This window comes from Pantoea sp. BL1 (assembly GCF_000963985.1).
Lineage (GTDB): Bacteria > Pseudomonadota > Gammaproteobacteria > Enterobacterales > Enterobacteriaceae > Pantoea > Pantoea rwandensis_B.
Map to the genome: position 1 here is coordinate 54792 of NZ_JZRH01000006.1, position 57671 is coordinate 112462.

Consider the following 57671-nt stretch of genomic DNA (forward strand, 5'->3'; position numbering starts at 1 on the left):
GGAGTTCTGGCTCGTCCATAAGAGCGGATCGTTGCTGAAGTTTCTGAACACCGGTGAGGTACTTCTGAGTGCCAAACTGAAGATGACTTACGACGCGCCAGCGCACCACTTTACAGGCGGTGATGTGACGATGGATAACAACCTCATTGTTGTGAAAGACATTAGCGATAACAACGGCGCTTACGGCACTGTGCAGAAGGTTCGCGTCACCTATAACGGCCACACTCATCCTGAAAATGGCGACGGCGGCGGTACTACCAGCAAGCCAAACCAACAACTCTCATAGCGGTGACTCATGTACGACATTTACCACTATACGGGCGGTGACCTAAGCACCTCGCCTGCGGGCGACCTGCGGCCTGTTACCGGCACGGAAAGAGGAAAGCAGCGAATACTGCGCCGCCTGATGACCAATCCCGGTGAATACGTTTTCCATCCGGATTACGGCGCGGGGCTGGGGCAGAAAGTCGGGCAAAACGTCAATCTCAACGAATGGAAGGCGCTTATCAGCGGCCAGATGCTGCTTGAGGAAGCGGTCGCATCAAGCCCTGCGCCATCTGTCAGACTGGCACTCATCGAGGGCGGGGTCAGCGTGTCGGTGAAATATACCGACGCCACCTCCGGCACACCGGAAACTCTCAGCTTTGACGTAACGAGGTAATAAGTGGCATCACTCAATACTAAAACTTTCGCCACACTGGTCAGCGATCAGGTCACTGCAATGCAGGCTAAAGCTGCAGGTCTCGTCGATCTGGCTATCGGCAGCATTCTGCTCGCGCTGTCTGAATCGAATGCTGGCGTCGCGATGTGGATTCAGCAGCTTATAGTGAATCTTCTGGTAGTGACCCGTGCGGCCACTTGCTCTGGCGACGATCTGGATTCGTGGATGGCTGATTTCAGCTTTACGCGCCTGTCAGCAGTGCAGGCGACGGGTCAGGCTACATTCAGCCGGTTTACGGCAACCAATCAGGCGCTGATTCCTGTCGGGTCGGGCGTGACCACTACAGACGGTAGCCAGGCTTATTCGGTCATTGCAGACACGACCAACACAGCTTACGACTCCACACAGTCCGGATACGTGATTGTCGCCGGGGTGAGTTCACTGTCAGTCCCTGTACAGGCAGATACCGCCGGTGCGGCGGGTAATGCACAGGCTGGCACCATCACGATTATCTCTGGCTCAATCCAGTATGTGGACACAGTGACGAACAGCACCACTTTCGTGAACGGAGAGGATGCCGAGTCAGATGATGATTTCCGGGCCCGTTTCGTACTCTGGATAGCCTCACTTTCAAAAGCAACTAAAGCCGCGATTGGTTACGCATTGAGCAGCATGCAAAGCGGCGTCACCTATACGCTGACCGAAAATTACGCATATAACGGTACCGCTCAACCGGGCTACTTTTATGCGGTAGTTGATGACGGAAGCGGCACACCTTCGAGCACGTTTATCAGCCAGGCGTATGCGGCCATTGACGCGGTGAGGGGCTTCACAATCACCTTCGGCGTCTTCCCGCCAACGGTTGTTACCGCGAACGTCGTTATGGTGATTACCACTGATTCATCCGGAAATCACGCAACGATTGTAGCAATGGTGCAGGCGGCGATTCAGGAATACATCGCCAGCCTTTCGCTCGGTCAGCTGTTGCCGTACTCGAAGTTATCCAACATTGCATATGGCGCCAGTTCTCTTGTGACTAACGTCTCTTCTGTAACCCTCAACGGCGCGACAGCGGATATTGCCGCTACTGGTAAGCAGGTGATACGCGCTGGCACAATTTCGGTGAGCTAAATGGCGACAGGCGATCAGAACGACATTTACACGCGCCTTAAAGGGCTTCTGCCACCCACCTGGTTTGGTGACAGCAATCCTGTCCTGACTGGCGCTCTCACTGCCTGCTCCAGCGCGCTGGCGTGGTGCTATTCACTGTATCTTTATGCGAAGCTCCAGGTGCGAATCAGCACCGCCACGGATTGCTGGCTGGATATTGCTGCGTATGACTTCTTCGGTAAAAACCTTCAGCGGTCGGCAGGACAATCGGATGAACTCTTCAGGAATCAGATGAAAATAAACCTGTTCAGGGAGCGCGGCACCCGGCAGGCAATCATAGATATTCTGGAGGATATGACCGGCAAGACGCCTTATATATTTGAGCCGCAGAGACCGCTGGATACCGGTTCATACGGCGGCCCCATGATTGGTTATGGCGTTGCGGGGGGCTATGGCTCGATGATGCTGCCCTATCAGGCATTCGTTACTGCCTATCGCCCGTCAGGCTCAGGTATTCCCTATATTGCAGGTTACTCATCCACACCATCTGGCTACAGCGTGGCCTCGCGTGGTGAGTACGCATCGCAAAGCATGATCACCGGAAGTGTTACTGATGCACAGGTCTACGAAGCCATAGCGGCAGTGAAAATGGAAGGCACTCTCGTCTGGGTTCGATTGCAGTAAACAAACCTCAATTCTCCATCCTCACTAGGGCCACCCATTGCGGTGGCCTTTTTATTGGGAACCATAAATGGATCGTCAAATCGTTTATCCGGGCGCTATTCCGCTCGAAACTGACCTGCTTAACACCAACAAGTACGCCATGATGGGGCTGGCAAAACTTGCCGCCGCCCTGATGGGCTCAAATACGTACCTGCATGGTCTTGCCTGTACGCCATCATCACCTGCCTCAATGGTGGTGAACGTGGCCAAAGGTCAGATTTACAGCCTGCAGAATGTTGACAGTACCGCCTATTCTTCACTGGCGGCTGATACAACTAACACTATCCTGAAGCAGGGCGTTATCCTTGGCTCCTCGGCCTTTACGCTGACAGCACCCACTACGGCTGGGCAGAGCATCAACTACCTGATCCAGATTACATACAGTGATACTGACTCCGGGGCAACCGTTCTTCCTTACTACAATGCCGCCAACCCATCCGTAGCATACAGTGGACCAAATAACGCCGGTACCGCGCAGAATACGGTTCGCTCAGGGGTATGTACGGTTGCATTGAAGGCAGGCGTTGCAGCAACCACCGGCACGCAGACCCCGCCAGCAGTTGATACAGGATACACAGCAGCATGGGTCATCACGGTCGCTCAGGGTGCAACAACCATCACCGCATCGAATATCTCGGTGGCTGCTAATGCGCCATTCCTGCCTGCGGCCGGTATTTTCTCAGCCGTTCAGCAGGGCACGATGACCTATGCCCCTGACACCGGTGCGGCCAACGCCTACGTGGCATCATTCGTTCCTGCGCTGCCAACGCTGGCGGACGGCATGCGCGTCACCTTCAAAGCAAAAACGGCTAACTCTGGCGCGTCTACACTCGCAGTAAATGGCGGCTCTGCATATCCACTTTATTCACATGCTAACCAAGCTCTACAGGGCGGAGAGATCGTTGCTAATGGCCTGATTGAGGTTGAGTGGAACAGCACGCTGACCGCGTGGGTGTTATGCGGAAATAGTGGTGGTGCTTTACCTGTGGCTGCTGCAAGTCAAGGCAATCACGCTGTGAACTTAGGCCAGATAGGAGCTGCTGCATTGCTTGGTGTGGCCACAAACGCACAAATGGCGACTGGCACTAGCACTTCGTTACTGCCATCAGTTGCGGCAGTAATGAGTTTGTTCAGTAAGCGGTCATTTGGGAGCAAAGATTATATCCGCATACCGGACGTAGCTGGAGGGTTGATAATCCAGTGGGGACAAATTGCGATTTCCTCTGGAAACAGCATTGCAGTGGGGTTCGCCACAAATTTCCCTACGGCCTGTGTGATGGCGATTGCCTGTAACTTAGGCAGTGCGGCACCAATAGCCTTCCCTGCTGTAGGTGCTATGAACACTGCTTACTTCAACCTTTATGCTGCTAAATCCACTGGCACAGCCGCTGACAGCGGCACATCCTGGAACTGGATCGCACTTGGCTACTAATCTGGAGAATAAAATGGAAGATGGCGTATATTTTTCAGCATCACTGGCGAGCTTCATTCCGCAGGCATGGAAGGATGATGGCACTTATGATGATGAAAACTGGCCCACTGATGCGGTTTTGCTTACAGACGAAGAGAAAAAAACCTTCTGGAAGCAAAATCCACCTGACGATAAACAACTCGGTGACAGTGCCGGTCGTCCGGTATGGGTAGACATTCCTGCACCCACCAAGGATGAATCAGTTGCTGCTGCTGTACAAACGCAAAAGAGCCTGCTGCAGGATATTAATGATGAGACCCAGATTTGGCAGACGCAGCTGACGCTGGGAATTATCACTGATGATGATAAGGCCACGCTTATCACATGGATGAAGTACGCGCAGGCGGTACAGGCCATTGATACATCAAAAGCGCCTGATATCACCTGGCCGACAAAGCCATCCTGATAAAGTTTTTTCGATGTTTGGTTAAAATCTTTATTAGGATAGACAGCTCCTGAATAGACCCTCCCGGAGGAGGGTCTATTTTAACGATCTTAATTGAGAAATGTTAGAGACTTCATCTTAATTGACAATTGTCTCGCGTCCCCGCTTACTCCATCCTCTTTAGGCGATATGGCATGTGGGGAGTGGATTTTTAATATCTCAAACCCTTTATTAGATACATTATCCCATTCTAGCTCCACACTGCCTTCACCAGAGGTTTTAATGCTTTTTAATACCTTGCCGTTAACTTCGAATGAAACTTCCTGTGTCGGGTGTTTTTTCGATGTGTAAGTAAAATAGCTTATTTTTATTTTGCTTTTTGCTCCATAGCTCTGGATGAGAATTGCGCTATCCTTCCCATAAGTCCAAACTCCATCGTTTTCAGGTTGCGCCCACCCGTCAATTAACAAATATTTTTTTTGTGAAAGTTTTGTAGAAACCTTGCTGCAATAATTGCAGTCAATCATTCCAGGAGACAGCAAATACATCCCGTCAACTTTATAGATCGCATCATTGCTTTTAAGTTTAATGTCATTGATGATTTCTTCATTTAAAATGTATAAGGTTGATTGGTTGTAATCTCCTGAGTATAAAGAACCAATATTCTTTATGTTCATTTCAAGTGATTCTTTGCTGCCAATTCTAGCAAGATATACTGCATTTGTTGGAGTTTTATATGTGTTAGCTATGGATGTTAACTTGGCCCACTCCTTCGACTGATTACTGAACGGAACCAACTCAATTGATTTATGGGTTTTCAGTTGAGTGCCCCAGAATTCATGATTAAAGCTCAATTCGGATTCATTGTGCTGGAAAAAATAAAATCTTCTTTTACTATATCCAATGCTAGTATCGAGGGCCTGCACAATAAGAACCAAACCTAAAATTAGAGCTGCCTTTCTTGTTTTGTTTTCCTTAATGGTTACGTGTATCAGGTAAATAAATATAATATAGGAAACGGGCCAGAAAAATCTAGCGGATGCACGAAAAACAGACAGAGACTCAATCAAAAAAATCGGAATCGGAATAAACGTGGTGTGTGACCCAATATGAATGCTATTGGTTGTTGAAATCAAAATTAATGCCGTCGCGGAACATGCTAATCCTATTTTTACAGGGCTACTTTTAATTTTAAAAATATATGAAGGAAGGCTCTTTAAGTGATAAGCGAAAAGTATAACAATACCTAGACCCCAATAGTTAAAGCCCTCAAATCCTAAATTAAGAGTAACTACGTCATTAAGGAGGCGTGACCATCCGTTAGGTATGAACGGGGAGAGAAGATTGTTAGCATATGAGCCGAACTCATTGGTTCCTGAAACGCCATGGACTGTAAAATAACCTAGTATATACATCCATAATAGGCTGACTGACAGAATTAAGAAAATCTCTGCTAACAAATTCTTAGGATTAGACTTAATAATGAGTCTGGTAATGATGTTACCAGCCCAAAGGACGTATGCCATCATTGCAATATAGAAATGAATTGAACAGGCAAGGAGTAATAACACACTCCATTTGAGCGGCTTTTTCTCGTTGTTTTTGTCTAAAGATAAGTCTATGGCCGCTAATATCAAAAAATGCGCCATAAGGTTCAAATGTCCAATTCGGTTTAACCATGTTGGATAAAGTAGTACTAAACAAACCGAAATTAGTATTATGACGTAGCTCTGAGTGAATCTTGAAATGATTCTCCAAAGGAAAACTGAATTAAGGATGCAGCAGGATAATATCCAAATTCCAAAATACTGAAATTTCTCAGGTAGTAATGAACTGAAGATTTTGAATGCTAATGCAAGAAGCGGGTTGGAATCTGTATAAACTATCGAGCTGCTCACCATGATTCCGTAGTTTGGAGATAGACCGATCACAGGGAAGGTCCATGGAGAGTTTCTAAAGAACTCCCATCCCATATAAGCCTGGTAAGTATCTGAGTTAGTTAGCCATGAAATATTTGATGGATCTACTATTTTAATCCCGTATACGACACAGAAAAGAATAATGCCAAGTAAGACACTGCTTGTCATTGCCATTCCAGAGTTATTTTTAAACATTACTTACCCTTTTTTATATATTTTGGGCGGCGCTTAGTTTCAATATAAATCCTGCCTATATACTCACCCAGCACGCCAATCCCAATCAGCTGTACCCCGCCAAGAAACAGAATTGATACCAGAATCGAAGGATAGCCTGCCACTGGATTACCCCAAAAAATCTTGTCGACAATCATCCAAATTCCATACAGGAATGATAATCCTGCGACAATGAATCCAATGTATGTCCACACGCGAAGTGGAAACGTAGAGAAAGACGTTATTCCCTCAAGAGCCAAATTCCACAACTTCCAGCCATTGAATTTAGAAATTCCTGCCACTCGTTCTGCCCGGGAGTACTCAACCACTTCAACCCGGCCACCAACCCATGACAGAATGCCTTTCATGAAAAGGTTGCGCTCAGGCATGAGCTTAATGTTTTCCACTGTCTCTCTGGACATCAGCCTGAAGTCACCAACATTCTCTTCAATATTTGGATAGCTTATTTTGTTATGAAGGCTATAAAACCACTCAGCTGTTTTTCTCTTCAGATGACCGTCTGTGCTGCGATCGGTGCGCTTTGCAAGCACCACGTCAGCGCCTTCCATCCATTTCTCAATGAGCCTGGGGATTACGCTGATGGGGTCCTGCAAATCAACGTCTATTGGAATGATTGCATCGCCGGTAGCATGCTCTAATCCGGCGAACAGGGCTGGCTCTTTGCCGAAATTCCTCGTAAATGAAAGAGACTTAACCAAGGGATCGGAGGCGGCCAGCGCATTGATAATGCTTTCCGTTCCGTCTTTGCTGCCGTCATTTATGAAAACCACTTCAACTTCAAAATCAGCCAGTTCGCGGCGTACTTCCTGATAGAAAATAGGCACCGCTTCCTCTTCATTGAAGACGGGAACAACCAGAGATATTTTCATTTATTTTTTCTTTCCCTGAAAACTACATATTTGGAATAAAGAAATCCACATATCAGGCTAATAGCCGAAAAAACAACGAGCGTCGCCACCGGCGATACCTTAAGCCGATCGGCATACGAACCAATCATGACGGCGACCATGCCCATAAAAAACACATACATCATGTAACGGAACGTCGTGGCTTCCGCGCTGAAAGTCCACCTTGCGTTGGCGAAGAAAGAAAATGTGACTGCAACGCAAAATGCGATGAAATTCGATAGCGACTGAGGCTGTCCATTCTCTACGCATATAGCAAAGGTAATCCAGTGAATAGCGGTATTGATCACGCCAATGGTGACGTATCGAGCAAAAATTTTAACCATGATTACATCCAGAGTGAAAGTGTCAGGATTCTGTCATCCGAAATGCTCATTATCAAGAATATGAAAAAAATTATTAGGATAAAGCTCATGGCAGGTGAGGTGGAATTGTCGAAAATATAATAAGCAAACTATGCATTCCCTTTAAATGCATCCTCAATTGCCCTGTCCACAGATAGCTTGATCTTGTCTTTAAGATCCTGCTCGGACAGGGTGTTACCCATAAGTACATCTCCCAAAATCCGTGCGGCCTCATCGTTCATAGACCTGCCGTTTACTCTTGAGCGCCTCTTTAGGGCGTCCTTCAACTCCCGCGTGACCTTAAGATAAAGCAAGTTGTTATCTTTGTTCATGAAGTCGTCCTGGATAGTCAGTCAAGAAAACACAGAGGTAATTTTTATTCTTTTTTAATCCATACAAAGGTTAGATGATCATGCTAGACAACACCTCAAGAAAGGCTTCTGGTAACGATATGGGGTGGTTTACCCCGTTCATTTTCCATCCATAAATACTCTATAGTAACAAAATTCCCATACCAGCCAACGACTTTACAAAAACCACACCCACAGCATCTTGATCGGCTTCTCCTGACAAATAATACTGTATGCATATACAGTAATTTTAAGGAGGAATGATTATGCCCCGCGACTACGAAATCATGATGGCCTTCAGGCAGGCGATAAAGCGTGATGCCGAAGGGCGATTCACTATCAGTACCATCGACTTTGTTACCGTGCTCAAACGCTACAAGTGGGAGTATTCCCTGCGTGATGCCAATAAGTGGATCGAGACGCACACAACCACGTTTCGAGACATATCACCTACAAATGGTGATGAGCGAGTGTTTCAGGTTTTCAACCCTAACGGCGGCATGTGATGTTTGCTCTGGTTGATGTGAACTCATTCTACGCTAGCTGTGAGACGGTATTTCGTCCTGACCTGCGGGGTAAGCCGGTGGTCGTTTTATCCAATAATGACGGTTGCGTCATCGCGCGTTCGGCAGAGGCCAAGAAGCTGCAGGTGCCTATGGGTGCGCCGTACTTCAAGCTTAAGGACGAATTCCGGCGGCATGGCGTGCAGATTTTTAGTTCAAACTATGCGTTGTACGCTGACATGTCGAACAGGGTAATGACTACGCTTGAAGAGATGGCACCAGCAGTCGAAATCTACTCGATAGATGAGGCCTTCATGCTGCTTGAGGGAATGAGCCGAATTGAGCCACTGGAAGAGTTTGGTCGCCGGGTAAGGGCGCGCATCAAGCAGGAAACGCATCTCACTGTAGGTGTTGGCATCGCGCCAACCAAGACACTGGCAAAGCTGGCTAACCATGCTGCAAAGAAGTGGTCAAAGACAGGCGGCGTGCTTGACCTGTCAAACATTGATCGACAAAAGAAACTCATGGCGCTGGTTCCAGTTGAGGATGTATGGGGCGTTGGCCGTCGAATCAGCAAGAAGTTAAACGCGATGGGCGTTATCACTGCTAAAGACCTTTCAGAGCAGAGCACATACATCATCCGAAAACACTTCAATGTGGTTTTGGAAAGAACGGTGCGGGAGCTGCGCGGGGAACAATGCCTTGAGATTGAAGAGTTCGCGCCGACAAAACAGCAAATCGTTTGCTCACGCTCTTTTGGATCACGCATTACCGATTACATGGAAATGCGTCAGGCCATTTGTGCTTATGCAGAGCGTGCCGCTGAGAAGTTACGCGCAGAACGTCAGTTCTGCCGACAGGTAGCGGTATTCGTACGGACCAGCCCGCATGCAGAAAACGAAATTTACTATGGTAATCAGGCAATGGGTAACCTGATGACACCATCAAACGATACCCGAGACATTATCCGGGTTGCTATGGAGATGCTAGATCGCATCTGGCTCGATAACCGCCGCTATATGAAAGCAGGCGTTATGCTGGGCGATTTCTTTAGCCAGGGCGTGTCGCAACTTAATCTCTTTGACGAACACAAACCACAGGCCAACAGCGAGGCGCTGATGCGCGTTGTAGACGGCCTCAACCAGAGCGGGAAGGGGAAACTATGGTTCGCAGGACAGGGCACTCAGAAAGCGTGGGCAATGAAGCGGGAAATGTTGTCTCCGGCATACACCACTCGATATTCGGACCTGCCAGTGGCGAGATGACGCTGCCGGTTCAAAAGGTCATGGCAACCAGCACCACATGTTACCTGGTAGAGTGGAAAGGGCGGAGTTGCATCGTTGATGAGAAGCGGCGGCCACAGAACGGCGATACTGTTCTGCTCGATATGTCAGGCCTCTATGAATGGGGGCATGCTTATCTGCACCCTAGCCGAATTATCACCGATGACGGTTTGACTCTGGAAGATGACCTGCTTGAGGATGTGGCCGTTGTGGGAGTGGTGACGCATGAAGTTACCGCAATACATGAACAGGATGGATCGCCAATTTAAAGTTTTCAAAAAAGCCCGGAGCAATGGGTTCCGGGCGGCAAAAGTTTTGCCTGTAATTGATGGCGTCCCATTGGGAAACGGGAACCGATTGAGAATAGTATTACCCTTAGAAATAGCCAGAGCACGCTTAAAAAAAGCACAGGATGCCCTTGAGTTCAGCCTGTGCGGAGAGTTCAGCGTAATCTTTTATAGTTTTTGTTGGCCTGCAATGATGCGTCGAGTCACCAAAGCATGGGAGTCCATTGTGCCTGCATTAGAAACACAATCATACTGATAAGTATAGTAGTCAAAGCCGGTATAAACAGGTATCTCACTCAGCCCTCTGCAAACACAGCCCTTCGCATTTAACGCCAGTAATTAATGTAGACCATAGCAACAAAAAAGCCCGCGCTGCGAGTGAGATGAAGCGCGGGCAATCTTTGGGGGAAACTATCGTACCTTCTGGTTTCATACATCATGCGCTTTGCCACAATTAAAGATGTGATCGTGACCGCTTATGCACAAAAAAACCCGCACAGAGGCGGGTAAAAATTCGTTCAATGGGAAATTCTCTTTCGTAAAACATCACGTTTGCTGTGTGTATCACGTCGCTATAATAGCAACAATTGTGTGGTTGATCATAAAATGATCGATGATAAGAATTTACGGAGGGGAGTAACGAATTTCGTTCCGTTTCGGAAGTGATAGTTCCAGGAATAAAAAAGCCCGTCACAGAAGGCGTCCGGGCTGCACAATGGGTGCGAATCATGATCAATCGGAGTTTGTCGATAGTACAGGGAAGTAGAAGCGACACTTTGATAATAGGATGGCATTAGTTAATAGCTAGCGAAGCGGCAGAGATTTGTTATGGCGCTGGATGTGAAGTGGCGGCCTAAGATTTGAGTGGGGCATGTATGGGGCAAAAAATTACCGCAAAACGATGTGACTACGTGCGAGGTAGTGAATCGTCTTGCGGTAAGGCTTTGACAAAAACCGTGATACGCAGCTACTTCATCCCAAATCCGTTTTTTAGTCATCTCTCTCCAGATAAACAGATATTGCAGGAAGGGCTGATCGAGCATCGGGATCAGCGTCAAGACATCATGACTGCTGAGCGAGCTGCCTATCCCAAGCAAAATGCCGCAAAAAGACAGCAGGGCGACGGGCAACATAAAGGTTTTACCCAGACTCTGGAAAAATTCCCAAAGTGACATTTTGGGTCGGCTGGCGGACATGGTCTCTCCTGGTTAAAAAGCGACAAGTTTTCATAAAGGTAAAGAATGATAAAACGTTTTACCAAGCAGTTTTGTGGCTATAGTCACAAAGCGTGACTAATCCCAGGCTTTATTTTTGCGTCAATCAGTGTAACGTTTTACCTCATTGTTTCTTCATCAGTTGTTGGAAACGCAACCGGATGTCTCAGCCTAAAACCACTATTCACGATGTCGCACAGGCGGCTGGCGTATCGGTATCGACAGTCTCTTTGGTGCTGTCCGGCAAAGGTCGTATCTCTTCCGCCACGGCCGAACGCGTTAATCAGGCGATTGAGCAGCTTGGATACGTGCGCAACCGTTCAGCCTCCATCCTGCGTGGTGGCGAGAGTGGTGTCATAGGTTTGATTGTGCGCGATCTCAGCCAGCCCTTTTACGCGGCGATGACCGCAGGCTTGAGCGAAGTGCTGGAACAGCAGGGCAAAGTCCTGGTGCTGACGCAAAGTGGTCAGCACGGGCAAAATCTGCAGCGCTGTTTCGATTCATTGGTGGCGCAAGGGGCCGATGGCATCGTGTTGGGCGGCGCCGTGGCGCAGGCGGAAATGCTGGTGGCGCAGGCACACGAACAGCAAATTGCCTTGATCTGCGCCGCGCGGGCCAGCAGCCTCGACAAAGTCGATTCCTTGCGTCCAGACAACAGCCAGGCCGCACGCATCGCGACGGGGTATCTGATCCGTCAGGGGCATCAGCGTATTGCGTGGGTAGGTGGATTGGGGTCTTCACTGACGCGTGCTGAAAGAATTGGCGGTTATTGCGCCACGTTGCTGCAATACGGTTTACCGTTCCGCCCGGACTGGATCATTGAGTGTGACGACCGGCAACAGAGCGTATCGTCATTGACGCAAGACTTACTGCATCATCACCCACGCATCACCGCTATCATTGCCCATAACGCCAGCACCACGCTCGGCTGCTATTTTGGTGCGATCCACAGCGGACGTTCGCTGGGCGAAGATGCGGTGGACAGCTACTTCACGCAAAAGCTGGCGCTGGTCGGCTTTAATGACGATCCGCAACGCGAATCGTATGACTCCTCGCTGACGTTTGTCAGTAGTGAAGCGCGTGATGTAGGAAGGCGAGCCGCAGAGCGTATTTTGCAGCGTCTGGCACAGCCGGAAGCTGAAGTACAAACCTTGATTGTGCCGCCACTGTTGGTGCGAGGGGGAGAGTAGAAGAAGCGTGATGGCAAAGGGCGCATTCAGGTGCAGCCAGAAAGCAGCGCCGGTTCGGCGCTGCATCCTCTGATTACTCAGGCATCCCTTCGCTGGTCTGCGCACCCAGCATATAGCGAGACAAGAACTGTTCCAGTGACATCTTGTCGCCATTCATCGTCACCTGGCCGTTGCCGTACTGCAGGCTGGTGGTGATGTTGTCATCCTGTTGTTGCGTCAGACGGAACATCTGGCCCATTGCCGCCAGACCTTTCACCTGCTGGTCCGCCATCTTCTGCGCATCGTCGCTCTGATAACCTTCGGCCAGGCCGACATGACGCATCGTTTCGGTGGCCATTGGCATATTGATGTTCAGTTTGCCATCCAGCGTTTTCAGTACGCGATCCACTGCCGCGCCCAACGTCTGCGCTTCACCGGTGACGGTGGCGGGATCGTTAAAACCGATGCTGAGGTTAAACGTGCTTTCCCCTTTATCGTTTTTCCAGCTCAGCGGCGCGATGCTGACGGTAGGTGAACCCTTCAGCAGCGTCGGCAGGTTATTCTTCAGGATGGTCTGCACGCTAGCCTGATAGCGGACGGGATCCTCGACTAAACCTGGCTGGTTCAGCAGTGCCTGCATCTGCGCGTTGTAGCTATCCGAGAAGGTTTTCACCGCTTGCGCATCAAACTGCGCAAACTTCATCGCCAGCTTAGCTTCGCCGAACGGCTGCTTCTGCAAGCTAATGTTGCCGACGTTCATATTCAGATCGCCGCCGATTTTGCCGTCTTTATTATCGAAGGAGGATTGGGTGTCCAGCTTCTGCAATGACAAACCTTCCTGACCGTTAATGCTGGCGTCGAGTTTATCCAGGCTGATGGACTGATCGCCCACGCGCACACCTTCCGGGCTGAGATGAGTATCACCCTTCAGCTTGAGGCCGTTAAGGGTAAACAGCACCGGCTGCTCAATCTGGTTTTTGCTGGTGACGGCAATGCTGGAAAAGTCACCGTTCAGGCTGACTTTATCGCCTTTACTGTCTGCGCTGATCTCCAGGGTTCCGCCGTTGGTGGCAAGACGGTCGCCAGTCTGCGCGTTGTTATAATCCACTGCCAGCAGATCCAGTGCGGTGTCGGTGGCACCGCTGTAGCCCACACGCGTATCAGCGGTCACCAGCGATTTGCCGTTGGTAAGCTCAAACAGTTTCTTCACCGCATCGGTGTTTTCGAGCTCGGTATGCACCGAAGCCATGCTCGGAATCAGGCTGCCGCGTTTCAGCTGCGCAAAGGGGAAGGGACCATGGTCGATGGTTTCGTTCAGCACGATGCTTTGACCCGGCTTCAGCAGCGGGTTGTCTTCGGTCTGTGAACTGGCCTGAATCACCAGCTTAGTTTTGCTGCTGAAGATACCGCGCTGGTAATCCTGATAGCTGAGCGTCAGGCGAGCGTTCGGTGCATAGGCATTAAGCTGCGTGTTGGCGTTCTGCAACATTTGATCCATATGGCTTTCCAGCTGCTTGCCGGTAAACCAGGCCGCACCTGTCCAGATCACGCCGAGCGCCACAATCACACCTACGGCAACCTTGGTCTTTTTCATCGCTGAGTCGTCCTTATCCTTGGGTCCGCACGCCGCTACATGGGGTGCGACGGTGAAGAAAAACGCCCGCAGGCGTTTTAAAGTAATAGTTTGAAAGAATAGCAGTTAATGCTGGTATCGTCAGCCGGATCAGCTGAGCGCGTTATAGACCCGCGCCAGGCGTCCTGTGCCTGCGGCATTAACCGGGGATTCATTGGCAGCAACGAAGCATGATTCACCGGGCTTCAACAGCAGTTGCTCACCTGACTTCTCAATCACCGCCTGGCCTTCGATACAAAACAGCAGCGCCGCACTCTGTTGTGCTAGCGGCTGTGGTGTGGCGGAGAGGGCGTGGATGGCAAAGGCAAAATCGTCCACCGGAATCGGGAAGTTCAGCGTGTCTCCCACTTGCTGAGGCCGCGTCAACAACGTGGCAGCGGGCTTCGCTTCAAACTTCAGGTTCGCCATCAACTCAGGGATATCGATGAATTTTGGTGTCAGTCCCGCACGCAGTACGTTATCGGAATTCGCCATCACTTCCAGTGCCACGCCTTTCAAATAAGCGTGCGGCGTTTCGGCAAACAGGAACATGGCTTCGCCGGGCTGCAGAGTGATGACATTTAACAACAGCGGTGAGAACAAGCCGGTATCGTCCGGATAATCGGCCGCAATGCTCTTTATGGTCTGCCAGGGTTCGCCGCCACGTGAGTTGAGCGCCGATTTCAGTACCGCTAACGCCAGTGATTTAGGTTCATCATTTAGCGATAGCAGGGTGGAGAACAGTTTGGCGAGGCTGACTTCATCAGGTTTCTCAAGGAAGTGAGCGATTTGCGGGTGTGCACCCGCCACGGGTTCCAGCAGCGAGACAATCTCGTGCATTTCGCGAAAGCCGTTCATCGCCTGGAAAGGGGTCAGGGCATACACCAGTTCCGGCTTATGATTCGCATCTTTGTAGTTGCGTTCAGCGGCGCCAATCGGAATACCGGCAGCATTCTCGCGCGCAAAACCCTCTTCAGCTGCGGCTTTGCTCGGGTGAACCTGAATCGATAAGGCCTGATCGGCACACAGCACCTTAAACAAAAACGGCAACTCACCAAAACGCGCTGCGACTGCCGCGCCCAAGGCTGCGGTCTGGTCATCATTGATCACATCGCGCAGGGAACGCGTTTCACCCTTGAACTCAACGGTTGACGGACTTTTAGGATGGGCACCCATCCACAGTTCCGCCATCGGTAATCCTTGCGGGTTCTCAATGCCGTAAAGTTCGGTCAGCGCAGTTTTGCTGCCCCAAGCGTAATTTTGCAGCGAATTGTTCATTTTTTGCATCGTTTACCCTTAATAACCGTAAGTAAATAGGCTTATTAAAGCAGAAAGTGCCATACAAAATACATCAACAAGTGCAATAAACGCGATGGGCTCGCATAATGTTAATTTCTTGTGTGTGACAATCTTGCTCGCTCAACGGCGTCGCGGGAAGACGACCTGGGCGGAAACCTCAAATCTGAGCTAAGGAGACGTAGTCATGGCAGCGAATCGCATTGAAAAAGATTCAATGGGACCGATCGAAGTACCGGCAGATAAGTTGTGGGGGGCACAAACCCAGCGTTCGCTGGAGCATTTCCGTATCTCAACCGAGAAGATGCCCGTCGCATTAGTGCATGCGTTGGCATTGACCAAACGCGCTGCAGCCCAGGTGAACCGCGATCTTGGCCTGTTACCGGCAGAGCGGGCGGAAGCGATCCTGAAAGCCGCTGACGAAGTGCTGGCTGATAAACACAGTGACGAGTTCCCGCTGGCGATTTGGCAGACCGGCTCCGGTACTCAGACCAACATGAATATGAACGAAGTGCTGGCCAACCGTGCCAGTGAAATTCTCGGCGGCGAGCGTGGCATGTCGCGTTTGGTGCACCCAAACGATGACGTCAACAAGAGCCAGAGCTCCAACGACGTGTTCCCCACCGCCATGCACGTGGCTGCGGTCATCGCCGTGCGGGAGCAGCTGATTCCGCAGATTCATGTCCTGAAAAAGACCCTGAGCGAGAAGTCTGAAGCCTTTAAGGACATCGTGAAGATTGGTCGTACTCACCTGCAAGATGCCACGCCGTTGACGCTGGGTCAGGAGATTTCCGGCTGGGTCGCGATGCTGGAACATAACCTCAAGCACATCGAACACAGCATTCCCCATGTCGCTGAACTGGCGCTGGGTGGCACGGCGGTGGGCACCGGCTTAAATACCCATCCGGAGTATGCGGTTCGCGTGGCGAAAGCGCTGGCCGAACTGACTCAGCAACCGTTCGTTACTGCACCGAATAAGTTTGAAGCGCTGGCAACCTGCGATGCGCTGGTGCATGCACATGGCGCATTGAAAGGCCTGGCGGCGTCACTGATGAAAATCGCCAACGACGTGCGCTGGCTGGCATCGGGTCCGCGTTGCGGGATTGGCGAACTCGCCATTCCGGAAAACGAACCGGGCAGCTCAATCATGCCAGGTAAAGTGAACCCAACGCAGTGTGAAGCGCTGACCATGCTGTGCTGCCAGGTGATGGGTAACGACGTCGCGGTGAACATTGGTGGGGCATCGGGCAACTTCGAGTTGAACGTGTTCCGTCCGATGGTGATCCATAACTTCCTGCAGTCAATTCGCTTGCTGGCTGATGGTCTGGACAGCTTCAACCATCACTGTGCGGTGGGCATCGAGCCGGTGCGTGAGCGCATCGATCAGTTGCTGAATGAATCGTTGATGCTGGTGACCGCGTTGAATACCCATATCGGTTACGACAAAGCGGCAGAAATCGCCAAGAAAGCCCATAAAGAAGGGCTGACGCTCAAAGGCTCAGCGCTGAAGCTCGGCTATCTGACCGAAGAGCAGTTTGACGAGTGGGTACGGCCGGAAGAGATGGTTGGCAGCATGAAGCAATAATTATCGCGGTTAACTGAGGGTTGATACGGCTCAATTCAGCGATAATGGGTTATTACAGAGGCGGCCTAAGGGCCGCTTCTTCGTTAAAGCTTGTCGCTCCACAAATGTAACCGTGGGATCACCAGATGCAGCGGCTGCGCCAGCGGCTTATGACGATGCGTGACGTTATCAGCATCGTAATCCAGCAATTCCCCCAAAATTGGCACCTGCGTCTTATCCCGGCACAGCACCAGCAGCGGTGAAGGGCAGGCGAGTTGCACCTGTTTCTTATTACTGGCGCGCCACACGCGGGCAATGGGCTGAACCTTCACGGGACGTTTGATTTTCAGTTTGGCATCGGCGGGCAGTGACAGGATCATGTCCAGCTCCTGCTGGACTTTCTCTGCCCACTGTTCGCGCGTCCATGGCGCTTGCGCACGGTTTGCCTTCAGGCTGCGTTCCAGTTGCTCGACCACGGCTTCACGCGTCAGGTTTTTAATGATGTTCTTGTTGGCCCAGCCAAAACGCAGGCTATCCGGCGCGTGCAGCAAGGTCACGCTACGGTAGGCGTTCAGAGTGATTAAACCGCGCAAATGCTGGTGAACAAACTCAAAGCGTGCCTCACTCGGCAGGCCTGATTCCACGGTAATCAGGTGCTCAAGGCGCAGTTTAAGCGCGTTGATATCGGCCACCTGCTGACTGATGTGCTCGCTGACGGCTTCATCCGCTTCAATACAGATGGCGCCAGGCAAACGCACTGCAGCCTTGGTGCTGAGTTTTTCTGACTGGTGCTGCATAAACAGACGACAGTAGTGAGCCAGCGCCATGTCACGTGCTTTTTGCCCGAGATGTTGAGTGACGGCGATACGCTCAATCTCATCATTTTCGTGGCCTTTCTCGATTTCGGGCAAGCTGAATGCGCGCGCAATCAGCAACGGCTGTTGTTCGACCTGCTGGCGCAGAGTCGTTAAACCTTGTTCCAATGCGTTGACGCACTCGTGCAAATCAGCCACTAAATCATAGCGAGACATGTTACGCTCCGTAGTTACAACATACCATTTAACTTATCGTATTTGGTGCCAATCTTCCACTCTGTAAACGTGATTTCGCGAAGCAGGGCACACAAGCATTTTTCCAGCAGGATGAACATGTTATAACAATGCTTTGCCTGCTAATGGAAACGTGTCGTGGAGCATCACCCTAAACCTGCGGTTCCTGCCATTGTGACATTGGGCGGGGTCCAAATCCTCTCATGGGGCGGATCCTTTTATCTCATGGCCGTGATGGCGAATCCGATTATCGCGGAAACCGACTGGTCTCAGCAGTGGGTGTATGGCGCGTTGTCCCTGGGCATTTTGGTTTCTGGCCTGTTAGCGCCCTGGAGTGGCCGCTTGATTGCTGGAAGCTATGGTCGCGTGCTACTGGCGTCGAGTGGCGCGATGATGGCATTGGGTCTGGTCATCATGGGATTGAGCCACCATTTACTGCTGTTTCTCTTTGCCTGGCTGATTATCGGCATTGGAATGGCGATGGGTTTATACGACGCCCTGTTTGCCACTCTTGGAACGCTGTACGGTGGACAGGCTCGCGGTGCGATCACCGGCATTACCTTAATCTCCGGCTTTTGCACCACGCTGGTGTGGCCGGGCACTGCGCTGCTGATTCACTGGCTTGACTGGCGTGGCGCCTGTTTCGCCATTGCCGCGCTGTTATGCCTCACCGTGCTGCCTGCCTACTGGTATGCCCTGCCTGCGCCAATTAAGCCCATCGTGAAAACGGCAGCAAAGCAGCGTAACGCCAGTGGTGATTTGGCACCCGCGCTGTTTTGGTTGTTATGCAGCATTTTTACCCTCGCTTCGGTGATCATGACTGCTATTTCGGTGCAGTTGATCAGTCTGTTACAGGCCAGTGGTCACTCATTAACCGCCGCCTTGGCCATCAGTGCGATTCTGGGTCCTTGTCAGGTGGGGTCACGTATTGTGGATATCGCGTTCAAACGCGGACATCCGATCTGGACGACATTTTTCTCGGTAGGATTAGTGGCGATAGGGCTGCTGTTGTTGACCCTTTATCCTAAATTCGCACTGGTCAGCATGGTGCTCTATGGTGCCGGAAATGGCCTGCGTGCCATTGTGCGCGGAACTTTACCGCTAGTAATGGTCAAACCAGAGGCTTATGCCATTGTGGTTGGGCGCATGGCGCGCCCGGCACTGATTGGCCAAGCGTTAACGCCATTGGTAGGGGGATATGTTTTTCAGCAATTCGGCGCAAATGCCACACTAGGGTTGCTGTGCCTGCTGGCGTTAATCAACGTGTTGTTGGTGGGGGTGCTGAAGCAAAAATTGCCTGCACTGAAGCCGAAAACGTAAAAGGGGGCGATAAACTAAGCAGCCTGTGCGCTTCTGCCTGATCAAATGATGAATACGTGCCTTGATCACAGTCGCTGGCTTCTAAAAAGCAACAGTGTTTGTTATATTTATTGCTCATTGATTACTCACTGTCGCGGTATGAAAACAATAAGTAGACCGCAAATCAGGATACAGAAATGCTAGATTACCGCTTCCCGACAGCTTTGCAGATGGTTTTGAGCGTAGCGATGGCGGAGCAACTGGGCAAACGCTCGACCAGTGCTATTTTGGCTTATGGTCTTGAAGCGAACCCCAGTTTCATTCGGAAACTGATGGTTCCGTTAACACGCGATGGCATCATCGTCTCTACGCTTGGACGTACCGGTTCGATTCATCTCGGCCGTCCAGCCGCGGAGATAACGCTGCGCGATATTTATACCTCGGTCATCGAAGATAAAAAACTCTGGGCATCACGCCCTGATGTTGCACCGCGCTGTCTTGTCAGTGCCAACTTGTGCTGGTATTTCAAGTCGATTGCCGAAGAAGCCGAAGAGGCTTCCCTAAAAGTGCTGGAAACCCGCACGGTGGCGGATGCACTGGCTGAGCTGAAGAAACACGACACCAGCAGTTGCGAAGAGTTACCCGAGCTTGAGATCGCGGAACTCTGCAAAAAAGCCCGCTGATTTACTTGGTGCGCCTTAGGGCGCATCTCAACCTATGCACTATCCTTCAGGTCGTCATTTTATGACGGCCTTTTTTGTTTCCATTACACAGGTAAAAATCTGGGATCAGTGGCCCGATGCTGTTCAGTTAAGCATGGGGTGATGACGCAGTCTGGCGCTCCTCAGGGGCTGGTGGTAGTGATGATAATTTAGTCTGGCGCCGCTCAGAGGCTGGTGTTCAGGTGATAACGCAGTCTGGTGCCGCTCTGGGGCTGGCGGTAAAGTGATAACGCAGTCTGGTACCGCTCTGGGGCTGGCGGTATAGGTGATAACGCAGACTGGTGTCGCTCTGGGGCTGGCTGTCCTCGCGCCGCTGACGCGGTACCTTCACTTCACTCGTCCGCCTGACGGACCGGTGCAGACGTGACTTTCCCTGTCCCGGCTGCACCTTTCGCCAGCATCCATGCTGGCTCTCCTGGCTTCCTCATTCCGTTCAGCGCAGCGAAATGCCATCCCCAGAACGACACCAGTCTGCTTGCTAACTTCCGTTTACGCTGCTGGAAAGGGCACGATGACTCAGGCGATAGCGTTTTTACTGCTACAAAGGGCGAGATGGTTCAGGCGACAGCGCTTTTACTGCCACAAAGGGCACAGTGTTTGAGGCCACAGCGCCTCTGATGCTGCAAGGGCTATTCGCAGCGCTGAGGCGGAGACGTTGTGCCAGGAGTCAGGCGCAGGGATTCGACAGGCAGTTCGGGTAGGCCAGGACGGCCGTACCCGAACGTTACGGCCGGCACAATGTTGCAGCCGAGGGCACCGCGAAGCGGCGCGAGGACGGCCCGGCAGCAGCAGAGGTGGTGGGGCCCGCACTTAATCGCGCAAAAGAAAAGGCCGCCATCTTTAACAAAATAGCGGCCTTACCTGAACAGGACGTTAACTGATAACCCTTAGAGCTCAAGGCCCCATTGGTTTTTAACCACGATAAAACTACACTGTCTGCACTTCCGCATCCGGCTGTTTACGCGTGACCAGCTTACGCAACGTCACATAGAACACCGGTGTCAGGAACAGACCGAACAGCGTCACGCCCAGCATCCCGGAGAACACCGTAATCCCGGTGACACCACGCACTTCCGCACCAGCACCTTCGCCCAAAATCAGCGGAATGGTACCGGCGATGAAGGCGATGGAAGTCATCACGATGGGGCGCAGACGCAGGCGGCAGGCTTCGAGGGCTGATTCGACAATCCCTTTGCCCTGCATCTCCAGCTCGCGGGCGAACTCGACAATCAAAATCGCGTTCTTACACGCCAGCCCCATCAGTACCACTAAACCAACCTGGACGAACACATTGTTATCGCCACCTGTCAGCCACACACCCACCAAAGCGGACAGCATGGTGACGGGCACAATCAGGATCACCGCCAGCGGCAGCGTCCAGCTCTCATACAGTGCTGCCAGCACCAGGAACGCCAGCAGCACCGCAACCGGGAACACGATAAACGCGGTATTGCCTTGCGTCGCCTGCTGGTAGCTCAGGTCGGTCCACTCAATATTCATGCCATTTGGCAGTACCTGGCTCGACATCGCTTCCAGTTTTTCCATTGCCTGCGCTGAAGAGAGCACGCGCGGATCGGCATCACCAATCAAATCGGCTGCTGGATAGCCGTTATAGCGAATCACCGGATCGGGACCGTAAGTGGTGGTGATGTTGACCATACTGCCGATTGGCACCATCTCACCGCGATCGTTGCGGGTGCGCAAATTAGCGATATCCTGCACGCTATTGCGGAAATCACCATCTGCCTGCGCCATCACACGCCAGGTACGACCGAACTTATTGAAGTCGTTGACGTAAGAGGAGCCGAGATACACCTGCAAGGTACTGAACAGGTCAGTCAACGACACGCCTTGCGCTTTGGCTTTATCACGATCAACCTGCACATCCAGTTGTGGCACGTTGGCTTGATACGAGGAGATCGGGAACATCATGCCCGGCGTCTGCATCACCGCACCGGAAAGGGTGTTAATGGCGGTTTGCAACGCACCGTAACCTAAGCCCGCACGATCCTGCACATACAGCGAGTAACCCGAACCCTGACCCAGCCCCAGAATCGGCGGTGGCATAATCGAGAAACCAAAACCTTGCTGGATTTTGGAGATTTTCGCGTTGATTTCAGCGTTAATCTCCGCAGCCGTACGGGTACGTTCATTAAATGGCTTCAGACCGAAGAATACGGTTCCGGTGTTCGGCGTATTGGTGAACTGTAAGGCATTCAAACCGGGGAAAGCGACAGAGTAGGCCACGCCTTCGGTGTTCATGCCGATTTCGCTCATCTTGCGAATCACTTCATCGGTACGCGCCAGTGACGAACCTTCCGGCATTTTTACGCCGCCAATCAGATACAGCTTATCCTGCGTCGGAATAAAGCCGCCCGGCACGGTGTGGAACATAAAGCCCGCGCCCGCCAGCAGTATCACGTAAACGCCAAACACCGCACCGCGGCGACGCAGGGTTTTGCCGACCATCGACTCGTAGCCATCCGAGCTGCGCTGGAAGAAGCGGTTGAACGGACGGAAAACCCAGCCGAGCAAGCGATCAATCAGACGCGTCGGCATATCTTTCGGTGCATCATGCGACTTCAGTAGCTTGGCCGCCAGCGCCGGAGAGAGCGTCAGTGAGTTAATGGCGGAGATCACCGTGGAGATGGCAATCGTCACCGCAAACTGTTTGTAGAACTGACCGGTTACACCGGACAGGAACGCCATCGGCACGAATACCGCACACAGCACTAACGCAATCGCGATAATAGGCCCCGACACTTCGCGCATCGCCTGATGCGCAGCCGCTGTCGGTGAGAGTCCCATCGCGATATTACGTTCGACGTTCTCCACCACCACAATGGCGTCATCCACTACGATACCTATCGCCAACACCAACCCGAACAAACTGAGGGTGTTGAGCGAGAAGCCCAGCAGGTAAAGCACGCTGAACGTCCCCACCACCGAAACCGGCACGGCCAGCAACGGAATGATCGATGCACGCCAGGTTTGCAGGAACAGGATCACCACCAGTACCACCAGCACAATCGCTTCAAACAGCGTTTGCACCACGGCACGGATCGAGTCACGCACGAACACGGTTGGATCGTACGGTGCCGCCCACTGCACATCATCCGGGAAACGAGTGGCCAGTTCGGCCATCTTGTCACGCACAGCATTCGACAAGTCGATGGCGTTGGCGCCCGGTGCCTGGAAGATACCGATACCGACCGCATCCTTGTTATTCAGCTGCGAGCGCAGGGCGTAACTACCGGAACCCATCTCAATGCGCGCCACGTCACGCAGGCGCACCAGCGAGCCGTCATCGGCGGTTTTCAGGATAATATTGCCAAACTGCTCTTCGCTCTCCAGACGGCCCTGGGTGTTGATCGACAACAGGAAGTCACTGGCCTTTTTGGTCGGCTCAGCCCCCAACTGACCGGCAGACACTTGCACGTTCTGCTCCTGCATGGCGCTGACCACATCCGAAGCGGTCATACCACGCGCCGCCACCTTGTTGGGATCAAGCCATACACGCATCGCGTACTCACCGGCACCGAAGATCTGAATCTGACCAACGCCCGGCAGGCGCGCTAGCTCATCTTTCACTTTCAGCGTGGCGTAGTTGCGCAGATAGAGTGAGTCATACTTGCCCTTCGGCGAGAACATGTGCACCACCAGCGTCAGCGTCGGTGACATTTTCTGCGTGGTCAAACCCAACTGACGCACTTCCTCCGGCAAGCGCGCTTCTGCCTGCGCCACACGGTTCTGAACCTGAACCTGCGCCTGATCGGGATCGGTACCCGGACGGAAGGTCACGGTGGTGACCAGCACGCCATCAGAACCGGCCACCGACTTCATGTACATCATGTTTTCGACCCCGTTGATCGCCTCTTCCAGTGGCGTCGCCACGGAATCGGCAATCACTTTGGGGTTGGCGCCAGGATATTCCGCGCGCACCTGCACGCTGGGTGGCACCACATTGGGGTATTCACTGATCGGCAGCAGCGGGATGGCGATCAGTCCGGTGGTAAATATCAAAATCGACAGTACCGCCGCAAAGATCGGTCGGTCGATAAAAAAGCGGGAGAAATCCATAACAGGCAGTCTCGATTATTATTGAGCGGAGCGCATTGCCACCGGCTGAGCTTTCACCGGCATGCCAGGCATGAAGACTTTCTGCAGGCCATTGACGATCACCTTGTCACCCGGCTTCAAACCGGATTGCACAATGCGCAGGCCATCAGCCAACTCGCCAGCCTGAATATCGCGACGCTCGGCTTTACCCTGCGCATCGACCACATACACGTATTTACGATCCTGATCGGTCAACACCGCTTTATCGTCGATCAACAGCGCGTTAAACGCGGCGCTGCCGGGTAAACGCACGCGGGCAAACAGACCTGGGGTGAACTGACGTTCATGATTATCCAGCGTGGCGCGCATGCGAATGGTGCCAGTGCTGGCGGTCAGCTGGTTGTCGAGGAAGTCAACGGTGCCACGATGCGGATAACCTTGCTCGCCGGTCAGCGCGATTTCCACCGGCAGCGAACCGCGATTTTGTCCCTGACGTGCCATCGCCTGATACTGCAGATAGGTGGCTTCATCGACGTCGAAATAGACGTACATACGATCCTGCGACACCAGCGTGGTCAGCACGCTGGCACTGTCACCGGCTGTCACCAGGTTACCGGTGGTGATCATCGCGCGGCTGGCACGGCCATCAATCGGGGCAGTGACGCGGGTAAAATCGAGATTCAGCTGCGCCATATCAACGGCAGCCTGCGCGGAAAGCACATTAGCTTGCGCCTGGTTTGCCGCCGATCGACGCTGCTCCCACTCTTCGCGTGACACCACATTGGTGCCAATCAGTTTATCGGTGCGCGCCGACTCACTGCGTGCCAGCGAGGCCTGACTGCGCGCGGTGGCGAGTTCAGCTTGTGCCTGCTCTAACGTCGCGCGATAGGTGCGGTCATCAATGGTAAACAGCACCTGACCCTTTTTCACGTCATCGCCTTCACGATAGTTAACCTGATCGATATAGCCGGAAACGCGGGGGCGCAGTTGCACACTTTGCACCGCTTCAAAGCGACCATTGAAGCTATCCCATTGGCTGACTTTTTGTTCGACCACCTGCGCGACACTCACTTCGGGCGGCGGTGGCGGGGCGTTTTGCGCCACACCCCGATCACAAGCGGCCAGCAGGCTTCCCAGCAACATCACTCCTGACAGGCTTACTGCCCGACGAACCCCATATGTTTGCAGATGCATTGTTGTTATTCCGCGTTGGTGTGAAAAAAGAAAGGACATGTACGAAAAATCTGCAACTTTTAAGATTGCATTAAAACGCGATGAGTGTAGGCTGCTGCAAACTGCATCTGCAAGAATATCTGATACACTTTATGTGCTGTTTTGATCAATTCGTTTCAGAGGGGGGAAAGCCCCTACGGCGAGTGCGGCATTTAATGCAATAATAAAACTTGCATTAAATGTCATAGTCATTCACCCTTAAAGTGTAATTGCAACTGATACTGATACTGTTCGTTAAGGCGACGGGAGAAAATGGGATGATGAGCGACGCATTTATTCACGATCTGATCGACTGGATTGATAACAACATTGAAGCACGTCTGGATCTGGACACCGTAGCAGGGCGCGCCGGTTATTCGAAATGGCACCTGCAGCGTATGTTCAAAGAGCACACCGGCTACCCGCTGGGTGAGTATATTCGTAATAAGAAACTGAAAAAATCGGCGGACCGTTTAACGACCACCAACGAACCTATCCTTAATGTGGCGATTTCACTGGGGTTTGATTCGCAGCAGTCGTTCAATCGCAGCTTCAAACGTCAGTATGGCGTGGCGCCTGGCGCATGGCGTCGACATGCCGTGCCATCAGCGAGTGCGATGCAGTAACACCTCCGCCAGGGCCAGCCATGCTGGCCCGCGTTCTTCTTCACGATAATCCTGCTATTATCGGCGTCCTGCACTTCGGGATGTCACTATGTCAATAAAACTCTGGATTGGGCTCATTCTCGCGCTGGCCGCCACCTGGGCCGGGCTTAAGCCGCATTTAACCGGTAAAACCGCCGCACACGGCACAGATATTGCCAAACTCACCGAAGCCCACACCGTGGCGCAGTGGTTACAGCAAAATCATCAGCTGCCGGATCTTTATCTCACCAAAAGTGAAGCACGCCGTCAGGGCTGGAACCCCAGCAAAGGCGACTTGTGCACGGTGTTGCCGGGTCGAGCCATTGGTGGCGATCGTTTTAGCAATCGTGAGCAACGCCTGCCAATGCAAGCGGGGCGGCAATGGTATGAGGCCGATGTGAATTACGATTGCGGCCACCGCGACGCCGATCGTCTGCTTTACTCTTCAGATGGACTGATCTTTCTGACTACCGATCACTATCGCAGCTTCAAACAGGTGAACTAACCATGTTGACGCTCTCTTTTGATTTCCAGCAATTGGCCAGCCGGCAGGCGTTCTACCGCGAGTTTGTGGCCCAAAGCGGCTGCAGCGGAGAGTTTGGCTGTAATCTGGATGCACTGTGGGATTGGCTGACGGGCGGGATTGCGCTGCCGGCTGAACTGCATTTGCATCATATTGCACAGGCGAGCGAGGCGGAGTTTGCACCGGTGCTGGCGCTGATGGAAGAAGCGGCGCAGCAGCTGCGAGGCGAGCTGCGCCTGATTCATGACTGATTACGCGTGCAGTGGCAGCAGTAGAATCGCCAGCATCTGACGGGCATTGGCGGGCAGATCGCTGCCGCCGGTATAGCCGTTGTTTTCCACGATCACCGAATTTAATCCCACCAGCCAGTCATAAATATAATACGCGGTATGATTAGCGGGTGCGGCTGACAAACGCGTTAAACGCTGGCCTGGTGAGAAGCTCACGCTTGGCGCAGGCGGACGTGCGAAGATGGTTTGTCCGCGATTAACGCGACTCTCAGGCCGTTCACTCTCCGGGCGCTGCAGGAAGCCCAACCAGGCCACAAAATCCCCCAGCACCGTCATCGCACGGGAAACCTGGCGATCGGTCCGCGCTTCATGCGCGCTGGCCTGAGCATCCGGTTCGTTAAGCGCGCTTTGCAGCTTGTTTAATACTTTCAGGCGGAAGCTGGCGGTAATCAGCTCTTCCACCAGCAATTCCATGGTCGGTTTATCCACGTTCAGCAGCGTCAGCAAACTCCGGCTTTCCGGCAGCTGACGCAGATGCTCGAGCCACAGCGCAAACACCTGCTGCGGGAATTGCTGATCGCGCTGGCCGCTGCCGTTACGCGGTTCCGCAGGGGCCACCGGTTCATCTTTAAACAGGTCAAACTCAAAGCCAATACCAAAATAGCTCTGCTCAGCCGCAGCGGTTTTTGCGCTGTGCTGCACGACATTGCCGCTGCTCTGGCTCAGCCACAGCTGACGCACCGCTTCGCGTGAAGGCTGCAAGCGTTCCAGCAGTTCGCCGTGCAGGCCAGTGCGATGTTGCAAACACTTCAGCAAGGTATCGGAAATCGCCTGCTTGCGTGCTGCCTGTTCTGGCGTGGCAGTGGATTCGGTCCACGGTTGCAAACGCTCCACCAGCTTTTGCTGCAAGGTGCTTAATTGCTGGGCCAGACGATCACGACGTGCTTCTGGCTGCATTTCGTCCTGCAACCAGCTGCCCATGCGATCGACACCGGCACGATCGAGTGCCAGCATGGAACCCCAGCTCTGTCCTGGTTGCCCGATCTGACGCTGTACGGCTTCATCCACATTAATCTGATGCTGCTGGTAACGCGCATCGTGCGGGGTAATCGCCCAAATCAGGCGGGGTTTTTCCCCGCTGGCGGCCACAGTTTGGTGGATATGCCATTCACGCAGCGCGTTAGCGGCAAGCTCGGTATCCTGACGCTGGCTGGCGGCAGTACAAATTAACATCAGATCGATGCCCTGACGTGCGGCATACAGACCCGGCAGCAGCGCGCGTTTCTGCTCCAGCAGCGTAGCGCGCAAAGCATCGCGCTTGCGCAGTTGCGCTAAATCCTCTTGCTGGCCCGAATCAGCAGGCTGGCCGGGCGCAGGCAGTTCCAGCATATCGGCTTCATCATACAGCGCCTGACGCGGTGTCGAACTCAATGGAAGGGTGATTTCCAGCGTCAGCAGCGCCAGTAAGCCCAGCGGCACTTGCTGCGGTTTGCCGACACGATTGGCGACGATCGGACAGACTTCAATCATTTCCTGCCAGTCGGCATCGTGGCTAATCAGTTTCTCCGCCGGCAGCGAGGCGTCATCGGTCAGCAGGCTGAGGGGGGCGAGCAGGCGCGGTGCCTGGCGCAACTGGTGACGCAGATGCATCAGATTGCGCAGCTGTTCGTTGAGCGCCACCTGGTTTGGCCACAGTAGCGCAAAAAGCTGAATGCGATCATCGACGTTTAACCACGGGGCGAGTTCCACCGCCTGCGGCCAGAAGTGGCGATCCATTACCTCGGCGTGACGATGCTGGCGGCGGCTCCACGCCCACAGTGTGATCAACGCATCGCTGTCGAGGCCTGGCTGCAGCTCGTCCTGGCGATGGCGCTGCAAGCGCTGCAGCGCGGCATCGATCACCGCGCTATCCGGCTGCGCTTCGGTTTTGGCACAGGCCAGCACCAGACGAATCAGCTCTACGTCATTGAGCAGCGTCATTTCCAGCGGCCAGGCGCTGGACTGGGTTTCACGCTGGTGGCTGAAGCGGGTGGCAATAGCAAAATCGAGATTGCCGGGATTGATGTTCTGGAAATAGTTCACCACGCGATCGCCCAGACGCGCCATCAGCTGGCCCTGCGCATCGCCCACCATCTCACTTAACAGCCAGGCTTTGCCCGCCTGCGACTGGCCAAACAGCGCCAGCGTCACCGGACGCGCCAGTTGACGCGCCAGGGCGTGACTCTCCACGCGCGCGCGGCGAAGTTGCAGCCGCAGCGTATCCGCTTCCAGCGCCAGACGCGGTGCCTGCGCGTGGTGGTTTTCAATCCAGTTCAGTGCGCCATCCAGCGTCTCCTGCATCAGGCTCAGACGTTTGGCGGGCGTTACAGAGGTGGCTCTTTTGGCAGTTCTCATCGTTTGCAGACGCTCCCGCTGTCAATCCAATACTGCGCGTTGGCATTGCCGGTCGCAGACAGCGTGTTCAGTTTCAGACTCAGTTGCTCCAGTGGCACACGGGTGCCGTCATCCATACGGGCATCGCTCAGTACCAGACGCTCCGGGCCGAAGTTTTCTGGCCCCGGCTGCACCGCCAGCTTAATACGCAAGATGCTTTCGCCGGCGACTTTACGCGCCAGATGTGGGTCGGTGATGCTCAGACTGTAAAGGGGTGAAGCTGGCCAGCGGTCATTATCCAGCTGACGGAATCCGAGGCAGACGTTACCGCGAATGCGGAAGCTGCTTTTCCGATCCAGCGCGAAATCACCTTTATCGAGGTCAATCTCGCTGTAACACAGGTTGTCATCGCTCAGCGTGGCGTTCTCATCCAGCACACCCAGATAACGGATTGTGGAGTAAGGTTCGAAATCACCCGCACGGAACCAGAAGCTGCTGAGACGCAGATCGAGCGCCAGCAGACACAGCATCGCGCCCACGGCAGCAGTGGATTTCGGGTTATCAATGCGGCCTTGTTTGTTGAACGGATACCAGTCGCTGGTGTGATAGCCTTCCAGTGACAAAATACGGCTGCCCGGCAGCGGTTGCAGGTGACGCACCAACGCCTGAATGCCCGGGAAGCGCGAAGGACGGCCGGTCAACAGCAACACATCGCACTGATAAAGCGACACCACTTCGCACATGGCGCGCAAGGCCGGGATGATCGCCATACGATGCTGCAGGAATTCACCGTGCAACTGCGCCATGCTCACCACCAAAGGCACATCAAGCAGATCGAAGCGGTTGTCGCCGCCCAGCGAGCGCTGGATTTCACCGTTTACAAACGCCAGCACGCTGCTGGCAGGCTTTTGCGGTACCAGCTCACCGAACAGCGCATTGATTTCGCTGTGGCTGTCGAGCGGGTCCCAGTTTTCATAACGCTCCAGTACTGCCTGCGCCAGCGGGATAAACAGCTGCAGGGTGACTTGCTGACGCAGCGTGGCTTGCCCATCCATGCGGCTGTCGTGACCGAACAGTTTGTTCATCAGCGGTTCGGCCAGCGTCAGGCCTGCTTTTTGCAGACTTTGTTGCAGCGCAGGCAGAATCCACAGTTGAATCACATCCAGCAGAATATCGTCGCCCGCGACTTTAAAACCTTCACGGAACAGCAGGCGCGGGGTGATCTTGACGTTGTTGCCCTGGCCGTCATCAAGACGATATTGAGTGATCGCCAGATCGGTGGTGCCGCCGCCGATGTCGATGGAAGCAATGCGCAGGCTTTTGCCCGGCACTTCGTCGGCTTCACGCGGACGATCCGGACGTGCCATGCTGCTGAAGAAATCTTCAGCACGCCCGGCAAAGTTCACCTGGGTTTCGTTGAACAGCCACACCATCTGTCCGCAGGTGGCTTCATCCCACTCCATCTGGACATCCGGCACCGGGCGCAGGCTTTTCGCCTGGCTCTGTGTGCTGAAATCGTCTTCTGCGGGATGCCAGCCTTCAGCTTTCCACACCAACGCGATGGCTTCCTGCATGCGGCGACGGAAAATTTCCCGTTCTGGTTTTGGCATCGCTGACGGCAGCGTGAGGATCACATGGCGCAACTGGCGCGGGGCCTGGCTCTGCGGCATACGCTGGCGCTGTGCCACGCTGTTCATCTGCATCATCGCCTGGGCCAGTAGCTCACACAGCATAAAAGTCATCAGCGAACTGCGGCTGTAGCTGGCAGAGAACACCGGCAGGCGATCGTCCTCAGCAAGCGCGTGCAACGGCTGGCCTTCATCGTTCAGCAGCAGGGTGAAAGGCAGCGCGGTTGCCTGTGGCTCGTCACTGCTGCCATGGGCGTTGAAGCGCCAGCCTGGCTGATAACGTGCTTCATCCCACAGATAACGGCGCGGGCTGGAGAGACCGGTACTGCCTTCTGTGCCTGCGCGCAGCAGCGCAAGGCGGCTGGCTTCGCGACCAACGCGCGTCAGCGATGGCCACATAAAGGCGTTTTCGCGGCCACTTTCCAGCGAGAAATTCGCTTTACCAAAGCGGGTTTCTGCGAATTCGAGACGGCTGTCAAACAGCTCGTTGTAGACCTGATGCGGTTCAGAGAGGTCGCGCAGTTGCAGTTCGTAAGTCTGGCGCAGACCGTTGCTCTCTTCGGCGTGGTCTTCTACCAAAATGCCGCAGGTGTGCGAGTTACCGACGTCAAGGATGATATCCACGTTCACCGCCGGGGTTTGCAGCGAAGTGGCCTGAATGTAGATCTCGGCCAGATCCAACTGCTCACCCAGCAGTTCCAGCAGGTTGAGATAGTGAGCCTGATACTCAAACTCACGCAGCGCCTGATTCAGCTCCTGCTCGCGGCGAGACTCCAGCGCGTTAACCTGCTGCGTAAAGGTTTCACGCAGCCAGCCATCCACCCAGGTGTGGTCCAGAAACTCACCCAGTTCATAGTTGTGCCAGGCAAGGGCGAAACTCACGCCGTTTTGCGCATCGGCTTTGCTCAGACCGTGCTGTTCGCCGCCGTCCTGTTCCGGCACGATGCGGGTATCAAACGCCAGCGTAATGCGATGGGTGTTACCTGCGGCATCAGGCTGTGCCAGCGGTGCCAGGTGAAGGCGCGCCCAGTTATCCGGGCCGCCGATAAAACGGCGACCGCTGGTGCAGCGCAGCACCGGCAGCGGCAGCCACTGGTGTGCCAGCAGCGTTAAGGAATCTGCCAGTGCAATGTCCGACTCGGGACGCACCACTTCTGCTGCACCGCCATCTTCGGGATAGAGCAAAAATTTGCCGCTGTTGCCGTCCACGTTCAGCCGCAGCAGCGGTCCGTTAGCGGTTTGACGAACGAACTGGCGGCGCGCCTGCAAGGCAGGCAGACGTAAGCCAAAATCGAGAAACTGCACACCGCTATCTTCAATCAGCGTGATTTTTTGTTTGTCATCGATGAGGGGAGCCAACATGTTTACTTACTCTCACGCTTAATCGTCAACGGGAAGACCTGATCTGCGCCGTACTGCGCAGTGCAACTGGCAATACCATCACCGGCATTACACACCAGTTCCGGCATGCGGTAGCGCGATTTGTCGCTGCAGGTCGCAGTATAGCGGCTGCGAACCACCATGGTGCCGTCTACCGTCATCGCGGCAGTCACATCGGCTTTACAGCGGATGTTATCGCCCTGCGTAATGGTGGCGATGCCTTTACCGTTACGCAGCTGGTAACGCAGGCTCGGTGGCTTACCGGTTGGCAGGTTAGTTTGTCGTAATATGACGCGCCAGGTACCGTTGATAAACTTCACGGAGCCAATACGCGCATCTTCGGTGGTCATGACCAGGTCATCAGCCTTAGCCGGTTCCGTATGTTCAGCAATCACTTCTGGCGGGGCAGGTGGCGCGGCAGGCAACGGCGCGGCGCTGACGGTGGCCGTTTTTTGCGGCAGCGTCGCGGCCAGTTTTTCAGCTTTCGCGACCACCGGCGGTGGCGTGAAAACGGGTGCGGGTGCATCGGTAACCTGGGCTTGCGGTGCGGCTTCAGGCGGTGAGCTGTGCAGCCAGAACGCCACACCCGCTGCCGCCACGGCAGCGACCGGGAGCAGCAGCATCAGTGGACGCAGTGCGGAAGGGCGACGGACAGGGGGCTGCTCGACTTTCGGTTCAGGTGCAGGCACCGGCTGTGGCGCTTCAGGTTGAGGTTCAGGCTGGGCGATCTCGACGGGCTCTTCCACCACGGGTGCAGCAGCAACGGCAGGCACTTCAATCAAAGGCGCGATAACCGGTGCCACGATAACAGCGGCCGGTGGTTCAGGCAGCAACGGCGGTAAATCCTCTTCCAGGCTGTCGCGCAGGCAGCCCAGTGCGTCATCGCGTGAGCGCGCCTGTGGATCGACAAAGCCCCAGAAGGTGATGACGGGTTTGCCATCGACCAGATAAACGTACTGCTGATCCGGGAACTGCAGCGTCTTGCTCAGTAAGGCGCCAAACAGGCGCATTGCCGGATTCTCCGCGTCACGCGCGCGTAAACTTGCAGCCAGTAAATCCTGCTGATTGAGCGTCAGTAATTCCAGCGCTTTTTGTCGTTCGTGGTCGCTGGCGCCGCGCCAGGATTTCACTTTGCCGTTAAAGGGCGCATACCAGTCGAGGCGGTCACCACGCTCGTTGGCCTGGGGAATGGCGAGGCAGTTTGCCAGCGCCGTCTGACGGCGCAAACGCAGTGTTTCACGGATTTGCAGGGCGGAGGCCCAGACCGGCTGGCCGTTTTCACCCAGTGCCAGTACCGAATCCAGATTGCCGCTGCGCAGAAAAGTTTTTGCCACTCGTAGGGCCCTTATCGGTGTTTGCCTGAAGCAAAACAGTGTGTGTATTTGGCGATGCTGGTGATCTTAAGCCAAATGCAGGGAATCAAACGGCTGATAAAGGGGGAAAAACAGGGTGTTTTTCCCGCGTGTAGGCATGAGTTGCTGAAATTTTAAGCGCGTGCGCGTTGGCTCAGGACCAAATGGGTGATCATCCCGCCAATTAATCCCCAGAAGGCAGAACCAATACCCAGCAGTGAGATACCACTGGCGGTGATCAAAAAGGCGACGATAGCGCTGTCACGGTGATCGGGTTCGGCGAGGGCGCGTTGCAGACTGCCGGAGAGGGTGGCCAGCAGCGCCAGACCGGCCAGCGTGGCGATCAGCACCTGCGGCAAGGCACTTAACAGAATGGCGATCAGCGCGCCGGTAAAGCCAGTCAGCAGATAGAAAATCCCGGCAATCGCGGAGGCCATCCAGCGTCGTTTCGGATCGGCATCCACATCGTCTCCCATGCAAATGGCAGCGGTAATGGCCGCAATGCACACCGAAAAACCGCCAAACGGAGACAAGACCAGCGCAATAAAGCCGGTCCAGCCAGTGAGAGCGGAAACCGGCGGTTGGTAACCATGTGCCTGAAGGGTCGCAATGCCCGGCGCATTTTGTGAAGCCATGGTGACGAGGAAATAGGGCAAACCCACGCCAATCAGCGAGGCCAGCGTAAACTGCGGCATGATAAATTCCGGCACGCTCAGCGTCAGCGCATGCGGCGGGAAGTGAATCGCCTGTTGACCCACCGCCACCAGCACGCCGGCGATCAGGGCCAGAATGATGGCATAGCGCGGCAGCCAGCGTCGGCTTAACAGCCACACCAGACACATACTGCCACACAGCGCAAAGTTACCTTGTAAACCGGTGAAGGTGCCGATCCCGAAGCGCAGTAAAATCCCCACCAGCATCGCCGCTGCCAAAGATTGCGGGATGTGGTTCATCAAGCGGGCAAACAGTCCGGTCACGCCACTCAGTACGATCAGCGCATTGGTCGCCACAAACACGCCCACCACTTCATTCAAGGTCAGGCCCTGCACGCTGGTGGCTAACAGTGCCGCGCCCGGCGTCGACCAGGCAGCCAGAATCGGCATGCGTGTCCACACCGAAAGACCAAAAGAGGCGAGCCCCATGCCGATGCCGAGCATCGACAGCCAGCCGCCGATCTGTTCTGGCGAGGCGCCTGCGGCCTGAGCGGCCTGGAAAATCAATGCGGCAGTGCTGCTGTATCCCACCAGCACCGCAATAAAACCGGAAACCAGCATAGGGAAGGAGAAAGCGTTGCGCGAAGTGGCGGTCATCATCGGATTGCATCCTGCTGTGCGTTATAGCGCACACTATTGCACGAGTGTGTTATAACGCACAAGTGCTACACTGCGCGCGAATTTGCCAGGAGATATCATGGAAAATCTGCATCAACATTTGAGTCAGGCGTTAAAACAATTGCGCCAGGCGAACGGCTGGAGCCTGACACTGGCAGCGGATCGCACCGGTGTCAGCAAAGCGATGCTGGGCCAAATCGAACGCGGTGAATCCAGCCCGACGGTGGCGACATTGTGGAAAATCGCCACCGGTTTCAATGTTCCTTTCTCGTTTTTTGTCCAGGGCAGCGATCAACCGCCGGGTAGCGCCGCGACGTTTAGCCAGCCCAATGCGCAAATGCAGGTCAAGCCGCTGCTGCCGTATGATGCGGCATTGCGTTTTGATCTGCTGGAGGTCACGCTTGCCGGTGGCGCGCAAAGCGATTCATCAGCGCACGAAAATGGCGTCATCGAGCAGGTGGTGGTGCTGGAAGGTGAACTGCTGCTCTGCGTGGAGGGCACCTGGCGTCGTCTGCAAAGCGGCGAAGCGCACCAGTTTGCGGCGGATGTCGCACACAGTTATCGCAATCCCCTCAGCACACCGCTGCGTTTTCACAGTTTGATTCATTATATCAAGCGGCCCTGAGTGCCAATTACAAATTGATACGAAGGTAAACTACACAGTTTGCCTTCGTATTTATATACTCGCGCTTCATCAGTAAGGAGAGAAGGTGCCATGAGCGACCTGAATAGCGCGGCTGCAACTCTACGCAGCGTGAATGGCAAACTGGCGCGACGTCTGCGCGAATCGGCCCCACCGGGCGATCTCACCTGGCCACAGGTTTCTGTGTTGGGTTATCTGGTGCGCGATGGCGCGATGACGGTAACAGAACTGGCCGGGTTAGAAGGCGTGCGCAGTCAGTCGATGGGCGCGACCGTGGCCAGCTTGCAGGCGCAGGGATTAGTGAAAGGGGAAGCCGATCCGCTGGATGGCCGTAAAACCCGTTATCTGCCGACGGAAAGCTGCCTGACGCTGATCGCCGCCAATCGTGCAAAGCGTGATGACTGGCTACTCCAGAGCATGGCAACCACGCTCAATAGTGCGGAGCAGAAAATTTTACTGGCCGCTATTCCCTTACTGCAACGTATCGCCGACCAATAATCCTGAGAGGAATTCCCATGGCTTTAACAACCTTAGACGCAAAAACCGCCCTGATTGTGATTGACCTGCAGCACGGCATTGTCCGTCTTCCTGTTGCGCCTTTGTCAGCCGATGATGTGGTTGAGCGTTGTGCACAGCTGGTTAAGGCGTTTCATGACAAAAACCTGCCGGTGGTGAAAGTGAATGTCGCCGGTGGCGCACCAGGCCGTAACGAGCAGGCACGTCACAGTGGCGAACTGCCAGCCGACTGGGCTGTGCTGGTGCCGGAAATGGCGCTGAAAGCCGATGAAATTGCCGTGACGAAAAAGACCTGGGGTGGTTTCCACAACACGGATCTGCACGATCAGTTGCAGCAGCGTGGTATCACTCAGGTGGTGGTGTGCGGTATCGCCACCAGCATTGGTGTGGAATCCACTGCACGTCAGGCTTACGAGCTGGGTTACAACGTCACGCTGGCAACAGATGCAATGACCTGTCTGAACGCTGATACCCACCAAAACAGCGTTGAGCGTATCTTCCCGCGTCTAGGCGAAACGGGTTCAACGTCCGATGTGCTGGCTCTGCTGAAGTAATCTTCATTGCCATGGGCCTGCATTGACCGCGCCCGTATTGTCTCAATGGCATAAAAAAAGCCCTGCAATCTGAAGATGCTTGCAGGGCTTTTTCACAGGCGCGCGGTATCAGTTACTGAAACGCATAACTCACCGTCAGGCCAACGCTGTAGTTGCGCCCTGGCGCCGGTTCGTAATAGCGACCGTTGCTCTCATTGACGATCACAGAACCCACATAAGTTCGGTCGAACAGGTTATCTACGCGACCAAACAAGTCCAGCGTCCAGTTCTGTACCAGCCACTTATAACCCGAGTTCAGGCCAAATACGGTATAAGAGGGGGCTTTGACATCATTTTCATCGTCCGCTGCAATGTCGCTCATGTAGCGCACATCACCGCCGGCATACCAGCCTTGATCCGGTGCATAGGCTAATCCGGCATAGGCCATATTACGTGCGATGCCTGGAATACGGTTGCCGTCACAGCTGTCCGTGCCGCAGGCGTTGGAACGATAGCGCGCATCCAGCAGAGTCCACGCCGCTTTCAGGTGCCAGTCATAGCCAAACTCCTGATCCAGAGCCAGCTCCAGTCCGCGACGACGGGTTTCACCGGCATTTTTGTAGCTGGTGCGGCCTTCATAGCTGCTGTCAGAGACGATCTCGTTTTTGGTATCGGTCTGGAACACGGCTGCGGTGATTAAACCGTTACCAATACGTTTTTTGGTCCCGAGTTCAACGGTATCGCTGGTGGCAGGCTGGAGATTGAGGTTTAAACCAGACTGATCGGCTGAACGGTAAGACAACTCATTTAGCGTAGGCGTTTCAAAACCACGGCCCGCAGACACATAGGCATTCCAGCTATTATCAATCGCATATTTCAGTGAGGCAACTGGCAGCCAGCGATGATAACGGCGATTACCGCTGTCATCGGGATCGCTTGAGGTGACGTAATAATCGTTGGAGTCGAAATTCACCGTACTCAAACGTACCCCAGCATCCAGTGACCATTTATCGGTGAACTGCCACGCTGTTTGCAGATAAGGATCGAGGTTCCACATCAGGTTGCGTTCATTGCGGCGCATATCACCCTGTACGCCATAGTCCGTCACGCCGTTGCTGGTGGTAAAGTTCTGATAGCCTTTACGCTTTTCGGTCATGGTTTCATAGTCGAGACCGGCAGTCAGCGTCACAGGAAAGGTGAACACCGTATCGCGATGCGTCCAGCGCGTATCAATGCCCTGATAGTGGCGTGCCAGCGAGATCACACCGCCGGGATAGCCCGCTTTCTGCTGGGTAGCCATGGGGATCGATTGATACTGTGTGGTTTCACGCTCACCGGCGTACATCATCACGCTGAGATCGTCGTTCTCGCTCATCTGGCGCTGATAGTGCAGCCCAGCCTGCGTTTGGTCGACGGTTTTACGCGCGTTGTAGAGCGTCACGTTGCTGGCAACCTGACGCGGGTTATCTTTCCACTGCGCTTCGGTCAAACCGCCGGGATCCTGTGCATCCACGTGAACGCTGTTAAACAGCAGTGTCAGGGTGCTGACATCATCAATGCGCACCCCGAGTTTGGCGTTACCGAGGTTTTTCTGTGCCGAGCTGTGATCGCGATAGCCATGGGTGGTAAAGCGCGAAGCCGACACGGTGTAATTCACATCGCCTGCCTGGGTACCATCGCCGGTGGCCCCGCTGGCTTTGACGCTGTTGCGCCAGCTGCCATAGCTACCGTACCAGGTGCTGGCTTCCAGCGTGGTGGGTTGCTGACCGGTTTGGGTTTCGACATTAATCACACCACCCGACGAGTTGCCGTACAGGGCTGAGAAGGGGCCGCGCAGTACTTCAACGTGATCAATCGAACCAATGTCGATATTTGAGGTTTGTCCCTGACCATCCGGCATCGTGGCGGGAATGCCGTCGACATACAGGCGGATACCGCGCAGACCGAAGGTCGATCGCGAGCCAAATCCGCGCACGGAAATTTGTAAATCCTGCGCATAATTCTGGCGGTTCTGAATCTGCATGCCCGGCACGCTGGCGAGATTTTCCGAGAGGTTGACGCGTGGTGCCGCATGACGCATATCGTCACCGGACACCACACTCACCGCTGCGGGCGTATCCAGCTCTGACAAACCGGTGCCCGCAGGCGCGGCACTGACGACCATGGTATTGCTAGCATTATCCGCCGCCATCAGCTGCAAAGGGAATAATGCAGGCAGCATCAGCAACGGTGCCTGTCGCAGTAAAGCAATTTTCATTATGAAAGACCGTATAAAAGACGTGGAATGAACCAAGCGGAACATTAATCGCGCATATGTTAATAGTTTTGTCGATAAATGGTATTACATTTTCACGCTTTATATTAAATAAATGCTGTTATTTGACTGACATATTTCGGGCAGGGAGGTTGCTGTGACGTTGGGAGCGTATAGGCGGTTGGCTCACGGCTGTTTTCCTGGCAATGGGCTGAACAAGGTCAACATAAACGACTGAGCGGCCGCCTGGTAGATTCATTAGCCATAACGCTGGCGAAACTGCGATCACCTTGTCCTTACGCGTCTATCTCGTCAGTGTCATAGCGAGAGTCGGTCTTATTAAAGAGACTTAGGTTGTCGGACAGGAGGGTGGTCACTGAGCCATCGGCGAACCGCTTCGGTCTCTGATCCTACTTCTCGCACTGCCCGGGTAAGTCTTTCCTGCGTCGTATGCAGAGTGAGCGTCCAGTAAGTGATTTGCCACTGTTCAGATAATTCAATGCGCGACAAATTTGACGGGATGCGGCGCTGTATAGGGTCTTTCATTTTTTATTATCCTCATGCCTTAATCATGGATTAAACACATAATTAATTCTTATCTGATGAGAATGTGATTTTGTTTTTTTTCTGCGCCGGGGAAAGCAGATTATTCCCTATTACCTTGTTTTAGCCATTATTGGGATGTTTCTTATACAGAAACGAGAAGAATAAGCGTAACGGCAAGCATTGGCGCAAGGTTTTTATCGAATACAAGCAGGATGTCGGCGACACAAAACAGATGATTGCTCAAAATAGAGATATTAAAAGCAATCAAGCGGATGCGATTTTCATTTATAGGCTAACAAGACAACAATTTTTTAAAAATATTTGAATAGTGCTTTTTGACTGATGATTCTTCAGTCTCATCCAGTTTTTTGAGCAATTCAAAACACAGTGTTTTACGACTGAGCGTTTTTCCCGCGCTTAGAATTTCGCCCACAATTCGCCCCAGGGCTTCCTCTTCTGAAATATCTATCGGTGATGTCATGTTCTCGTCCATAACCGTTCTGTGACTCTTCGCTGCATCATTGATGCACATATCAATTCCTCTTAGGGATCACAGGCGTTCAGTGGAGCGCTATGATTAAATTTAATTAGGAAATGATTATTTCCTAATATGGCAAATGTACTAGTTCAGAACCTTCATCACCATAGTAATGGTTTTTTTCCCATTAGTCACATCCTGAACTTTACCCACCACACGCATGCCGAATGCTACGCACAGCAGTAAGCCTGCCGCAGTTTCAGCATCCAGTTGAGAGGAAATAGATCCGTCCTTCTGGCCTTCAATAATAAGCGAAACGAGAAAGTTTTGATTGCGCATCACGGCCTGCCTGACTAACTCTGACAATTCTTCATCCAGCGTTTGCAGTTCAACCGTACTCCCAACAACCAAACAACCTCTACGCCCTTCAATCTCAACCGCTGAGTCTAAATAAAATTGCAGTAATTCCTCAATCCGCGATCTGCCATCCGGGAAATGTTGCAACCGCTGACGTAAATCGGCATTACGCAGGGCAATGTAGCGTTCAAATACCCGCAAAAAGAGGGTGCGCTTATCAGTAAACGCCTTATATATACTGCCAGCCGTTAAACTCATGGCTTCGCCCAGGTCGGCTATTGATGAAGCGTGATAACCTTTCTTTCTGAATACTATCATTGCTTTATCTAAAACGTCGTCCATATCGAAGACGCGGGGTCTTCCACGTTCTCGAGTGACTTTTAAGCTTTGGTTTTCTGATGTCATCGGTAATTATTTATAGAGTGTTAGTTTCCCATTTATCATATGCGAACTTTTTCCAATAATCGAATAGCGATGAATACGAATGCTGGTGCCTTTGCCGCAATGATAAAATTAACCCGGTAAATTGTTATCCGATCCTCTTTGCCAGGTAGCGCCCAGCGCTGTTTAAAAAGCATGCTGATTAACCCTGTATCTTGTCGGGGGGGAGATTAAAAATGCCTTTCGGCGCACCTCTCGCCTGGCTGCGCGCAGAAATTTCTGTCAGTCTCACTGTTTTGTCTGAATGCATAAAAGGGAATCAAGATGAGTCAGCAACCCGTCGTGGCGGTATTAGGTTTGGGTGCAATGGGGCATGCGTTTGCCGCAAACTTACTGAAAAAAGATTTTGTGGTGCGCGGCTGGAACCGCACGCGTGCGAAAGGTGAAGACTTGCTGGATGCCGGTTTGCAACTCAGCGACAGCGCAGCGCAGGCCGTAGAGGGTGCCGATGTGGTGATCGCGATGCTGTCTGACGGCGACACCACGCGTCAGACCCTGACCGAAGCAAGCAGCGCATTGAAGCAGGGCGCGACCGTCTGCCAGATGGGCACCATTGGCGTGGAAGCTACTGATGCGCTGATCGCCGATCTGCAACACGCACGTCCGGATGTGCTCTTTATCGATGCCCCGGTTTCCGGTACCAAAGCGCCTGCCGAAAATGCGCAGATTCTGGTGATGGCCAGCGGCGATCAAAGCAAAGCGCAGGCCGCTGAGCAGGTGTTTGCGGCAATTGGTAAAGGCACACAGTGGCTGGGTGAGGCGGGTGCCAGCTCGCGTATGAAACTGGTGGTCAACAGCTGGCTGATTGGCCTGATGCAAAGTCTGGCGGAGAGTACACGCCTGGCGGAGCAGTTTGGATTCAGCACCGACGATCTGTGGAAAGTGCTGGATGGCGGCCCGCTGGCGGCACCTTACGCCAAAATGAAACTGGGTATGATCGCCAGTGGTGATTTCACCCCGCAGATGCACCTGGTATGGGCATTGAAAGATGCCAAACTGGCACTGGATGCGGCGGGTGAGAGCAAACTGCCTGCGCTGGAGAACATCGTCGATGTCTGGCAGCAGGCGGTCGATGCCGGTTACGGCGAGCAAGACCTGGCGGCGGTTTACCAATACCTGAAGCGCTAAATGAGCCAGCGCCTCAACTTCGATTTTAGCCAGCGTCCGCTGGTGCCTTATGCGCATGATTATGCGCACGGTGATGCTGAGTCGTGGCATCACCACGATTGTGCACAGTTAATCCATACCTTAAGCGGCGTAGTGAAAGTCGAAACCCGGCAGGGTAGTTGGATTGTGCCGCCGAGTCGTGGCGTGTGGTTACCGGCGGGCACCGGGCATGCACTGCACATAGTCGGAGCCGTGGCGGCACGCACGCTGTTTGTCGATCCGCTCGCACGAGCGGATCTGCCTGCCAGCTGTCAGGTGGTGCAGATTTCCCCGCTGCTGCGTGAGCTGATCGTCAGTGCACTGGCATTGCCGGACGCTTACGCCTCTGGCAGCCGCGCTGAACGCATTTATGAATTGATTCTCGATGAAATTCGCGTAATGGATGTGCTGCCGTTTGGCCTGCCGTGGCCGGAGAGTGAAAGGCTGCGCGCACTGTGCCAGCAAATTCACCAGCGCCCGGGCGAAAGCTGGACACTCGCGAGAGCAGCCAGCGAACTCTGTGTCGCTGAACGCACGCTGGCGCGCCATTTCAACCGCGAAACCGGCTTGCAGTTCAGCGACTGGGTGCGTCGCGCACGCCTCAGCGTGGCGTTGGCGCGGCTGGCGCAGGGTGAAACGGTGTTAACGGTGGCGCTCGAACTGGGCTATGACAGCCCGAGCGCCTTTAGTGCGATGTTCCGACGCGTGCTTGGCGTTACGCCGGCGAACTACTTTCCTGCGGCAGAAAAGCGTGGGCTGCGTTGAGTAACGCCTGCAATGAGGCGCGTGTCACATCATTATCGATGCCCACACCCCAGGCACGTTCGCCGCGTGCATTGGTACAGCTAATGTAGGTGACAGAGCGGCTGTCACTGCGTTTACCCAGCGTATGCTCGTGGTAATCCTCAATGCTGATGGCCAGATCATAGCGCTGGCGCAGTGCCGCTACCGCCGCCGACAGCAGCCCGTTGCCTTTGCCCTCCAGCGTCAGCGTTTGTCCGCCATCCTGCAGCCGCGCTTTAAATCGCGTTTCACCTTTCTCATCGCTGTGGCTTTCCGCGTCCAGTAACCGACGCGAAGGCTGCGTTAAGCCGTAATGCTGGCAGAACAGTTGCCACAGTGCGTGATGCGTCATTTCCTGGCCGTGATCATCCGTCTGCTGCTGCACAATACGGCTGAAGTCTTGCTGCAGCCCACGCGGTAACTGCAGCCCATGGTTTTGCTCCAGCAGCCAGGCAGCTCCGCCTTTACCCGACTGACTGTTGACGCGAATCACCGCTTCATAACTGCAACCGATATCGACCGGATCGAGCGGCAAATACGGCATTTGCCAGATGGCTTCCTGACGCGCATTACGCTCGGCAAAGCCTTTACGAATCGCGTCCTGATGCGAACCCGAAAATGCGGTAAACACCAACTCACCGGCATACGGATGGCGTGGATGAACCGGCAATTGGTTACAACGGGTCACCACTTCCAGCACCTGCTGGATATCGCTGAAATCGAGTTCCGGGGCCACGCCCTGGGTATATAAATTCAGCGCCAGCGTCACAATATCGACATTGCCGGTACGCTCACCATTACCAAACAAGCAACCTTCTACGCGATCGGCACCGGCCAGCATCGCCAGCTCGGCACAGGCCACGCCCGTGCCGCGATCGTTATGCGGATGCACGCAAATCGCTACCTGTGAACGCTGGCTAAAGTGACGGCAGAAATACTCGATCTGATCCGCATAGACGTTCGGGGTATTCACTTCCACCGTAGCGGGCAGGTTGATAATCATCGGGCGATCCGGACCCGGTTGCCAGATCGCCGCTACCGCTTCACAGATCTCCAGTGCAAATTCCGGTTCAGTAAAGCAGAACGTTTCTGGCGAATACTGGAAGGTCCAGGCCGTATCACTTTGTACTTCACATTGGGCGCGGATTTGCCGGGCACCGGCGCAGGCCAGCTCAATGATCTCCGCCTTGCTCTGGCGGAATACGCGCTCGCGGAACAACGGCGCCGTGGCGTTGTACAGGTGAATAATCGCCTGCGGCGCGCCGCGCAACGCTTCAAAGGTACGATCGATTAAATCGCTGCGAGCTTGTGTCAGCACCTGAATCGCAACGCCTTGCGGAATATGATGCTGTTCAATCAGCAGCCGTACAAAGTCGAAATCGGTTTGCGAGGCGGCAGGAAACGCCACCTCAATCTCTTTGAAGCCACAACGCAGTAGCAGCTGCCAGAATTCCAGCTTGCGCGCGCTGTCCAATGGCGTCGCCAGCGCCTGGTTGCCGTCGCGCAGATCGGTGGAAAGCCAGCGCGGTGCTTGTGTGAGCTGGCGCGATGGCCACTGGCGGTCGGGCAAATTGATCACCGGGAAGGGGCGGTATTTTTCTGCAGGGTGGTTGAGCATGAAGTCCTCCTTATGGGTCTATACTCAGTCTGGACCACATCGCCGCACGCTGCTCACGCATAACTGACAACTCGCGTTGCATAACTGACATATCGTTGTGAAGTTGCCGCAACAGCCAGGCCCCACATTCTGTGAACCCTCTCTGTCCCAACCGTTCACAACATATGTGGAGGGTGATGAGAATCGACGGCACAAAAGCGTTGTGCTGCTTATGCGCAGGATGATATTCCTCAGATGAAATCGGCATCTGGGCTTTTAGCACAACAGGGTAGTCTGGGGTTTTGCGCCAGAAGAGAAAATAGAATGAAAAGAACAGCTTTAGCCCTGTTTGTGATGCTTGCCAGTGGAACCGCTGCGGCGGAAACCGTCACACTGCGCATTGCCGACCAGAAGGGCAATATGCACGCCGAGATGGAAGCGGCGCAGCAGCTCAATAATCTCCATTATAAAATCGAATGGGCGGAGTTCCCGGCAGCGGCACCGCTGGCGGAGGCACTGAATGCGGGCGCCGTCGATGCGGGTATTATCGGTGACGCGCCGCTGCTGTTCTCGCTGGCGGCGGGTTCGCAGGTGAAAGCGGTGGCGGTAAGTAAATCTGTACCTGAAGGCTTAGCGGTATTGGTGAGCCCGGATTCAACGATCAAAACCGTGGCCGATCTCAAAGGAAAAAATATTGCCACCGGGCGTGGCTCTATCGGCCATTTTGAAGCGCTGAAAGCACTGGAAAAGGCCGGTTTGACGGATAAGGACGTCAACTTTCGTTTCCTGACACCCGCCGATGCGCGCATTGCATTGGCCAACGGATCGGTCGATGCCTGGTCAACCTGGGATCCTTACACCGCACTGGCGGAAGTGACACACACGGGCCGCGTGTTGATCAACGGCGTGGGCCTTTCCAGCGGTAACAGTTTCCTGGCGGCAACCGATGCAGCCCTTAATGATGAGGCCAAACGCGCGGCGCTGCAGGATTACGTTAATCGCCTTGCGGCGGCGGATCGCTGGGCGAACAGCCATGTTGATGCGTACTCCACCACGCTGGCGAAAATTATCGGTTTCCCAAAAGAAGCCGCGGCGAAGTCCTTTGCGCGGCGCAAGTCGCATTGGCAAGCTATCGATGATGCCACGATTGCGCAGCAGCAGGACACCGCCGACTTTTATCAAAAATATGGGCTGATCAAGCAGCGCCTCGACGTCAAACCTACCTTTTATCATGGCTTAAAGGTTGCACAGAACTAACGCTTTGTGCCCCTGGGTTTGGCGAATAAGCTGGGGGCGAGTAGCATAGCGTCCATGTTGTCTCGCTGTGTGACCCCCTATGTTATTTAAAACCTTCGATGGTCATAACGACCTGCTGCTTAACCTGTGGTTGCATCATCGTGATGATCCCGCTAATGCTTTTTTTGCCGGTATTGAGAAAGGGCATCTGGATTTTCCGCGTATGCAGCAAGGCGGTTTTGCCGGCGGACTCTTTGCGCTCTTTGTTCCGCCGCAGCGCTACATCAATGAGGTCGCGCCGCAACGTGCAAACGAGCAGTGGCAGCCGCTCGATATTCTCTGGCAACAACTCGATATCCTCAAAACGCTGGCGGCACAGTCCGCCGGGCGCGCCCGTTTATGCCTGACGACGGCGGATATTGCAGCCTGTCGCCACGAGGGTGTGCTGGCGATGGTCGCGCATATTGAAGGGGCAGATGGATTCGATGCTGATGGCGAAGATTTGCATGCTTTCTATCAGGCTGGGGTGCGCAGTATCGGGCCTTTCTGGAATTTACCTAACCGTTTCGGTGAAGGGGTAAACGGCGCTTTCCCGCATTCGCCAGATACCGGAGCGGGCCTCACCACGGCTGGTGAGCAGTTGATCGCTGCCGCTAATCGCCATCGCATGATGATTGACGTGTCGCATATGAATGAGAAAGCATTTTGGGATACCGCGCGGCTCTCAAACGCGCCGCTGGTGGCCAGCCATTCTAATGCACACGCGCGTTGCGCGCAGCCGCGCAATCTTACCGACGAGCAACTGCGTGCCATTCGCGACAGCGGCGGAGTGGTAGGGATTAATTTTGGTAACGCTTTCTTACGGCCGGATGGCAAACGCGATAGTGATACGCCATTGATCGAAATTGTTAAACATCTGGATCATTTAGTTGAAATAATGGGGCCAGAAAACGTAGCATTTGGTTCGGATTTTGACGGCATCAGTGTGCCAGATGAATTGAAAGATGTGTCTGGGCTGCCGCGTCTGTATGCGTTGCTCACTTCGCTCAGCTATGATCAAACCATGATTGAGCAGTTTGCCTGGGGTAACTGGCAGCGAGTCCTGCAACAGATTTGGCAGGATTAGCACAATTCCCTTACCGAATCGGGGTTGATCTGACCGTTACATTGGCGCAACATCAGCCCGCGTCGTGCCTTGTTGCCAGAAAATTCGTTTCCTGGTGCAAGCATTTCCAGCAGAGCCTGCTCTGCGTTATTTGTTTTGAGGAAGAAAGTTATGTGGAAAAAACCTGAATTTGTTGACCTGCGTCTGGGCCTGGAAGTGACTCTGTACATCTCCAACCGCTAAGACTTTCTGCCCGCCACTCGTGCGGGCATTTTATTTTTCATTCTGGTTATCTCTCATGTTTATTAAAGTGCTCGGTTCAGCGGCAGGCGGCGGCTTTCCGCAGTGGAACTGTAACTGCGCCAATTGCAGCGGCCTGCGCAACGGTACGATTCAGGCTCAGGCGCGGACGCAATCCTCGATCATTGTCAGTGACAACGGCGAAGATTGGGTGCTGTGTAACGCATCGCCAGATATCAGCCAACAGATCGCCCACACACCCGAACTGAATAAAAAAGGGGTTCTGCGCGGCACCGCGATTGGCAGCATCATTCTTACCGACAGTCAGATCGATCACACCACCGGTTTACTCAGTCTGCGCGAAGGCTGCCCGCATCAGGTGTGGTGTACGCCCGAGGTACATGCCGATCTCACCAGCGGTTTCCCGATTTTCACCATGTTGCAGCACTGGAACGGCGGTTTGCAGCACCATGGTCTTACGCCCTTTGAACCGTTTCGCGTTGATGTGTGTCGCGACCTGCAGTTCATTGCTATCCCGATTCTCAGCAATGCGCCACCGTATTCGCCGTATCGCGATCGTCCACTGCCGGGGCATAACGTCGCGCTGTTTATCGAAAATACCGCCAATGGCCAGACACTGCTGTATGCGCCAGGTCTGGGCGAGCCCGATGCGGTGATCATGCCGTGGCTGGAAAAAGCCGATTGCCTGTTAATTGACGGCACCGTCTGGCAGGACGATGAGCTGCTTGCCACCGGCGTCGGTAAAAACACCGGCAAAGCGATGGGTCATCTCGCGCTGGCAGAGGAGCACGGCCTGATGGCGCTGCTGGCGTCATTGCCCGCACAACGCAAAATTCTGATTCACATTAATAACACCAATCCGATCCTCAACGAGCAGTCGCCGCAGCGTCAGTATCTGACGCAGCAGGGCATTGAAGTGAGCTGGGACGGGATGGCGATTCATCTGCAGGAGAGCGCATCGTGATCATTACCGAAGCCTTATCGCCGCAAGAGTTTGAGCAGGCGCTGCGTGCCAAAGGCGCGTTTTACCACATTCATCATCCCTACCATATCGCGATGCATAATGGTGAAGCGACCCGTGAACAGATTCAGGGCTGGGTCGCGAACCGCTTCTATTACCAGACCAATATTCCCCTGAAAGACGCGGCGATTATGGCGAACTGCCCGGACCCTGCAACCCGTCGTAAGTGGGTACAGCGCATCCTCGACCATGACGGCAGCAACGGTCAGGAAGGCGGTATTGAAGCCTGGCTGCAACTCGGTGAAGCCGTAGGATTGGATCGTGAAGTCCTGCTGTCAGAAAAACTGGTGCTGCCGGGCGTGCGTTTTGCTGTGGATGCCTACGTTAACTTCGCCCGTCGCGCCAACTGGCAGGAAGCGGCCTGTAGCTCATTAACCGAGCTGTTTGCACCGCAAATCCACCAGTCGCGCCTCGACAGTTGGCCGCAGCACTATCCGTGGATTAAAGAAGAGGGTTACTTCTATTTCCGCAGCCGCCTGAGCCAGGCAAACCGCGATGTGGAGCACGGGCTGGCGCTGGCGCTGGAAGTGTTCACCACTGCTGAGCAGCAGAACCGCATGCTGGAGATTCTGCAGTTTAAACTCGATATTCTCTGGACGCTGCTGGATGCCATGACCATGGCGTATTCTTTGCAACGCCCGCCTTATCACACGGTCACCGATCAGGTGTCCTGGCACAGCACAAGACTGGTATAACATGATGAAAGATAATCTGATTCCGGCTTTCCGTCGTGGCTATCGCATGCAGTGGGAACCGGCGCAGGAGAGCCATGTGGTGCTGTATCCCGAAGGTATGGCCAAGCTGAATGAAACCGCAACGGCGATCCTTGAACTGGTCACCGGCAAACAGGATGTGGCCGCCATCATCGCCATTCTCAACAGCCGTTTCCCGGAAGCGGGCGGCGTGGATGATGACGTGAAGGAATTCCTGCAATCCGCCGTAGAACAGAAATGGATCCAGTGTCGTGAACCTGAATAAAACTGCCACGCCGCCGCTGTGGCTACTGGCTGAGCTGACTTATCGCTGCCCGCTGCAGTGCCCATACTGCTCGAATCCGCTCGACTTCTCGCAGCAGGAGAAAGAGCTGACGACTGAGCAGTGGATCGACGTGTTCCGTCAGGCGCGCGCCATGGGCAGTGTGCAGATGGGCTTTTCGGGCGGCGAACCGCTGACGCGGAAAGATCTGCCCGAGTTGATCAAGGCGGCACGCGATCTCGGTTTCTATACCAACCTGATTACTTCCGGTATCGGTCTGACGGCGAAAAAACTCGACGCCTTCGCCGATGCGGGTCTGGATCATATTCAGATCAGCTTCCAGGCGAGTGATGAAACCCTCAACGCCGCGCTGGCCGGTTCGAAAAAAGCGTTCCAGCAGAAGCTGGAGATGGCGAAAGCGGTGAAAGCGCACGGCTATCCGATGGTGCTGAACTTCGTGCTGCATCGACACAATATCGACCAGATCGATAAAATCATCGACCTGTGCATCGAACTGGAAGCGGACGACGTTGAGCTGGCAACCTGTCAGTTTTACGGCTGGGCGCATCTTAACCGTCAGGGCTTATTGCCGACACGCGAGCAGATTGCTCATGCCGAAGCGGTGGTGGCGGAGTACCGTGGACGTATGAGCGAAAGTGGCAACCTCACTAATTTGCTGTTCGTCACGCCGGATTATTACGAAGAACGGCCCAAACCCTGCATGGGCGGCTGGGGTTCAATCTTTCTGAGTGTCACGCCTGAAGGCACGGCACTGCCATGCCACAGCGCACGTCAGTTGCCGGTGGAGTTCCCGTCGGTACTGGAGCATAGCCTGGAAGACATCTGGTATAACTCCTTTGGTTTTAACCGCTATCGTGGTTACGACTGGATGCCGGAACCGTGCCGTTCGTGTGATGAGAAAGAAAAAGACTTCGGTGGTTGCCGTTGCCAGGCTTACATGCTGACCGGCAATGCGGATAATACCGATCCGGTGTGCAGTAAGTCACCGCATCACGGTAAGATCCTGGAAGCGCGCCGCGAAGCCACCTGCAGCGATATCAAAATCGCCCAGCTTCAGTTCCGCAATCGCTCCAACTCTGAGCTGATCTTCAAGCAGCGAGTGACCTGATGACCTCGCGCCAGCTGGTGTTAGCCAATGGCCTGCGTTGCCACCTGCATCATCAGGCTGGTGCGCGTGATGCCGCCGCACTGATCCGCGTGCAGGCGGGCAGTTTGGATGAACCCGATCGCTGGCCGGGTCTGGCGCACTTGCTGGAGCACCTGTTGTTCTGCGGCAGCGAGCGTTTTAAAGATAGCGAGCGCTTGATGCCGTGGGTGCAACAGCGGGGTGGGCAGGTCAACGCCACCACGCAACTCAGCCACAGCGCCTTTTTCTTCCAGCTGCCAGCAGCGGATTTAGCTGAAGGTGTCCAGCGGTTAAGCGACATGATCGCCGCACCGTTGCTCGGCCAGCAGGCGATTCGGCAGGAAGTCGCGGTGATCGATGCAGAGTGTCAACTTCTGCAACATCATGCTGAAACGCTCAGCGAAGCCGCGCTGGTGGATACGCTGGGTGGGGCTTTTCAGCGTTTTCGCATCGGGAATCAACAGTCGTTTGGTGACAGCGTCACTTTATTGCAGGCCGCGTTGCGCGACTTCCATCAGCGTTATTATCACGCAAATACGCTGGAACTGTGGCTACAGGGCCCGCAATCGCTGGAAGAATTGGCGCATCTTGCGCAACACTTTTCGGCGATCAATTCAGCAAAAAACACCCCTTCATATGTCGCAGCCACATTGCCTTCGGGCGACGTGATGTTGCAGCTCTCAGATAATGAGAGTTTCTGGCTGACGCTGATGTTATCGGGTGAGGAACCGGTTTTACGTGACAATGTCACCTTACTCAGTGTGTTCTGGCAAGATGAAGCGCCGGGCAGCCTGTTGGCCGCACTCAGGGAGGCTGAATTGTGCGATACGCTGCAGGGACAATGGCTGTGGCAGGATAAGCAGCACGGATGGTTAGCGCTGCGCTTCACTGGGCCTAAAATCAGCGCGGAGCAGGCGCAACGCATTGAGCACTGCTTCTGGCAGCATTTAGCCGCCATCAAACTTTGCACCCCTGAGCATCTCCAGCATTATTCTCAGCTGGCGCAGCACGATTTTGCCTGTCTATCGCCACTGGAACAGTTGCGTGGTCGGGCGTTAGGTTTTGCGCCTGCCGATTACGTGCCGCAGGGGTTCAGCGCTTTTATCGCTGCGCTGGCGCAGAAGCCTTGCTCACGCTTGCTCACTCAGCAGCAACTGGACTCGCCAGAAAGCATCCAGACGCAAGGTTTCACGCTGCTGCGCAAAAAAGGGCTGCCGCGCAGCCTGAGTCCATTCTCAACGCCCGCATTTTCTTTCTATCCCGCTGCGCACCAGGCCGTATTGCCCACATTGTCGCCGATAGCGATGCCCCTGCCGCGTATCGCGCCACGACAACAGGTTGAGACCTTGCTGTTGCGGCCGGCTTTTTATCATACGCTGAGTGATGAGGATGCGCAGGCGCGGCAAACCCGACTGCGTCCGGTGTTGGCGGCGTTGCGTCATGCAGGAGGAAGTGGCAGTTGGCAGCAGAAGCAGGGAGGTTGGCAGTTAGTGCTGAATTTGCCAGTCTCTGAGTCACCCGCTTTGCTGGCCGTGCATCATGCACTTGAGGCATTGAATCTGGCTCCCGATGCAAAACCGCTGGCGCCTGCGCAAAAGATCGTGATTCGACAGCTGCTCTCAGCCTTGCCTGTTCAATTGATTGCTCCCACCAGTGATACCCCATGGCTGGCGGCGTGGTGTGGCAAACACGGGCTATTACATCAGCGTGTGTCCCATCTGCTGAGCAACTTCGCGCCTGGTTTGGTAAGCAGTGCACAGCCGCCGCGCTTGCAAAGAGGTATTAAGCCGATCTCTTGTACCGGAGGCGATCAGGCGCTGCTGCTGTTTATTCCGCTGCCGATTGCTGATGAACGGAATTTAGCGGCACTGCGCGCGCTCTCATTGTTTCTGGAACCGCGCTTTTTCCAGCGACTGCGGGTCGATCAGCAAATAGGCTATGTGGTGTCGGCGCGCTACCAGCGCGTGGCGGATGTCGATGGGCTAATGCTGGCACTCCAGTCGCCACAGATTCCCTGGCAAACGCTGCTTGGACACTGCAAACGCTTTTTACGTGAGACCGTGGCTGATCTGAACGCTATCGCGCCGCCAACTTTCGCGGCCTGGCAAGCCACACTGCGCGAGCAGTGCGATATCCGCGATAACGCGGAAGCCGCACTGCAGGGGTTACGACAACAGCAGGCATTGCCGAATCTTACGCCTGATGCGATTGCATCCCTGACGCTGCCCCTTATCCAGCAGCTTTATCACCGCTTATTACGCGAACGCCGCCGCTGGCGAATACTGATTAATCAAAGTTGAAAAGCGATACCCTGCACCAGCGTCAGGGTGCGTTTCAGCTAAAAATGAGGCGCTCTTTGGATCTGCCTTTACGCCCAATACTTCTTCTTACTGGTCTTGCCTACACCCGGATTGCAGCTGTTGGTCGGATCCAGTTGCTTCCAGTGCGCCACATGCTCGCACGATGCCTGATAGAGATGTCCCACATTATGCTCAGCCGGGTACTTCGCACCACGCTGTTCAAGATAGACTTTGACCGCTTCTTTAAACGCCTTCGCATCCACCCCTTCCTTCAGCACATAATCCTGATGATTCACATAACAGAAAAAGTGCCCGCAGCAGGAATCGACCTGCACCTGTGCCGCTAAGTGATCCGGCAAGGTTAAGCGCCAGGCATCGTCATTGCGGCGCAACGCCACGTCGAAGGCCACCAGCCTTTCGTTCGGGTTATAACCCAGCGCATCACAATAAGAGATGGTGCACCCGCCTACGCCAAAACGCACCAGGAAGGCATCTGCGCCTTCGCGGGCATCACAATGGAAAAAGCCGCCGGAATGCCCGGCAAAAAATTGCTGCAACAACGTCTGCAATTCGTTGGTCTGCTGCGCATCGACTTTGATCATCAGATGATGTTGATATTCGTCGCGATAAGCCATGATGCGCGGGGCAATAAAGCTGGGTGTGAGCTGGTTAAAGCATTGCAGCGCCCGATCAACAAAATTGCGTGGCAGGAAAGGCAAATGACTGACACGGACATCCCATTTCGCTTTATTGCCCATCATTTTAGGAATGGCCTGTGGACCGAATTTACGGATCGCCAGATACATATGTTTGGCGTATCGCACGGTTAAATCGAACGCGTTGCGATGAATGTACTCTGCCTGCAGCGGCAGTTCGCTCATTTCGGTGAGAAGAAAACGGCGTAACGCCACCAAAACACTCTCATCATGGGTGCCGACATAAAAGGTGTCGCTCCCCGCGCTCGCTTCAAAGGTGGGCAGCCGCACAGCAAACACCACCACTTTTCCTGCACTGCCGGAACTGTCGTGCAGATAACGTAGGTCGCCGTTGAAGCGAGCAGGGGAATCAGCGCGGACATCCCGCAGACGGTCTGCGTAATCATCAGCCCAGATTTTGCCGTCCCAATCGGCCTGGTCGCCGGTCTGATACTGCTGCTCAGTCAGACTCTTCAGCATCGCCTCCGGCGTATCACCCAAATCGATACCAAGGTGATTGACCATCTCTAAGCGTCCATCATCATGGATACGGGCAAACAGTGATTTTTCAGTAAAGGCGGGGCCCCGGCGAATCAGTGAACCGCCCGAGTTGTTACAGATGCCTCCCACGACAGAAGCACCAATGCAGCTGGAACCAATCACCGAGTGCGGTTCGCGTCCCAACGGTTGCAGCGTGTGCTCCAGTTCGGTCAGGGTGGTACCGGGGAAGGCGATGACCTGTCGCGCTTGATCGATGACCTGTACGCCCTTGAGCTGGCGGGTGCTGATGATCACCACGTCGCGATCATAATCATTGCCATCCGGGGTTGACCCGCCGGTCACGCCGGTATTCGAGGCTTGCATCAAAATAATGACGTCCTGTGCCACGCATACCTTTAGGCTTTGCCACAGTTGCAGCAAGTTTTGCGGCAATATCACTGCCAGTGCCTCACCGCGACCGACACGAAATCCCTTGGTGTACCAGGCTTTATCATCGGCATGGGTCAATACCTGTTTGCCGCCCACTATGCCAGCGAGCTGACGCAACATCTCCTGCGAGTTGGTCATGTTTTCTCTTCTTCGTCATTTATTTGCTGCGATATTGGACAGCCAGATAAACGTGACGTCAATCATTCATCGGTACTGATCAACAAATAACGCACTGAATCATTATCCCTTTATCCTTCATGGAGAAAAGTCGGCGAACTGATAAAAATGCGTGGGCAATCACAATTCAGATCGAAAGAAATTCAGATGAAAAGGCGATGACAGGTTCGGTGCGTATTCTACGATTAAAAAAATATAACCAAATGATTTTATTGGTTTTATTAAATAACGGGCAAAATTCGCAATGTGATTAATATCACAAAAAACAGCGTTTATTTATGCTTGTCAACGTTACGAGGAATGAAATACATGGCAAAAATGTGATCTTCGTTGCAAATAGAAAATCCGTTCACCGGAAGAATGAATGTCAGACGTGCAGCATACGGAGTGATGACAATGAGAATTGGCATAGTGATAAGCGGTGGCGATGTTACCGGAATAAATAACTTTGTGTTTCAGATATCACGTATGACGCAGGCGGATATGGTGTTATTTAATGGCGGCATTCCCGGTTTATTAGAAAATCGCCATCAGGAAATGTCGCAGCGCGATCTGGTGGATTATGCCATCACTTCAATTCCCGTGATGCAATCGGGACGAACCACGCGAAAATTAATTCGCCCTGAGTATGAGGTGATCGCCAAACAACTCAAATCGCTACGCATCGATGTATTAATTATGGCCGGGGGTGATGGTTCATTACAGTTTTTACATACATTAAGCGAATTCGGTGTAAATTGCTTTGGTGTAGGCATGACCATTGATAATGATGTTTTTGGCAGTGACTACACCATTGGTTTCTCTACCGCTTGTGAGCAAGTCTTAAAAGAAGTATCGAAATTAAGAAATACCGGCCGCGCGTTAACCGGTCGTGTATTTATGGTTGAGTTGCTCGGCGGCTATTGTGGCGAACTGACGCTGCAATCGGCGATCAAATCCAATGCTGATTTCGCGCTGATTCCGGAGTGCCAGATCCCGGCGCAAGAACTGGCAGAACGCATCACGCAGCGACTTGCCGCGCAGAACAGCGTGGTGATTCTCTGCTCTGAAGGCTACACCCGCGAATACTCGCCGGGCTTTCAGGGCGCGATTGATACCTTAATTAAACAGATTGAGCCGCTGATAGGGGTACGAATTCGTAAAACTATTATCGGTTACGGCTTGCGTAGTGGTGACCCGACCTGTGAAGAGATTTATCAAGGCACCATTATGGCCAGTGAAGTTGCGCGCTGTATTCAGTCGGGGATGCGCAACAAAGCGGTGATTATTAATGGCAGTAATCGACCGATACCGATTGATCTTATAAGCATGAAAAAACGCCTGGTTGATACCGAAGGGCATCATTACAAACTCGCTAAACAACTGCATATTCTGTGAGGAAAACGCCATGCTGAAAATATTATGTGTCTGTGGATGTGGTCTGGGTTCTAGTTTCGCCATCGAAATGAGTGCCAAATCCGTATTAAAGAAACTCGAAATTGAAGCGGATATTGATCACACCACTATTTCAGAAGCCAATGCTTTTAAATCCGACATGATTCTCACTCAAAAAGCATTTGCGGATGTCCTTAACGCGGATGCCAGCCCGGAACAAATTAAACGGGTGATTATTCTCAACAAGCTGACCGATAAAGCTGAAATTGAGGAAAAAATCGTGGCGTTTATGAAAGAACGTAATCTGAAGGTTGCTAACCATGAATAGTGTGATCAACTTCCTGGTAAAAGACTTATTAGGGCAGGCATCAATTCTGATCGCCTTTATTGCTCTGATTGGTCTGCTACTGCAGAAAAAATCAGCAGGTAAGGTGGTGGAAGGCACCTTTAAAACCCTGCTGGGCTTTTTAATCATGATGGCGGGTATCAATATCATAGTCGGTACGCTGACCTTCCTGAATACCATCTTCACCCACGGTTTTGGCATGAAGGGCTATATCACCGATGTGGCCGCCATTGCCGGATTAGCAAGCCGCGAGTTGGGATCAGAAGTAGCGCTGACATTGTTGGTGATCTTTATCGTCAACATCATCATCGCGCGTCTGACGCCGTTCAAATACATCTTCCTCACCGGCCAGGCGCTGCTGTGGATGGCAACCATCGGAGCGGTGATCGGCTATAAAGCCGGGCTGACGGGTTTACCGCTGATCCTAACAGGCGGCATCTTCGGCGGCATTATGGCGGTCGTGATGCCAGCGCTGGCTCAGCCGGTGGTGCGCCGAATCACAGACTCTGATGACGTGGCACTGGGACACTTCTGCACCATCGGCTATCTGCTGACGGCGGCAGTGGCGAAGGTGGTCGGTAAAGGCTCGCGCTCAACGGAAGATCTCAAGCTGCCAGACAACTTCAAGTTCCTGCAGGACACCTATCTGTCGATGGCAGTGGTGATGGTACCGATGTACCTGATCCCGGCAGTGGCAGCAGGCCCAGAATTTATCGGCCAGTACAGCAACGGCATGAACTACCTGATGTATGCCTTTATGCAGTCGATACAGTTCGTCGCCGGCGTGTTCGTGCTGTATAGCGGCGTGCGTTTACTGCTCAACGAGTTGGTGCCAGCGTTCCGTGGCATTGCGATGCGCCTGGTGCCAGATGCAAAACCCGCGCTCGACTGTCCGGTGATGTTCCCTTACGCACCCAATGCCGTGATCGTCGGCTTCCTGGCGACAACTCTGGGTTCCGTGGTCGGCATGCTGGTGTTCCCCATGTTCGGTCTGGCGATGATTCTGCCTGGCCTGCTCACCAACTTCTTTGCCGGTGGCACCGCAGGTGTATTCGGTAATGCGCTGGGTGGACGTCGTGGAGCGATGATTGGCGGTTTTGTTCATGGCCTGTTCATCACTTTCCTGCCGGCCATATTGGTGCCAATGCTCGAAAGCTACGGCTTCACCGGTGTGACTTTCAGTGACTCTGACGTCATCAGTACCGGATTGGTATTGGGCCATGCTTTCCAGGGCAACTGGTTGTTCGTCGCACTCTTTATTGTCTTTATCACTCTGATCGCCTGGTTTGTTAACGGAAAATCCCCTAAATCCCACGAGGAAAAGCTTCATGAAACTTTATAACTTTACCGATCTGTTACAGGTGGCTAAACAACGTGAATTTAAAGCGCTTGGTTCCTTTAATTTGCACTGCCTGGAAATGTTACCGGCCTTTTTTAAAGCAGCAGAGAAAACCAACAGTCCATTAATGATTCAGATCTCAACCGGCACGGCGAAATATCTGGGACATAAATTATTAGTGGATGCGATTCGCTCGTTATCTGAAAGCCGTAATGTGCCAACGTGCCTGCATCTCGATCACTGTTCAGATCTCGATGCGATTCAAACGGCACTGGATGCAGGATTCAGTTCCATTATGTATGACGGCTCGCATTTATCGATTGAAGAGAATATTGCCAATACGCGTCGCGTGATTGATATGGCGCGCCCGTTGCACGTCTCAGTAGAAGCGGAACTGGGTGCGATTGGCGGCTCAGAAGACGGTAAAGAAGTCGAAATGAACGATGCTTCCTTCACCACCGTAGATGATGCCAAACGCTTCGTCGAAGAAACCGGCGTGGATATGCTGGCCATCTCCATCGGCACCGTACACGGATTGTATACCGGTAAGGCACACATTCAGCATCAGCGTCTGGCGGATATCACGGATGCCACCAAAACGCCTCTGGTACTGCATGGCGGCACCGGCGTAAGCGATGA

The 57671-nt window shown here is 53.7% G+C and carries 52 protein-coding genes and 1 pseudogene (2 of these 53 cut by a window edge); 33 read left to right on the forward strand and 20 right to left on the reverse strand.

The genetic code is table 11. From position 1 onward, the window contains the following. The 6 genes from VH86_RS04105 to VH86_RS04135 form a co-directional block, all read left to right on the forward strand. On the forward strand, positions 1 to 286 hold the 3' portion of the coding sequence (locus tag VH86_RS04105) for a phage baseplate assembly protein V (protein ID WP_045831994.1). 314 nt of this gene lie to the left of the window's left edge; 286 of the gene's 600 nt are visible here — the last part of the coding sequence; the start codon falls outside the window, past its left edge; it ends in the stop codon at positions 284 to 286. A 9-nt stretch (positions 287 to 295) separates the two neighbouring features. Then, a complete protein-coding gene (locus tag VH86_RS04110; protein ID WP_045831995.1) occupies positions 296 to 661 on the forward strand; it encodes a hypothetical protein in 366 nt (121 codons plus the stop codon). Positions 662 to 664: 3 nt separating this feature from the next. Beyond that, entirely contained in the window at positions 665 to 1792 is a 1128-nt protein-coding gene (locus tag VH86_RS04115) for a baseplate J/gp47 family protein (RefSeq protein ID WP_045831996.1), read from the forward strand. Then, complete coding sequence (locus tag VH86_RS04120) at positions 1793 to 2455, forward strand: hypothetical protein (protein ID WP_045831997.1); 663 nt, start codon at positions 1793 to 1795, stop codon at positions 2453 to 2455. Between the two features lie 67 nt (positions 2456 to 2522). Next, a complete protein-coding gene (locus VH86_RS26050; protein WP_052696536.1) occupies positions 2523 to 3926 on the forward strand; it encodes a hypothetical protein in 1404 nt (467 codons plus the stop codon). Positions 3927 to 3939: 13 nt separating this feature from the next. After that, on the forward strand, positions 3940 to 4371 hold the full coding sequence (locus tag VH86_RS04135) for a tail assembly chaperone (RefSeq protein ID WP_045831998.1): 432 nt from the start codon (positions 3940 to 3942) through the stop codon (positions 4369 to 4371). 89 nt (positions 4372 to 4460) lie between these two features. Here the strand turns inward: VH86_RS04135 and VH86_RS04140 are convergent, their stop codons facing one another. The 4 genes from VH86_RS04140 to VH86_RS04155 all read right to left on the reverse strand — a co-directional run bounded on the left by VH86_RS04140 (position 4461) and on the right by VH86_RS04155 (position 8084). Then, positions 4461 to 6464 (reverse strand): DUF6311 domain-containing protein, encoded by a 2004-nt coding sequence (locus VH86_RS04140; protein WP_045831999.1) that lies wholly within the window; start codon positions 6462 to 6464, stop codon positions 4461 to 4463. Then, entirely contained in the window at positions 6464 to 7372 is a 909-nt protein-coding gene (locus tag VH86_RS04145; RefSeq protein ID WP_045832000.1) for a glycosyltransferase family 2 protein, read from the reverse strand. Before VH86_RS04145 ends, VH86_RS04140 begins: the two co-directional genes overlap by 1 nt. Then, the gene (locus tag VH86_RS04150; RefSeq protein ID WP_045832001.1) at positions 7369 to 7734 is read right to left on the reverse strand and encodes a GtrA family protein; all 366 of its coding nucleotides are present in this window, start codon (positions 7732 to 7734) and stop codon (positions 7369 to 7371) included. Before VH86_RS04150 ends, VH86_RS04145 begins: the two co-directional genes overlap by 4 nt. Positions 7735 to 7862: 128 nt before the next feature. Beyond that, entirely contained in the window at positions 7863 to 8084 is a 222-nt protein-coding gene (locus tag VH86_RS04155; protein WP_045832002.1) for an Arc family DNA-binding protein, read from the reverse strand. Positions 8085 to 8368: 284 nt separating this feature from the next. On the opposite strand from VH86_RS04155, the gene VH86_RS04160 reads away from it, so the two are divergent. From VH86_RS04160 to VH86_RS04170, 3 genes are read left to right on the forward strand one after another with little or no spacing between them, the layout of a single operon-like run. After that, complete coding sequence (locus VH86_RS04160; protein WP_045832003.1) at positions 8369 to 8608, forward strand: hypothetical protein; 240 nt, start codon at positions 8369 to 8371, stop codon at positions 8606 to 8608. After that, complete coding sequence (gene umuC / locus VH86_RS04165; protein ID WP_045832004.1) at positions 8608 to 9870, forward strand: translesion error-prone DNA polymerase V subunit UmuC; 1263 nt, start codon at positions 8608 to 8610, stop codon at positions 9868 to 9870. The genes VH86_RS04160 and umuC overlap by 1 nt, the downstream gene beginning before the upstream one ends. After that, entirely contained in the window at positions 9867 to 10157 is a 291-nt protein-coding gene (locus VH86_RS04170) for a hypothetical protein (protein WP_052696538.1), read from the forward strand. Before umuC ends, VH86_RS04170 begins: the two co-directional genes overlap by 4 nt. 1022 nt (positions 10158 to 11179) lie before the next feature. Here VH86_RS04170 and VH86_RS26320 read toward each other — a convergent pair. Beyond that, positions 11180 to 11440, reverse strand: a pseudogene (locus VH86_RS26320) (PTS sugar transporter subunit IIBC); the annotation flags it as partial. 110 nt (positions 11441 to 11550) lie between these two features. On the opposite strand from VH86_RS26320, the gene malI reads away from it, so the two are divergent. Continuing rightward, the gene (malI, locus tag VH86_RS04180) at positions 11551 to 12579 is read left to right on the forward strand and encodes a Mal regulon transcriptional regulator MalI (protein ID WP_045832006.1); all 1029 of its coding nucleotides are present in this window, start codon (positions 11551 to 11553) and stop codon (positions 12577 to 12579) included. A 73-nt stretch (positions 12580 to 12652) separates the two neighbouring features. Here malI and VH86_RS04185 read toward each other — a convergent pair whose 3' ends face one another. Both VH86_RS04185 and manA read right to left on the reverse strand, forming a co-directional pair. Beyond that, positions 12653 to 14152, reverse strand: a complete 1500-nt coding sequence (locus tag VH86_RS04185) for a YdgA family protein (protein ID WP_045832007.1) — start codon at positions 14150 to 14152, stop codon at positions 12653 to 12655. A gap of 129 nt (positions 14153 to 14281) precedes the next feature. Beyond that, positions 14282 to 15457: a mannose-6-phosphate isomerase gene (manA, locus tag VH86_RS04190; protein ID WP_045832008.1), complete on the reverse strand. Its 1176-nt coding sequence runs from the start codon at positions 15455 to 15457 to the stop codon at positions 14282 to 14284. A 196-nt stretch (positions 15458 to 15653) separates the two neighbouring features. On the opposite strand from manA, the gene fumC reads away from it, so the two are divergent. Further along, the gene (gene fumC, locus VH86_RS04195; protein ID WP_045832009.1) at positions 15654 to 17051 is read left to right on the forward strand and encodes a class II fumarate hydratase; all 1398 of its coding nucleotides are present in this window, start codon (positions 15654 to 15656) and stop codon (positions 17049 to 17051) included. A gap of 83 nt (positions 17052 to 17134) precedes the next feature. On the opposite strand, the gene tus is transcribed toward fumC, so the two are convergent. Next, on the reverse strand, positions 17135 to 18061 hold the full coding sequence (tus, locus tag VH86_RS04200; protein ID WP_045832010.1) for a DNA replication terminus site-binding protein: 927 nt from the start codon (positions 18059 to 18061) through the stop codon (positions 17135 to 17137). 156 nt (positions 18062 to 18217) lie between these two features. Here tus and VH86_RS04205 point away from each other — a divergent pair, with 156 nt between their 5' ends. Continuing rightward, on the forward strand, positions 18218 to 19399 hold the full coding sequence (locus tag VH86_RS04205) for an MFS transporter (RefSeq protein ID WP_045832011.1): 1182 nt from the start codon (positions 18218 to 18220) through the stop codon (positions 19397 to 19399). 176 nt (positions 19400 to 19575) lie between these two features. After that, the gene (locus tag VH86_RS04210) at positions 19576 to 20061 is read left to right on the forward strand and encodes an Rrf2 family transcriptional regulator (protein WP_045814359.1); all 486 of its coding nucleotides are present in this window, start codon (positions 19576 to 19578) and stop codon (positions 20059 to 20061) included. 966 nt (positions 20062 to 21027) lie between these two features. On the opposite strand, the gene oqxB is transcribed toward VH86_RS04210, so the two are convergent. Together oqxB and VH86_RS04220 are read right to left on the reverse strand one after the other, a co-directional pair. Then, complete coding sequence (oqxB, locus tag VH86_RS04215; protein WP_045832012.1) at positions 21028 to 24180, reverse strand: multidrug efflux RND transporter permease subunit OqxB; 3153 nt, start codon at positions 24178 to 24180, stop codon at positions 21028 to 21030. Positions 24181 to 24198: 18 nt separating this feature from the next. Beyond that, positions 24199 to 25353 carry an efflux RND transporter periplasmic adaptor subunit gene (locus tag VH86_RS04220; RefSeq protein ID WP_038647183.1) on the reverse strand — a complete coding sequence of 385 codons (1155 nt, stop codon included), beginning with the start codon at positions 25351 to 25353 and terminating at the stop codon, positions 24199 to 24201. Between the two features lie 296 nt (positions 25354 to 25649). On the opposite strand from VH86_RS04220, the gene VH86_RS04225 reads away from it, so the two are divergent. The 3 genes from VH86_RS04225 (at position 25650) to VH86_RS04235 (ending at position 26789) form a co-directional block, all read left to right on the forward strand. Further along, positions 25650 to 25997: a helix-turn-helix domain-containing protein gene (locus tag VH86_RS04225; RefSeq protein ID WP_038647181.1), complete on the forward strand. Its 348-nt coding sequence runs from the start codon at positions 25650 to 25652 to the stop codon at positions 25995 to 25997. Positions 25998 to 26085: 88 nt separating this feature from the next. Next, positions 26086 to 26520, forward strand: a complete 435-nt coding sequence (locus tag VH86_RS04230; protein ID WP_045832013.1) for a ribonuclease domain-containing protein — start codon at positions 26086 to 26088, stop codon at positions 26518 to 26520. 2 nt (positions 26521 to 26522) lie between these two features. After that, positions 26523 to 26789, forward strand: coding sequence for a barstar family protein (locus VH86_RS04235; RefSeq protein WP_038647177.1), 267 nt, complete (start codon positions 26523 to 26525; stop codon positions 26787 to 26789). Here the strand turns inward: VH86_RS04235 and VH86_RS04240 are convergent, their stop codons facing one another. The 4 genes from VH86_RS04240 to VH86_RS04255 form a co-directional block, all read right to left on the reverse strand. Next, positions 26790 to 29162 carry a virulence factor SrfC family protein gene (locus tag VH86_RS04240; protein WP_045832014.1) on the reverse strand — a complete coding sequence of 791 codons (2373 nt, stop codon included), beginning with the start codon at positions 29160 to 29162 and terminating at the stop codon, positions 26790 to 26792. Further along, the gene (locus tag VH86_RS04245; protein WP_045832015.1) at positions 29159 to 32131 is read right to left on the reverse strand and encodes a virulence factor SrfB; all 2973 of its coding nucleotides are present in this window, start codon (positions 32129 to 32131) and stop codon (positions 29159 to 29161) included. Before VH86_RS04245 ends, VH86_RS04240 begins: the two co-directional genes overlap by 4 nt. 2 nt (positions 32132 to 32133) lie before the next feature. After that, positions 32134 to 33483 carry an SrfA family protein gene (locus VH86_RS04250; RefSeq protein WP_045832016.1) on the reverse strand — a complete coding sequence of 450 codons (1350 nt, stop codon included), beginning with the start codon at positions 33481 to 33483 and terminating at the stop codon, positions 32134 to 32136. A 152-nt stretch (positions 33484 to 33635) separates the two neighbouring features. Continuing rightward, positions 33636 to 34814 carry a benzoate/H(+) symporter BenE family transporter gene (locus tag VH86_RS04255; protein ID WP_082082823.1) on the reverse strand — a complete coding sequence of 393 codons (1179 nt, stop codon included), beginning with the start codon at positions 34812 to 34814 and terminating at the stop codon, positions 33636 to 33638. 97 nt (positions 34815 to 34911) lie between these two features. Here VH86_RS04255 and VH86_RS04260 point away from each other — a divergent pair, with 97 nt between their 5' ends. From VH86_RS04260 to VH86_RS04270, 3 genes are all read left to right on the forward strand, one after another. Beyond that, on the forward strand, positions 34912 to 35457 hold the full coding sequence (locus tag VH86_RS04260) for a helix-turn-helix domain-containing protein (protein ID WP_038647169.1): 546 nt from the start codon (positions 34912 to 34914) through the stop codon (positions 35455 to 35457). A gap of 90 nt (positions 35458 to 35547) precedes the next feature. Continuing rightward, on the forward strand, positions 35548 to 35973 hold the full coding sequence (locus VH86_RS04265; RefSeq protein WP_045832017.1) for a MarR family winged helix-turn-helix transcriptional regulator: 426 nt from the start codon (positions 35548 to 35550) through the stop codon (positions 35971 to 35973). Positions 35974 to 35990: 17 nt separating this feature from the next. Next, the gene (locus VH86_RS04270) at positions 35991 to 36545 is read left to right on the forward strand and encodes an isochorismatase family protein (protein WP_045832018.1); all 555 of its coding nucleotides are present in this window, start codon (positions 35991 to 35993) and stop codon (positions 36543 to 36545) included. A gap of 112 nt (positions 36546 to 36657) precedes the next feature. Here the strand turns inward: VH86_RS04270 and pqqU are convergent, their stop codons facing one another. The 4 genes from pqqU to VH86_RS04285 all read right to left on the reverse strand — a co-directional run bounded on the left by pqqU (position 36658) and on the right by VH86_RS04285 (position 40564). Next, the gene (pqqU, locus tag VH86_RS04275; RefSeq protein WP_197080190.1) at positions 36658 to 38781 is read right to left on the reverse strand and encodes a TonB-dependent receptor PqqU; all 2124 of its coding nucleotides are present in this window, start codon (positions 38779 to 38781) and stop codon (positions 36658 to 36660) included. A 336-nt stretch (positions 38782 to 39117) separates the two neighbouring features. Then, entirely contained in the window at positions 39118 to 39324 is a 207-nt protein-coding gene (locus VH86_RS24905; RefSeq protein ID WP_072050573.1) for a DUF3606 domain-containing protein, read from the reverse strand. Positions 39325 to 39616: 292 nt separating this feature from the next. Beyond that, positions 39617 to 39856 carry a biofilm development regulator YmgB/AriR family protein gene (locus VH86_RS04280; protein WP_052696540.1) on the reverse strand — a complete coding sequence of 80 codons (240 nt, stop codon included), beginning with the start codon at positions 39854 to 39856 and terminating at the stop codon, positions 39617 to 39619. Between the two features lie 90 nt (positions 39857 to 39946). Further along, positions 39947 to 40564: a TetR/AcrR family transcriptional regulator gene (locus tag VH86_RS04285; RefSeq protein ID WP_045832019.1), complete on the reverse strand. Its 618-nt coding sequence runs from the start codon at positions 40562 to 40564 to the stop codon at positions 39947 to 39949. A gap of 300 nt (positions 40565 to 40864) precedes the next feature. On the opposite strand from VH86_RS04285, the gene VH86_RS04290 reads away from it, so the two are divergent. Together VH86_RS04290 and VH86_RS04295 are read left to right on the forward strand one after the other, a co-directional pair. Next, a complete protein-coding gene (locus tag VH86_RS04290; RefSeq protein WP_038647159.1) occupies positions 40865 to 41728 on the forward strand; it encodes an NAD(P)-dependent oxidoreductase in 864 nt (287 codons plus the stop codon). Further along, on the forward strand, positions 41729 to 42511 hold the full coding sequence (locus VH86_RS04295) for a helix-turn-helix transcriptional regulator (RefSeq protein ID WP_038647157.1): 783 nt from the start codon (positions 41729 to 41731) through the stop codon (positions 42509 to 42511). It begins immediately after the preceding gene. Here the strand turns inward: VH86_RS04295 and leuA are convergent. Beyond that, positions 42462 to 44147 carry a 2-isopropylmalate synthase gene (gene leuA, locus VH86_RS04300; protein ID WP_045832020.1) on the reverse strand — a complete coding sequence of 562 codons (1686 nt, stop codon included), beginning with the start codon at positions 44145 to 44147 and terminating at the stop codon, positions 42462 to 42464. The genes VH86_RS04295 and leuA overlap by 50 nt on opposite strands. Positions 44148 to 44450: 303 nt before the next feature. Between leuA and VH86_RS04305 the strand changes: the two genes are divergently transcribed. The 8 genes from VH86_RS04305 (at position 44451) to pqqF (ending at position 52171) form a co-directional block, all read left to right on the forward strand. Then, positions 44451 to 45383: an ABC transporter substrate-binding protein gene (locus VH86_RS04305; protein WP_045832021.1), complete on the forward strand. Its 933-nt coding sequence runs from the start codon at positions 44451 to 44453 to the stop codon at positions 45381 to 45383. Positions 45384 to 45462: 79 nt separating this feature from the next. Continuing rightward, positions 45463 to 46488 (forward strand): dipeptidase, encoded by a 1026-nt coding sequence (locus VH86_RS04310; protein ID WP_045832022.1) that lies wholly within the window; start codon positions 45463 to 45465, stop codon positions 46486 to 46488. Between the two features lie 150 nt (positions 46489 to 46638). Beyond that, positions 46639 to 46710, forward strand: coding sequence for a pyrroloquinoline quinone precursor peptide PqqA (gene pqqA / locus VH86_RS24910; protein ID WP_010617686.1), 72 nt, complete (start codon positions 46639 to 46641; stop codon positions 46708 to 46710). 55 nt (positions 46711 to 46765) lie between these two features. Continuing rightward, positions 46766 to 47692: a pyrroloquinoline quinone biosynthesis protein PqqB gene (gene pqqB / locus VH86_RS04315; RefSeq protein WP_045832023.1), complete on the forward strand. Its 927-nt coding sequence runs from the start codon at positions 46766 to 46768 to the stop codon at positions 47690 to 47692. After that, positions 47689 to 48444: a pyrroloquinoline-quinone synthase PqqC gene (pqqC, locus tag VH86_RS04320; protein ID WP_038647148.1), complete on the forward strand. Its 756-nt coding sequence runs from the start codon at positions 47689 to 47691 to the stop codon at positions 48442 to 48444. Before pqqB ends, pqqC begins: the two co-directional genes overlap by 4 nt. A 4-nt stretch (positions 48445 to 48448) precedes the next feature. Next, on the forward strand, positions 48449 to 48727 hold the full coding sequence (gene pqqD, locus VH86_RS04325) for a pyrroloquinoline quinone biosynthesis peptide chaperone PqqD (protein WP_045832070.1): 279 nt from the start codon (positions 48449 to 48451) through the stop codon (positions 48725 to 48727). Next, positions 48714 to 49853, forward strand: coding sequence for a pyrroloquinoline quinone biosynthesis protein PqqE (gene pqqE, locus VH86_RS04330; protein ID WP_045832024.1), 1140 nt, complete (start codon positions 48714 to 48716; stop codon positions 49851 to 49853). Before pqqD ends, pqqE begins: the two co-directional genes overlap by 14 nt. Further along, positions 49853 to 52171, forward strand: a complete 2319-nt coding sequence (gene pqqF / locus VH86_RS04335) for a pyrroloquinoline quinone biosynthesis protein PqqF (protein ID WP_045832025.1) — start codon at positions 49853 to 49855, stop codon at positions 52169 to 52171. The genes pqqE and pqqF overlap by 1 nt, the downstream gene beginning before the upstream one ends. A gap of 68 nt (positions 52172 to 52239) precedes the next feature. Here the strand turns inward: pqqF and dld are convergent, their stop codons facing one another. Then, on the reverse strand, positions 52240 to 53934 hold the full coding sequence (gene dld / locus VH86_RS04340; RefSeq protein ID WP_045832026.1) for a D-lactate dehydrogenase: 1695 nt from the start codon (positions 53932 to 53934) through the stop codon (positions 52240 to 52242). A gap of 435 nt (positions 53935 to 54369) precedes the next feature. Between dld and VH86_RS04345 the strand changes: the two genes are divergently transcribed. The 4 genes in view from VH86_RS04345 to VH86_RS04360 are tightly spaced (at most 10 nt apart) and all read left to right on the forward strand, a layout consistent with a single transcriptional unit that may run on beyond the window. Then, entirely contained in the window at positions 54370 to 55350 is a 981-nt protein-coding gene (locus VH86_RS04345) for a 6-phosphofructokinase (RefSeq protein ID WP_038647138.1), read from the forward strand. Positions 55351 to 55360: 10 nt separating this feature from the next. Next, the gene (locus VH86_RS04350) at positions 55361 to 55675 is read left to right on the forward strand and encodes a PTS sugar transporter subunit IIB (protein WP_034827292.1); all 315 of its coding nucleotides are present in this window, start codon (positions 55361 to 55363) and stop codon (positions 55673 to 55675) included. Then, on the forward strand, positions 55668 to 57035 hold the full coding sequence (locus VH86_RS04355) for a PTS sugar transporter subunit IIC (protein ID WP_034827290.1): 1368 nt from the start codon (positions 55668 to 55670) through the stop codon (positions 57033 to 57035). The genes VH86_RS04350 and VH86_RS04355 overlap by 8 nt, the downstream gene beginning before the upstream one ends. Then, positions 57022 to 57671: the 5' portion of a class II fructose-bisphosphate aldolase gene (locus VH86_RS04360; protein ID WP_038647132.1), read on the forward strand. Its footprint extends 193 nt past the window's final position; 650 of the gene's 843 nt are visible here — the first part of the coding sequence; the start codon lies at positions 57022 to 57024; the stop codon falls past the right edge of the window. The genes VH86_RS04355 and VH86_RS04360 overlap by 14 nt, the downstream gene beginning before the upstream one ends.

Bases quoted from the DNA above. Each gene is read 5' to 3' on its own strand.
- VH86_RS04110 (WP_045831995.1), top strand. From the start codon at position 296: ATGTACGACATTTACCACTATACGGGCGGTGACCTAAGCACCTCGCCT.
- VH86_RS04120 (WP_045831997.1), top strand. From the start codon at position 1,793: ATGGCGACAGGCGATCAGAACGACATTTACACGCGCCTTAAAGGGCTT.
- VH86_RS26050 (WP_052696536.1), top strand. From the start codon at position 2,523: ATGGATCGTCAAATCGTTTATCCGGGCGCTATTCCGCTCGAAACTGAC.
- VH86_RS04135 (WP_045831998.1), top strand. From the start codon at position 3,940: ATGGAAGATGGCGTATATTTTTCAGCATCACTGGCGAGCTTCATTCCG.
- VH86_RS04140 (WP_045831999.1), bottom strand. From the start codon at position 6,464: ATGTTTAAAAATAACTCTGGAATGGCAATGACAAGCAGTGTCTTACTT.
- VH86_RS04145 (WP_045832000.1), bottom strand. From the start codon at position 7,372: ATGAAAATATCTCTGGTTGTTCCCGTCTTCAATGAAGAGGAAGCGGTG.
- VH86_RS04150 (WP_045832001.1), bottom strand. From the start codon at position 7,734: ATGGTTAAAATTTTTGCTCGATACGTCACCATTGGCGTGATCAATACC.
- VH86_RS04155 (WP_045832002.1), bottom strand. From the start codon at position 8,084: ATGAACAAAGATAACAACTTGCTTTATCTTAAGGTCACGCGGGAGTTG.
- VH86_RS04160 (WP_045832003.1), top strand. From the start codon at position 8,369: ATGCCCCGCGACTACGAAATCATGATGGCCTTCAGGCAGGCGATAAAG.
- umuC (WP_045832004.1), top strand. From the start codon at position 8,608: ATGTTTGCTCTGGTTGATGTGAACTCATTCTACGCTAGCTGTGAGACG.
- VH86_RS04170 (WP_052696538.1), top strand. From the start codon at position 9,867: ATGACGCTGCCGGTTCAAAAGGTCATGGCAACCAGCACCACATGTTAC.
- malI (WP_045832006.1), top strand. From the start codon at position 11,551: ATGTCTCAGCCTAAAACCACTATTCACGATGTCGCACAGGCGGCTGGC.
- VH86_RS04185 (WP_045832007.1), bottom strand. From the start codon at position 14,152: ATGAAAAAGACCAAGGTTGCCGTAGGTGTGATTGTGGCGCTCGGCGTG.
- manA (WP_045832008.1), bottom strand. From the start codon at position 15,457: ATGCAAAAAATGAACAATTCGCTGCAAAATTACGCTTGGGGCAGCAAA.
- fumC (WP_045832009.1), top strand. From the start codon at position 15,654: ATGGCAGCGAATCGCATTGAAAAAGATTCAATGGGACCGATCGAAGTA.
- tus (WP_045832010.1), bottom strand. From the start codon at position 18,061: ATGTCTCGCTATGATTTAGTGGCTGATTTGCACGAGTGCGTCAACGCA.
- VH86_RS04210 (WP_045814359.1), top strand. From the start codon at position 19,576: ATGCTAGATTACCGCTTCCCGACAGCTTTGCAGATGGTTTTGAGCGTA.
- oqxB (WP_045832012.1), bottom strand. From the start codon at position 24,180: ATGGATTTCTCCCGCTTTTTTATCGACCGACCGATCTTTGCGGCGGTA.
- VH86_RS04220 (WP_038647183.1), bottom strand. From the start codon at position 25,353: ATGCATCTGCAAACATATGGGGTTCGTCGGGCAGTAAGCCTGTCAGGA.
- VH86_RS04225 (WP_038647181.1), top strand. From the start codon at position 25,650: ATGATGAGCGACGCATTTATTCACGATCTGATCGACTGGATTGATAAC.
- VH86_RS04230 (WP_045832013.1), top strand. From the start codon at position 26,086: ATGTCAATAAAACTCTGGATTGGGCTCATTCTCGCGCTGGCCGCCACC.
- VH86_RS04235 (WP_038647177.1), top strand. From the start codon at position 26,523: ATGTTGACGCTCTCTTTTGATTTCCAGCAATTGGCCAGCCGGCAGGCG.
- VH86_RS04240 (WP_045832014.1), bottom strand. From the start codon at position 29,162: ATGAGAACTGCCAAAAGAGCCACCTCTGTAACGCCCGCCAAACGTCTG.
- VH86_RS04245 (WP_045832015.1), bottom strand. From the start codon at position 32,131: ATGTTGGCTCCCCTCATCGATGACAAACAAAAAATCACGCTGATTGAA.
- VH86_RS04255 (WP_082082823.1), bottom strand. From the start codon at position 34,814: ATGATGACCGCCACTTCGCGCAACGCTTTCTCCTTCCCTATGCTGGTT.
- VH86_RS04260 (WP_038647169.1), top strand. From the start codon at position 34,912: ATGGAAAATCTGCATCAACATTTGAGTCAGGCGTTAAAACAATTGCGC.
- VH86_RS04265 (WP_045832017.1), top strand. From the start codon at position 35,548: ATGAGCGACCTGAATAGCGCGGCTGCAACTCTACGCAGCGTGAATGGC.
- VH86_RS04270 (WP_045832018.1), top strand. From the start codon at position 35,991: ATGGCTTTAACAACCTTAGACGCAAAAACCGCCCTGATTGTGATTGAC.
- pqqU (WP_197080190.1), bottom strand. From the start codon at position 38,781: ATGAAAATTGCTTTACTGCGACAGGCACCGTTGCTGATGCTGCCTGCA.
- VH86_RS24905 (WP_072050573.1), bottom strand. From the start codon at position 39,324: ATGAAAGACCCTATACAGCGCCGCATCCCGTCAAATTTGTCGCGCATT.
- VH86_RS04280 (WP_052696540.1), bottom strand. From the start codon at position 39,856: ATGTGCATCAATGATGCAGCGAAGAGTCACAGAACGGTTATGGACGAG.
- VH86_RS04285 (WP_045832019.1), bottom strand. From the start codon at position 40,564: ATGACATCAGAAAACCAAAGCTTAAAAGTCACTCGAGAACGTGGAAGA.
- VH86_RS04290 (WP_038647159.1), top strand. From the start codon at position 40,865: ATGAGTCAGCAACCCGTCGTGGCGGTATTAGGTTTGGGTGCAATGGGG.
- VH86_RS04295 (WP_038647157.1), top strand. From the start codon at position 41,729: ATGAGCCAGCGCCTCAACTTCGATTTTAGCCAGCGTCCGCTGGTGCCT.
- leuA (WP_045832020.1), bottom strand. From the start codon at position 44,147: ATGCTCAACCACCCTGCAGAAAAATACCGCCCCTTCCCGGTGATCAAT.
- VH86_RS04305 (WP_045832021.1), top strand. From the start codon at position 44,451: ATGAAAAGAACAGCTTTAGCCCTGTTTGTGATGCTTGCCAGTGGAACC.
- VH86_RS04310 (WP_045832022.1), top strand. From the start codon at position 45,463: ATGTTATTTAAAACCTTCGATGGTCATAACGACCTGCTGCTTAACCTG.
- pqqB (WP_045832023.1), top strand. From the start codon at position 46,766: ATGTTTATTAAAGTGCTCGGTTCAGCGGCAGGCGGCGGCTTTCCGCAG.
- pqqD (WP_045832070.1), top strand. From the start codon at position 48,449: ATGAAAGATAATCTGATTCCGGCTTTCCGTCGTGGCTATCGCATGCAG.
- pqqF (WP_045832025.1), top strand. From the start codon at position 49,853: ATGACCTCGCGCCAGCTGGTGTTAGCCAATGGCCTGCGTTGCCACCTG.
- dld (WP_045832026.1), bottom strand. From the start codon at position 53,934: ATGACCAACTCGCAGGAGATGTTGCGTCAGCTCGCTGGCATAGTGGGC.
- VH86_RS04345 (WP_038647138.1), top strand. From the start codon at position 54,370: ATGAGAATTGGCATAGTGATAAGCGGTGGCGATGTTACCGGAATAAAT.
- VH86_RS04350 (WP_034827292.1), top strand. From the start codon at position 55,361: ATGCTGAAAATATTATGTGTCTGTGGATGTGGTCTGGGTTCTAGTTTC.
- VH86_RS04355 (WP_034827290.1), top strand. From the start codon at position 55,668: ATGAATAGTGTGATCAACTTCCTGGTAAAAGACTTATTAGGGCAGGCA.